We start from the raw sequence: 56,019 nt of genomic DNA, 5'->3' as shown, positions 1-56,019 counted from the left end.
GCTGGACCGATTGGAGCGCCGCGGCCACATCACGCGCGGCACCCGCCCGGGCGACCGCCGGGTCGTGGTCATCGGGCTGACCTCCTCCGGCCGCCTCGCCGCCGACACAATCCGCCAGACCCTGACCGAGGTGGAAGCCCGCGCGCTCGACGGCCTGCCCGCCGAGGCCATCGCCGACTTCCACACCGTCCTGCGCGCCCTGGCTGACGTGTCCTCATGACCCCAACCGAATCCGAGGCACCCCGGGACACCTGCCTCTTCGATGAGCTGATGGCCGAGGTGACGGCATCCGCCGGCATCTTCGGCCACCGCGAGCACGTCCACCTGACCTGGCTGGCGGTGCGCCGTGTCGGCATGCCCACGGCCATAGCCCTGGTCAGCGACGGTATCCAGCGCACCGCCCGCTACGCGGGAGTGCCCCAGAAATACCACACCACCGTCAGCCAGGCCTGGGTGGAGCTGGTAGCCCACCATGCGGCCGAGCACGAGCTGCCGGATTTCGCGGCCTTCGCCGAACGGCATCCCGCGCTGCTCGACAAGCGCCTGCTCACCCGTTTCTACCGCTCCGCGACGATGGCCAGTGCCCAGGCCCGAACCAGCTGGGTCGAGCCCGACCTTGCCCCGTTCCCTTGGATGGCCCGCAACCGGTAGCGGCCGGAAAACACCGGCTTCACCGGTAGCCACGCCAAGAACCGAACGGACGAGGCGAATTGTGAGTCACGCCTGGGCCCGCGCGGCCCTGTCCCACCCTGCCCTGTCCGGCATCTCCCGTGCCCACCTCGGCGCGTTGCTCGAACAGCTCGCACCGAGGTGGGGCTCGGCACGCGAGTCGGCCTTGCGCGAGCGCCGCGGCGGGGACCGGCAGCGGGCCGCCGGCGCGGGCCCCCGACACCAGTTGGTGTTCACCGATCGGCTGCTGGTCCACCTACGCCACCAACTGCCGCACGCGGCTCTGGCCGAACTCTACGGGGTGGACCGCTCAGTCTCCGCCGCGATCCGCGAGGTCAGGCCGCTGCTGGCCGCTCGCGGCTTCGCCGTCCCCGACCGGCCGGGCCTGCGGCTGCGGACCCTGGAGGACCTGTTCGCCTACGCCAATGCCGAGGGCGTCGACCTGCGAATCGACGGCACCGAGGTGCAGGTCCGCCGGCCCCGGGCCGGCCGGCCCGGCCGCAAGGCGTTCGTCTCCGGCAAAGAAGATGTCGGCAGAACACCATCAAAACCACCACTTTCAGCGACCGGCAGGGCCGCACCCTGTTCTCCGGCGTAATCCGGCCGGGCCGGATGCACGACCAGACAGCCGTGCGCACCGAGGGCATCGCCGAGCAGTTCCGCCGCTGTCCGAAGGTGAAGGCCGAAGTCGACGAAGGCTACCGGGGCCTGGCCAACGATTTCCCCAACCAGGTGACCGCCCCGCCGGGAAAACCCAAGAAGGACGCCTTGCTCGGCGATCACCACAACTGGCGCGAGACGCGCCGCCAGTCCTCCAGCCGGATCTGCGCACCAACGCCGAGTACAAGCAGTGGCCCCCCTTCAGCGATACACCGGCCGCCGCGAGACCTACGCCGAAACCCACCTGGCGATCGCCGGGCTGGTCTCCGACCGATCCGCCCTTCGGACCACACGCGACACCGAACTGGTGCTCGCCCGGCAAACCACCTGCTGACCAACCATCAGCCGAAGCGCAGGCCGACATGCCCCGACCTCAATCGCTCCGGCCAATTCGTTACGTGCAGTGTTTGAGCACGTCCAGGACGAGTGAGACAGCCGGCACGCCGGTGAGCGCGTATGCATTCGACCCTGGACGCGGTAGCGGCGCATGAGGCGGGCGTGGCGCTGGTGCCGAAGCTGATGGGACACACGTGGGGGTCGGTAGCTGCAGCGCGCCGCTGAGTTCGGTGACGCAGGCGTCGGCTCGCGTGAGCTGCTGCAGGATACGGATCCGCGTCGGGTGGGCGATGGTGCGCAGGATTTCGCTGATCTCGTCTATCGACGCGGGGTCGGCGGTCATGGGGCGGTGAGGGAGATCGTGCGGAGCCCGTCTCGCAGGCGGTTCGCCGCCAGCGATACGAGCAGGACGGCGGTGGCGGTCAGCGTGATGCTGCCGCCCGCAGAAACATCCCATATTCGGGAGAACCAGAGTCCGACGACGGCGCTGCCGGCGCCGAGGATGGTCGCGAGCATGGTCATGGGGGTGAGGCGGTCGGTCCAGGCGCGGGCGGCCGCGGCCGGGGCGACGATCAGGGCCAGGGCGAGGATGGTGCCGACGGCGGGCACGATCGCGACGACGACGAGGTCGATCAGCAGCAGCAGGGCGAGGTCGAGCAGCCGGACGTGATGGCCGGCGGCGCGGGCGCCGGCGGGGTCGAAGCCGGCGTACAGCAGGTGCCGGCCGCCGAGGGCCACCGCAGCGGCGGTGACCGCCAGCAGGACGGCGGTGACGGCGAGGTCGTGGGTGGTGACGGTGAGGATCGAGCCGACCAGGAAGGCGGACAGGTCCCGGCTGAAGCCGTTCTGGGTGGCGACCAGGGCGACGCCGAGCGCGAATCCGGCGGAGAGGATGACGCCGGTGGCGGCGGTGGCTTCCTGGCCGCGGGTACGGGCCAAGGCGGCCACGGCGGCGGCCATGAGCAGTCCGGTGACCACGCCGCCGAGGTAGATGTTGATGCCGAGGATGGACGCGGCGACCACGCCGGGGAACGTGGCGTGGGCCATGGTCATGGTGAAGAACGACAGCCGCCGCAGCACCACGTGGACACCGACCAGGCCGGTGAGGATGCCGACGGCGACGGCTTCGACCAGGGCGCGGCCGAAGGTGTCCTGCAGCAGCCAGCTCACGGGCTCACCGCCTCGTCGGAACCGGGCGGCCGTCGGCGCAGGTGCCCGGCGGGCAGGGCTAGCAGGTAGTACGCCACGAGGGTGAGCACCACCGCCGAGGCGGAGGTGAGCCGGACGCCGTACCGGACGGAGGCGGTCCAGCTGGCGAGCAGCCCGAGGTAGGCGGCGAGGGCGGTGACGGCGGTGGCGATCACGGCCATGGCGGCGATCCGGTCGGTGAGCAGCCGCGCGGTGGCGGCGGGCACGATGAGCAGGGCGATCACCAGGATGGTGCCGACGGCCTGCACGGCGGCGACGACGACCAGCGCGACGGCGGTGTTGAGTCCGAGATCCAGCGCGGTGAGGCGGTACCCGGCGGTGGCGGCGGCGACCGGATCGAAGGAACGCAGGATCAGCGGCCGCGCGGCGACGGCGAGACCGGCGAGGACGATGGCGGCCAGCGCGGCGGTCTGCGCGAGCTGGGCGGGCGTGACGGTGAGCAGGCGCCCGAACAGGAACGCGGTCAGGTCGCTGGTGTAGGAGTGCTGGCGGGAGACCAGCACCACGCCGAAGGAGAACATGGCGGTCAAGAGCACGGCCACCGTGGTGTCGTCGCTGAGCTGCCCCCACCTGCTGAGCAGGGTGAGCGCGGCCGCAGTCAGCAGCGCGGCGACGAGGGCGCCACCGGTGATGCCGGTCCAGCCGGCGACGAGGAACCCGATGACGACGCCCGGGAAGACGGTGTGGGTCAACGCGTCGGCGACGAACGCCAGCCGGCGCAGGAACACCAGCACGCTGACCGGCCCGCAGACCGCCGCGAGCAGGAGCAGCTCGGCGATCGCACGGCCCATGAACGGCATGCTGAACGGTGCGACGAGAGCGCTCATGGCAGCACCGCCGCCGAGCCGGTGTGCAGGTCCACCGACTGGCTGCCGTAGCCGTAGCGGCCGGGCAGCTCGGCGAGGATCTGTGCGGTCGGGCCGGTGACTGTGTGACCGCCGTGGACGAGGCAGGCGATGTCGGCGAGTTCACGGGCCAGGCGCAGATCGTGGGTGCTGAGCAGGACGCAGGTGCCAGCGGCGGCCAGGTCGCGCAGCTGCGCCATGATGACGTCCTGGCTGACGGTGTCCAAGCCGTTGAAGGGTTCGTCCATGAGCATCAGTTGCGTCTGGGCGGCGATGGCGCGGGCGAGCAGCACGCGCTGGCGCTGGCCGCCGGACAGCAGCCCGAAGCGGGTACGCGCCCGCTCGGCCAGTCCGACGCGGGCCAGCGCGTCCGCGGCGATAGCGCGGTCGCTCGCGCGGATCTGCCGTAGCCAGCGGGTGGGCCGGTAGCGGCCCATGAGCACGACGTCGGCGGCGGTGACCGGGAAGTCCGCGTCGAGGGTGTCGACCTGCGGCACGTAGGCGGCGGCGCCGCGTGCCTGCCGCGCCGGCCGTCCGGAGACGGTGATCGTGCCGGTGAGGATGTCGGCGAGACCGACGACGGCCTTGATGAGGGTGGACTTGCCGGCACCGTTGGCGCCGACGAGGGCGACGATCTGGCCGGGCGACACGGTGAGGTTCACGTCGGTGAGGACGGCGCGGCGCCGGTAGCCGACGCCGGCCCCGACGAGGCGGAGGGCGGCGTCGGCTACCGGCGTGTGGGTGGGCTCAGCCACCGAGGGCCGCCACGATGGTGTCGGTGTTGTGTTCCTCCGCGCCGAGGTAGGTGCCCTGGGGGGTGCCTTCGGGGCCGAGGCTGTCACCGTAGAGTGCGTCCTCACCGCCGACCACCTTCACCCCGGCCTGGCGGGCGATCGCCTCGGCGGCCTTGGGCGGCAGGGAACTCTCACTGAAGATCGCCTTCGTGCCGGTGGCCTTGATCTTCGCCACGAGGTCGTCGATCTGCGTGGCGGACAGCTCCGCGCTGGTGTCCAGGCTGGGGATCACGGCGCCGATGAACTGCAGGCGGTAGCGGTCGATGTAGTAGCCGAACGCGTCGTGGTTGGTGACCAGCTTGCGCTGGTCGGCCGGCAGGGCGGCGAACTTGCGTTCGTTGTCCGCGTCGAGATTGTCCAGCTTGGCCGCGTACGACTGGAAGTTGCTGCGGTAGGCGTCGGCGTGGCCGGGGTCGGCGGCGACGAACGCCTTCTCGATGTTCTCCGCCATCATCTTCGCGTTGCGGGGATCGTGCCAGATGTGCGGGTCGCCGTTCTTCATCTCCTCGTCACCCGGGTCGCCCTTGCGCAGGGCCACCCCCTGCGAGGTGTCGACGACCGTTCCCTTGAAGCCGGCCGACGAGATGGTGTCGTCGAGCCATTTCTCGAGACCGACGCCGTTCTTGACGACCAGCTTCGCCGCGCCGATCGCCTTAATGTCGGCGGGGGTGGGCTCGTAGTCGTGCGGGTCGACGTTCGGCTTGATGATCTGAGTGACCTTCACCGCGTCGCCGCCGACGTTGCGGGCGAAGTCGGCGACCTCGGGCGTCGTGGCGACGACGGAGACCTTGCCGTCGGCCGCGCCGGCGGCGCCGTCGGTAGTGGCGGAACCGCAGCCGGCGACGGCGCCGACGGCCGCGATCGCCAGGGCGGTGCCGAGCGTACGAATGGAAAGGGTCACGACCGCTCCTTGCTCAGTGGATGAGCGGAACGGTAGTCATTTCCAATAACGTCGTCTAGCTGTCAGGTGCTCATATCAGCACCGGTGCAACTGTCGTCCGGTGTCCTACTCGTACGGTTCCGCGGGCGCGGTGATCTTCTGCCAGGTCTCCACCTGGAAGTAGGGGACGTCGGCGTCGTTGACGGGATCTTTGGCGGTGTGTGGGATCCACCGGCCGGTGGCCCGTACCCAGGTGTTGGCCGGGACTCCAGGAACCTCGCCGCGCAGCCCGAGCTTGATCGGGACGCCGTCGGCGGCGCAGCAGGACAGCACGATGCGGGCGAGCATGGGCTTCCCGTCGGGGCCGGGGGCGAGGAAGCCGGTGAGCTGGATCCGCCGGTCCTGCAGGGTGCGGCCTTGGTCGTAGACGGCGCGGTAGCCGTATTCGAGGAGGGTGAGGTCCGCCGGGTCGCCGGGAGGCAGGGGCGGGTAGGCGACGTCTCGGTTGTCGCTGAGGGCGGAGCCGGCGCGCGAGGCGGTGTCCGCGCCGAGCGCCGGCGGGACGACGAAGAGCAGGGCGATCGCCGGCAGCAGCAACAACCAGCCGACCAGCGGTCCCGACCGGCCGTGGTCGTGCCCGTCGCCGTCCGCGTCGGCCTTGGGGCGGTTCAGGTGCCGCAGCTCCTGCATGAGGGCGACCACCGCGGCGATGACCAGCAGCACGCCGGCGGCGATGAGGAACGGTCGTAGCCCCTGCTTGACGTAGCGCAGGTACAGGTCGGTGACGCTGGCGCGCAGGATCGCGCCGCCGAGAAAGACCAGCACCACTGCCTGGCTGCCGCGGTTCACCAGATCACCGCCCCGACCGCGGCCGCGACGAGCACGGCGAGGGCGAAGGTGGCCGGGGCGAACCGGACGGCGAACCGCCTCCCGAAGATGCCCGCCTGCATGGACACCAGCTTCAGGTCGACCATCGGGCCGACCACGAGGAAGGCCAGCCGGGCGGTCAGGGAGAACTGGGACAGCGACGCGGCGACGAACGCGTCGGCCTCGGAACAGATCGACAGCAACACCGCCAGCGCCGCCAGTGCGAGCACCGACAGCACCGGCCGGGCCGCCAGGTCGTGCAGAAGCTGCTGGGGAACAGCCACGTTGATCGTCGCCGCGGCCATGGCACCCACGACGAGGAACCCGCCGGCGTGGATGACGTCCTGCCGGCAGGCGGTCCAAAACGCCGCCATCCGGGGCAGCCCGTCGAGGTGGGCGCGGTGCGGCAGACGGATCCACTCCGCGCGGCCCAGCCGCAGCCACAGCCAGCCCATCAACACGGCCACCACCAGGCTGGCGCCGCCGCGGGCGACGACCATCTCCGGGTTGCGCGGGAACGCGACCGCGGTGGCGGTGAGCACGATCGGGTTGATCGCCGGCGCGGCGAGCAGGAACGCCAACGCGGCGGCCGGAGTGACCCCGCGCCGGATCAGCGACCCGGCGATGGGCACCGACCCGCACTCGCAGCCGGGCAGCACGACGCCGGCGACACCGGCGACCGGCACGGCGAGGGCCGGGTGGCGGGGTAGGGCCCGGGCCCAGAACGAGCGGGGTACGAACACCGCGATGACGGCCGACAGGACCACTCCGAAGACGAGGAACGGTGTCGCCTGCACCATGACCGACACGAACACGGTCAGCCAGGTCTGCAGCCGCGGGTCCGCCACCAGCGCGCCGACCTGCCGGTGCAGCACGCCGACGAGGATGATCACGACACACAGCACCTCGGTCGAGCCGACCACCCGGTCCCGCTCAGACGCTGGGGGCTCCGCGATCGTGGCGGTGGGAACGTGCGGCTCGGGCCTGACGGGCGCGGCGGGATCGGTCGTGCTCAGGCGGATCACCTCTCCGGTCAATGGCAGTATCTTACTGTGACCGCCTGATCACGGGGTGTCCCTAACGGCCGATGCCCGTCCCCGTGGGGAGCCGGGAGCGGGCATCGCGCGGGTGCGGGTCAGCTCACGGCGCCGATGGACACCGCGCCGCGGCCCACGACAGCACCTCCGTCGGTGACGAGGTTCAGCTCACCGAACAGGTGCCGGCCGGCGACGGGTGCGGCGTTGACCGTGACCACGCCGGTGATGGTGGCGCTGGCGCCGTTGGCCAGGGAGACCACCGTGCCCGGGGCGGTAACGGCACCCAGGGCAGGGGAGCAGAACACGTCCCGGCAGGCGAACTCGGTCCGCCGGCACGGCGTAGCCGTCGACCTGCACGGTGTAGATGCCCGGCTGCGGGTTCGGAATGGACACCGACTCCTCCGAGTCGCCGTCGGCGGACTGGCCGACCTGCTCAACCGTCGCGCAGCACGGTCAGGTCCAGGTCCGCGCCGAGGTCACCGGTGTTGCCGATCGCCACGTCCAGTCGGGTCGCCCCGGCCGGCACCTCGACGGTGTAGGTCTTGCGCTGTCCGTCGCCGATGGTCTCTCGGGAGGAGGCGGAGCTGCCCAGCGGACCACGCTGGCCGGTGATCGTCACCGGGCCGAAGGTGTTGGTGACCGTCCAGGTCACCGGGGTGGATTCACCGGCGGTCACGCTCGGCAGGGTCACCACCGCCGGTTCCACGCTCACCCCCTGCACGCGGGCGGTGAGCTGGAACGGGTTGTTCAGCGCCGGTGAGGTGCGCCGGGACCCCACCTCGATCTCCCACACGCCGGGCAGCGGGTTGGCGTAGTCCCGCTCCTGCGGCTTGCACGCCGCCGGGTCGGAGTAGTTGGTGTAGCAGACGGTGCTGGCGGTGCTCTCGACCGGAACGCCGTAGGGGTTGATGGCGATGAACCGGGTCTGCGAGCCGGTGGCGATGCCGGACAGGTTCACCTGCAGCGCCGACGCGCCGGCCGGCACGCTGACGAAGTAGCTGGTGAACGAGTTGCGGTCGACGTTGCCGGAGGCCGAGAAGGCGTACCCGGCCTGGCCGGTGTGGCGGCGGCGACCACGGTGTTGAGCACCTCGAAGTCCACCACCTTGGTCGTCGGGTCGTCGATTCGCAGGATGGCGCCGTGCGCGCCGGCCTTCGGGGTTGCCGTCACTGCGGCGGTCACGGTCTTGTTCAGCGGCAGGTTCACCGACTTCGCCGAGCGGAAGGTACCGTCGTTGCCCCGCCACACCAGGTTGGGCCGAATCGACCCGGCCGGCCCGCTGGTGCGGGTGATCTTCACCTGGTACGTGCGGGCCTATCCGGCCTTTTGGCCGCCCTGCCCGGGGGCCGGTTGTAGATGCCGGTGCCCCGGCCGGGAGTGGCGCGGTAGTCCGAGATCGGCGTGCACACGGGCGCATCGGCGGTGTAGCTGCGCGGGGTGCTCGGCTTGGCCAGCAGCTTCCAGGCGACCGGAATGCTGAGCAGGCCGTTGCCCTGCCCGTACGCCGGCTCGCCCTTGATCCAGGTGGCGGAGCTGGCGATGGCGCGGCGCAGCGCCGCCGGGTGACGCCGGTGTCGGTGGCCTCGGCTGCGGACAGCAGCAGCGCCGCTCCGCCGGCGGCCTGCGGGGAGGCCATCGAGGTGCCCTGCAGCATGGCGTAGCCGGGCGGCAGGGAGTAGCCGGCCTCAGCCACCGGGGAGCCGCCCTGCCACACCGGACGGTGGAGATTCCATGACGAGGTTGCGGCCGGCCTGGGTGACCCACGCGGCGGTCGGGTGCGCGGTGGAACCCAGGATCCGGATGCGGCGGTTGGCGTGTTCGATGACGGCGAGGATGTACATGCGTGTCCCGGTGAGCGTGACCGTCTCGATGAAGTCGCAGGCGAGCAGCGCGTCGGCTTCGGAGCGCAGGACGTCGGCCCAGGTGGTGGCGGCCCGGTCGGGTGCGGGGTCGATGCCTGACTCGCGCAGGATTTCCCAGACGGTGGACGGGGCGACCTTCACCCTGAGGGTGAGCAGTTCGCCGTGCAGGCGACGGTAGCCCCAACCGCTGTTCTCCCGCGCCAACCGCAGGATCAGGGTACGGATCGAGCGCAGCGTGCGGGGCCGGCCGCGCCGTTTGGGTCGGGGGACGGCTGCGTGGCGGCGGGCGACGAGGTCGCGGTGCCACCGCATGATCGTGTCAGGGCGTACCAGGAGCCGCAGGCCCCGCAGCGATGACCGGGGGAGCGGTTGGAGCAGCGCTGCGAGCAGCGCCCGGTCGGCCGGTTCGAACCGGATCTTCTGTGGGCCGAGGTGGCGTTGCAGCACGGTGATCTGATGCCGCAGCGCGAGGATCTCGGTGTCTTTGTCTCGGTCGCTGCGCGGGAGCAGCCGCAGCAGCGCGAGCGCGTTCGTGACGCCACGATACGCGAGTCGAAGCAGCACGAGGCGGCATCATCGCGTAGCTACCGGGCGCCAATGTGCGGGGGCTGCGCACGTGGCAAGCCAAGATCGGTTGATGAGGCTGGGGTCGGCCGTGAACAGGGCGGATGACTTTCTCGGCAGGGACCAGGTCTTTGGTCGTTGGCACGCCAGTAACGTCGGACCGTGGGCATTCATCACCGTGTCCATCATGTCCGCGATCGCGTTGGGCGATTCGACTCGCTGGAACTGGCAGCCGTAGCTGCGTGGCGGTCAGCCGCCATGCAGGGCGGCGGGACCGTCACCCGCCCCGCTGCCGGCCAACCCAGCTTGTCGCCCGGTCGCCTGTCGGTCTGCGGGTCGGCCCTTCGGGCTTCCCATTTCCACGCCGGCCGGGGGCGTTTGCGCGGCCGCCGTGGAGCCAGCGAACAGATCCCGTGACGGCAAACTCCGCCATGCCGGCTGTTGCGGAGCTGGACCAGGCGGGTCCCAACCTCCGACAGAGGGCCTCAGCGGGGTCGCTCTCCGGCAGTAACGACATCCCCGCGCCGTGTAAAGGTGCCCCCCGGGATGGCCGACGATTCCAGCCGGTCCGTTGACGATGGCGGGCGTGTCATGCCGCGAAGAGCAGGGTGAGTCCGACGTAGGTGTAGGCGATCATGAGCAGGAGCAGCGGCGTCTGGGCGGCGGTCGATCGGGTGCCAGGGAAGATGCGTACGGCTCGATCGTGTGCGGCCACGGCGCCGGTGATGTGGCCGGCGACCACCGCGGTCACCTGCAGGCTGGCTACGAGGGCCGGTTGCACGAGGCGGTAGTTGATGTCGACGGTGGACAGTCCTAGCAAATTGTCCGACTGGTCGGCGGTGCTGGTGGCGAGGACGAGGGTGCGCTGGCCCTCGATGATGGCCAGCGAGTAGTAGTGGGCGACGATGTAGCCCAGCGCGATCGGCACGATGGAATGGGCGAACAGCCCGGGAAGTTGACGGCGGTCGCCGCCGACGCTGCCGGCGGCCCGGGTTGCGGCGGCGTACAGGATCGAGATCAGCGCGATGCAGCCGGCAAGTCCGGCCGTGCCGACCAGCACGGGGAAACTGGCGCGCTGGGTGAGCTGCAGCCATTGCGGTGCGTTGGACAGGCTGTCGTAAGCGGTCGAGCCGAGCAGGACGAGCACCACCGGGACCAATCCGGGCCGGATCGGGGTGGCGTCGAGGCCGTTGAACGGGTTGCGTACGACCAGGCGGCCGTCGCGGCGCCGCCCGATCGGGGCCAGCCGGGCGGCCAGGGTCGAATACACCTCGAACGGGTCCGCGGAGGCGAACCAGCCGGCCCCGAACAACAGCCCACCGAGCAGGGTCACGGCGGCGTAGACGGCGAGGGCGAGCCCGACCACCGGCACATTGGCCCGATCAGGCGGCACCAGCTCCAGCCAGACGAAGCTGGCCAGCGCGATCGCCGCCGGCCAGTAGCCCCATCGCTCGGGCAGCCGGACAATCCCCTCGTCGGGCCGTTGCCCGGTCAGGCGGGTCAGAGCGCCGTGCAGGGTCCGGACCGGGCTGATCATGCGCCACACCGGACCGAGCAGGACCGAGGCCAACGGCACCCAGACCCACATCACCACATACAGCACCCCGGGGACCGGGTTGTCCGGGCCTGACGGCGGCCCGGCCAACAGCTCGACGACCGCCCAGCCTGCGGCGAGCACTCCGGCCACCCGTAGGGCGAGGCGGGTGGCCCGGGCGTCGAGGAACCCTGCCAGGGGCGTCGGCAGTGGGCGACCGGTGGTGTCGCCCCGAAACCGGGATCGACGCCAGGCCAGGGCCAGTACCATCACGGTGGCCACCAGCGCGACTACCGCGCCGGCGAGGGCGTGTTCGAACGGCACTGGCAGGTCCTGCCGGCCGCCGATGCCGTGCGCGAGAACCTGTCCGCTCATCGCACCACAAGCTGGGTGAGAACCAGGCCGCTCTTGTGGGTCTCGACCTCGAACAGTCCGGCCTGATCGGCCACGAACTCGATCACCGCATCCGCGCCGGGTGTCACCTGCGCCTCCCGGTCGTAGCCATGCACGTGCACCTCATCGGCCGCGTCGCTGTGCACCACCAGGCGCACCGTCTCCCCGCGGGTGACATTGACCCGCCCGGGCGGCGGGCTGACGGCCCGCCCGCTGATCCTGATCTCGATCCTGCGGACGTCAGGTGCGCTCGCCGGTGCCGAGGCGGAGGGTACAAGCGGTGTGGTGCCGTCCGTCGCGGTGGTGCTGGGCGTGGCAGGGGAGGTCCCGGTCGTGGTAGGGGAGTCGTCGCCATGGCCGCAGCCGGCCGCCGTCGCGGCGAGCAGTACGGCAACCAGGCCGGCGACCGCCCTGGCTGCGGGCTTGCGGTCCGGGCGGGGGATGCCGTCCCGATACGCCGAGGTCCGTCCACCTACCGAAAACGATTCGCGCATGCTCGTTGGTCGGTACGCGACCGGGTCTGGTTCCCGGCTGTGGCTCGCCGCACGTTTCATCCACCGGAATGCCGCACCGCCAACGCTTCGCGGGGCACGGACAGCCGTACCACGCCGTCGCTGACGTCCGCGACGTCGTCGGCGAGCGCGTACCGGTCGACCTGATCCGTCCGGCTGGCGTTGATCCTGAGATAGCCGTGTTGCACGAGCCGGGCTGCGACGGCGGGTGAGGTCACCCTGGGCTCGCCGGCGACGAGGGCGCCGGGGAGCAACGCGGCCAGGTCGCTGGATTGCCCGATCCGCTGACCGGCGGCATTGACCGCGAGGGGGTCGGGGCGTTTGATCGCGCAGACGAAGCCGACCGGATGGCCGGCGCAGTCGATGACGGTCATCCCGTGTCGCACGGCCGCGAGCCGCCGTGCCGCGTCCAGCATTGTCATCTCGACCCTCCGATCACCGCCGCAGGCTTGCGGAAGCGCCTAATCATGCCCAGAGCCATCATTGCATAGTGCACGAATCAACTGTACGGTCTGAGCATGGCGGCTGATCGAGTCCTCAGGAAGCTGACCCGATGTTCAGCCGGCAGGATCTGACCTCGCGTGCGGTGATCCGTGACGAGGCGTTGCGGCTGTTCGCGCGGGACGGGCCCGAGGCGGTGTCGCTGCGACGGGTCGCGCAGGCGGCCCGGGGTGTCGCCGGGTCTGGTGGCGCACCATTTCGGGTCGAAGGCTGGTCTGCGGGAGGCGGTGGACGCCCATGTGGAGGCCACGTTCGACTGGTTGTTCGCCGCGATGGACGACGCCGACTGGACCAGCGAGGTGTCGGCTGGCTCGTTGGCTGAGGCGTTCGTGGTGGCCCTGCCGCCGGATTCGCCGATTCCCGCCTACCTGCGCCGCGTGCTGTTGGCAGCAGACCCGGCGGGCCAGCGGCTGTTCGATCGGTGGTATGAGGCGAGCCGGCAGGTGCTGCACCGCCTTGAGGCGGCCGGTGCCGTACGGCCGGCCGCCGACTGGGCGGTACGGGCGGCGTTCCTGATGGTCAACGACCTGGCTGTGTTGCTGCTGCGCGAGCAGTTGACCGCGCTGTTGGGCGTCGACCCGCTGGGCCGCGAGGGCATGACGCGGTGGGCGCGGGAGGCGCTGGCCGCGTACCGGAATGGAGTATTTGTCGACGGTGAGGAGGACTCATGAGCGAGTCGGCGATCGTCGCGGACGGGCTGACCAAGCGGTTCGGTGCGCTGACCGCGGTCAGCGAGCTGACCCTGACCGTGGATCCGGGCCAGATCATGGGATTCCTCGGGCCGAACGGCGCGGGCAAGACCACCACCATCCGGATGCTGCTCGGCTTCCTGAAACCCACGGCCGGTGCCGCCACCGTGCTGGGTGCCGCGCTGGCTCAAGCGCCAAGGGTGCGCCGCCGGGTTGGATACCTGCCCGGTGATCTTCGGGTCGAGCCGGGTATGACCGGAACCGAGCTGTTCGCCTTCTTCGGGCGGCTGCGGGGCGGCGTGCGGCAGGGCCGCGTCGACGAGCTCGTTCAGCGACTCGACCTGGACCCGAGCCGGCCGTTCGGCACGCTGTCGAAGGGCAACCGGCAGAAGGTCGGCATCGTCCAGGCGTTGTGCCACGACCCGGACGTGCTGATCCTCGACGAACCCACCACCGGCCTGGACCCCTTGGTCCAGCGCGAGTTCCTGACCCTGGTCACGGAGGCTGCGCAGGACGGTGCGGCGGTGCTGTTCTCCTCGCACGTGCTGCCAGAGGTGGAGCGCATGGCCAGCCGGGTGGCCATCATCCGGGCCGGAGGGCTGGTGCGGGTCGCGGCCGTCGATGAGCTGCTCGACCACGCCCGCCGCCGGCTGGAATTCCGATTCGCCGACCCGCCGCAACCCGGCCTGTTCGATGGCGTACCGGGTGTCGTCGACGCGGACTACGAGGGGCGCCTCACCACGGTAACCGTTGACGGGCCGGTCGGACCCGCGCTGCGCGCCGCAACCGAGGCCGGCACCGTACTGCGGGTCAACCCGATCGGCGACGACCTGGAAGATCTGTTCCTGTCCCTGTACCAGGTAGACGCTCAACCAGTGGAGGTGGCCTGACGATGGCTCTCATCGCCTGGCACGCGATCCGGCGCCGCCGCGCCGGTCTGCTCTGGTGGAGCGTCGGTCTGATCGGCGTCGTCACGCTGTTGGTCGTCGCCTACCCCACCGTGCGCGACAACGCCGAACTCGACCGAACCTTCGCCGACCTGCCGCCCGGCGTCGAACAACTGCTCGGGCTCGGCGGCGGCAACACCCTCACCTCACCCGCCGGATACCTCAACAGCCAGTTCTTCGCCAACGTGCTGCCGGTGATGCTGCTGGTCTTCGCGGTGGGAATGGCGGCCTGGACGATCGCCGGCGACGAGACCGCGGGCACCCTCGAACTGCTGCTGGCCAATCCTGTCGGCCAGGTCCGGGTCGCCCTGGCCCGTTTCGGCGGACTGATCGTGGCCTCGGCCGGTCTGGTCGCGGTCAGCTCGGCAGCCCTGGTCGCGCTAGCTGGCCCAACCGGCCTGGACCAGGGGTTGCCCTCAATCCGGCTGGTCCAGGCCACGGTCGCCAGCGGGCTGCTCGCGTTGACATTCGCCGCGGTCGCGTTCGCGATCGGCGCCGCCACCGGCAACCGCCCCGCCGCCCTCGCCGGCGCCGCCGGGCTCGCCGTGGCCGGATACCTGGTCGAGGGACTGGCTCCGCAGGTAAACGCCCTCCGATCGCTGCGCGCGGTCGACCCGTGGCACTGGCTGATCGACACCGACCCACTCCGGCACGGACTGACCTGGCAGACCTGGCTCCCCTCCGTGATCGCCACCACCGCGCTGGTCGCGGTCAGCCTGCCGGTCCTGGCCCGCCGCGACATCAACTGAACCGAAACAGCCTGCAACAATTGCCTCATGCAATCATCCGCTCCACCTGCGTATACCCAGGCAGGTCACGACGACGTCGTCAACGCACTGCTATCGGCCAGCCGGGCGATGGTCGGCCTCGCCGCGAGGTCCCTGGCCGATCTGGACGCCGACGTCACACTGCCGCAGTACCGCGCGCTGGTCGTGCTGGCCTCCCGCGGCCCGCAACGGGTGGTCGACATCGCCACCGAGCTCAAGGTCAACCCATCCACCGGTACGCGCATGTGCGACCGACTGGTCCGCAAGGGCCTGATCCGGCGCTACCGCACAGCCGCCGACCGGCGCGCCGTGCGGCTCACCCTCACCGCAACCGGCCGTGCCCTGGTCGAAAAGGTCACGGCGCGGCGCCGCGAGGAACTGACCCGCATCGTCGACGCGACGGCCAGCCACTGGCACGAGGACACGGTTGTCGCACTACGTACGTTCGCCGCCGCTAGCGGGGAGGTACCCGAATCGGAGTGGTGGCTCGGCTGGGCCAGCGCCGACGACGGTTCTGAGGTGGCGTAGGCGCGACTGCGCGGGCCTGGTGTCACCGTCGGGGCGCGAACGGCTCGTCCATCAGGATCACCGGCGGGTCTGCGGCGAGCGCCCGGGCGACCCCGACTCGCTGCTGCTGTCCGCCGGAGAGCTGGCGGGGCAGCCGGTTGCGGAACAGCGCCGGGCCGAGGCCCGACCAGGTGGAGGAGTTCGTCGACGCGGGCCTCGATCCATCGTCGGTCCTAGCCGAGCATCTTGGGCACCAGCCCCACGTTGGTGGCGACGTTCATGTGTGGAAAGAGCCCCACCTGCTGCATGACGTAGCCGATGTGCCGGCGCAGGTCGTTGGCGTCCAGGGTCGTCACGTCGGACCCGTCCAGCAGGATCTGGCCGCTGCTCGGCTCGATCAGCCTGTTGATCATCTTCATGGTGGTGGTCTTGCCGCCGCTGGAGGGGCCGACCAGGACGACGATCTCGCCCCGTCGGATCTGCATCGACACGTTGTCGACCGCCGGGGCCTTCTGACCGCGGTAGACGGCGGCTGCGATGGCGAGGAGCCAGACGCCAGCCGCGCCGACCGCCGTAGGCGTCCAGACAACAGAACGTTGGCGTCAGCGAGAGCTGCCCGCACTTCGTCCAGACCGTCTTGCTCTGAGCGCAGGACCAGTGCGGCAGAGTACCGGCGATCGGCTGGCTGCTGCCGAGTCCATCACGCGCCGTCTCGCCCTGTCTGCTGACGGGCGGCGGCGGCGAGGAAGGCGTTGTAGCGGGCGAGATCGTCCTCGTCGCCCGTGGCTTCGGCCCGGTCGGCGGCCCGATCGAGGCGGGCCTGTTCGCGCTGGTCGGCGCGGATCCACTGGCGCACCAGGACGATCATGACGGCGGCGGCGGGGATCTCCCCGAACGCCCAGGCGATGCCGGTGCCGAGTTTCTGGTCCTCGATCAGGGACGAGGCCCAGTGCGGGTGGACCGAGATGTACCAGTCGGGGGCGATGACGGTGGTGGTCTGCATGAGGACCAGGCCGAAGAAGCCGTGCGCCATCATCGCTGCGAGGTGCAGGATCACGAGCAGTGGGTGGGCGAGTTTCGGGCGGCCGGGGTCGACGCCGATGAGCACCCAGAACAGCAGGTACCCGGCGGCCACGAAGTGGGTGAGCATCGCCAGATGGCCGAGGTGGGAGCGCATCAGCGTGCCGAGCAGGTCGCTGAAGTAAAGGCCGAAGAGACTGGCGGTGTAGATGCCGAGCGCAACCAGGGGGTGAGTGAGCAGCTTCGCGGTGCGGCTGTGCAGGACGAGCAGCAGCCACTCCCGCGCGCCGCGTACCTGCGGGTCGACCGGTCGGCGTAGGGCGCGCAGGGCGAGGGTGACCGGGGCGCCGCCGACGAGCAGGATCGGTACCAGCATCGACAGCACCATGTGCTGCAACATGTGGACGCTGAACAGTACATAGGCGTAGCGGGCCACACCGAGGTCCGTGGTCGCGGCCAGTAGCAGCATCCCGCCCACCCAGCTCGCGGTACGGCCAACCGGCCAGCCGGGCCCGGCTTGCCGCAGCCGCCAGACACCAGCCAGGTAGCCGCCGACCCCGAGGACGCAGATGGTCAGGAAGAACATGTCCGGCAGCGGCTGCCAGAGTAGGTTCCCCGGCGTGGGCGCGGCGGGCATGGAAAAGCCGAGCAGCGCGGTCACGGGGTCGGCGTCGACGCCGGAGTCAGGGACCGGGGTGGGGCTACGCGAGAGTGCCACGGCCAGGCCGATGGTGGCGGCGAAAACGGTCAGCTCTCCGGCGGCCAGCCGGATGAACGCCCGCGGGTGCCGTCGTCGCAGGCGGGGCAGTGTGCGGGAGCGGTGCGCGGCCCCGAACGCGCCCAGCGCGAGCAGGGCGGCGAGTTTGCCGAGGACCAGCCAGCCGTAGGAGGACTTCCACAGCTGGTCGAGGCTGCCGAGGCGTACGGCGGCGTTGGCCAGCCCGCTGACGGTCACGGCGGCGAAGCAGCCCAGTGCGAGGCGGCTGTAGCGGGCGGCGGCGTCGGCGAGCAGCCTGCTGCGGCGGAGCATCAGCAGCGCGGCCAGCCCGCCGGCCCACACGGCGGCGGCGAGCACGTGCAGTGCGAGGCTCGTGACCGCGATCTGGTGGTTGCCCGCCCCGGCGGCGTGCCCGGTGAACGCCGGCGGCAGGACCGCGGCCATCGCCAGGATTGCGGCCATGGCGGCGAGTCCGCGCGACACCCCGGCTCGGGCCAGCACCGCCACGGCCACAGCCAGTCCTGCCTGCAGCAGCAGCGCCTGCCCTTGTGCGATGGCGGTGGCGTAACTGACCACCGTGGCGGCGCTGAGGTGGTCCAGGGGGAAGCCCAGCAGGTCGGAGACGGTCAGCACGATCAGCGCGGAGCTGGCCACCGCCCAGCCGGCGGCCGCCGCGCCCGCGCGGCGCAGCAGCAGCCAGCCTTGCGCCGACACGCTGCGCCCGTCGCCGGGCAGCAGGAACGCCGACGTCACCAGCATTCCCACGGTGAAAGTGGCGAGGGCGTCGGCGAGCAGCCGGACCACCGGCAACGCCCACGTCGTGGCGGGGCCCGGGTCGGGCAGACCGGGGATCGCGGCCGTGAGGGCCCCACCTGCGCGCAGGGCGAGCAGCAGAACGGCTACCGCCGACGCCGCCGCCGCGACCGGTACGAAGCGGGCCAGCAGGTTCGGACGTCCCGAGCGGAGACCGGCGGGCGGTGTCCCGGGCGAGGTGTCGGCAGCGGCGACAGCCGTCGCGGCGGCGCTCGTCGGCCGGGCGGGATCAGATTCACGGCTTTCGGTGTCTCGCACGAGATGACCTTGATTTCGGGGAGGGCGACGGTGCTGGTCTTCAACGATCGACCGGCCGGGTCCGGCGCAGCTTTCGGCTACCGGCGGACGGTGCGGCGGCGTAGCAGCACGCCGGCCGTGACGACGAGGGCGGCCAGCACTACGCCAGCGATCAGGACGACGGTCCCGTTCTTTTCGACGTCCGCTGACGAGGCGGCGGCGGTGGTCGGTGCTGGCGTCGCCGGGTCGGAGACCGGCGCGGTGGCCGTCGCGGCGGCGGGGTTCGCGGTGGCGGTGGGGTCGGCGACGGTGAACTGGTAGGACCCCTGCACAGGGTGCCCGTCGGCGGAGACGACCCGGTAGGCGACGGTGTAGGTGCCGTTGCCCAGCGGTTGGGCGATCGCCACCGCGCCGTTGACACCGTCGACCGCCGGTGCGCCGGTGGGCACCTTCCGCCGAGCGGGATCGGTGAGCACGATGGTGGTGAAGGTCGGGTCGAGTCTCTGCACGAACTCGAGGGTGATCTCGGTCGGCGGTGCGGTCAGCCGGGCGTCCTGGGCCGGGGTGGCTGCACGCAGGCTGTTGTGCGCCCAGGCGGGCGTGGCCGAAATGAGCAGGGCCATCACGGCGGCCAGCACCGCGCCGGCGATCCGGGCGGCGGGACGGGACGGGGGTCGCATGTCGGGTGGTTCTCCTGACGGTCGTGGGTCAGTCGATCAGTTGCTGGCCGATCCAGCCGCCTTCGGGGCAGCCAGGCGGGATGGCGAAGACGGCGGAGCCGATCGGGGTTGTCCATTCGTTGAGCAGGTCCCGTTCGGCCAGCCGCTGCTGGATGGGGAGGTACTGGCGGGTGATGTCGGCCTGGTAGGAGGCGAAGATCAGGCCGCTGTCCGCGTGGCCCTCTGCAGTGGGTGCGCCGTCGTAGTTGTAGGGGCGCCGCAGGATCTTCCTCCGGTCGTCGGTGACGTGCGCGCGGGCGACGTGGGAGAAGTCCGGGATGACGGGGAGGCCGTCGGGGCCGGCGGCGGCGAAGTCGGGCTCGTCGTGCTCCGCTTTACCGGTCAGCGGGGCGCCGGTGTCGAGGCGCCGGCCCACGGCCAGTTCCCGGTCGGTGCGGCCGAGCAGGTCCCAGGTTTCGAGGTTCATGCTGATCCGCCGTAGGACCAGGGTGGTGCTGTCCCACAGCCATGCGGGCCCGTCGGGCACGAAGACGGCGGTGTCCAGCGGCCCGCCGGATCGCGGGTTGCCGGTGCCGTCGAGCTGGCCGAACAGATTGCGCTGGGTGTACCCGCCGGGCTCGACGCCGGCGCCCCGGCGGAAGCCCTGCTGCACCCACCGCACCGTGGCGAACGGCCGGCTGTCCTTGACCAGCACCCGCTGCGCGTGCGCGACGGTGAGCGGGTCGTCGGCGCAGATCTGCAGCAGCAGGTCCCCACCGGACCAGTGGGGCTGCAGCCGGTCGATGCGGAAGGACGGCAGTTCGGCCACCGACGGCGGCCGCCGCTCGTCGAGGCCCGCGGCCCGGTAGAGGCCGGGCCCGAAGCCGAAGGTGACCGTCAGCCGGGCGGGCAGCAGACCGAGTTCCGGTTCGGTGTCGGCGAGGGCCGGCCGCCCCTGGGTGAGGCGGGCAGCGTCGTCGCTGAGCAGCCGTAGCATCCGACCCAGCGTGGCCCGGTCGGTGCCGGGCCGCAGGGTGAACGCGATGAAGGCGGCGTGCGCCTGGGGGTCGGTGGCGACGCCGGCCTGCCGGGACACGTAAAAGGGCTCCACCGCACTGCCGACGGCAGCCGCCGGCACCGCCTCGGCGGGCCGTACCGTCTGGTTGCCGTGACGGGAAGCGGTGATGGCGGCGGCGCCGGCGAGGGTGCCACCGGCGGCCAGGGCCCCGCCGGTGAGCAGGCCTCGCCTGCTCACCGGGCGACGGGTGCGCCCGTCGGTCATGACGCCGGGCTCATGCTCATCTGCGGCGTCCCGCTCATGCCCGGCATCGGGCTCACGTCGCCGCCGGGCGCATAGCTCTCCTGCGCGCCGGTGAACGGCTTGGCCACCGCGGTGAACGCCTGGGTCTTGCCGTCGGCGAAGGTGAGCGTGAAGGTCAGCTGGTCGCCGGCCTTCACCGGCTGCTTGAGGTTCATCAGCATCAGGTGCTCACCGCCGGGCTCCAGCACCCGGGTGCTGTGCGCCTTGATCACGATGCCGTCCTGCTTGGGCTGCATGACCATCTTGCCGTCCTTCATGGTCATGTCGTGCAGTTCAACGGGCGACACCTCGGTGGAGGCGCCGGTGAGGGTCACGTCGGTGTCGCCGTCGTTGACCAGGGCGCCGAACGCCGCGGTCATCCCCGTGTCGGCGGCCTTCACCCACGGGTCCCGGACACTGACCACCCCAGCTACCGCGCCCGCCGACACCGACGGGCTCGGCGCGGCGGACGACGACTCATCCGACGACCCGCACCCGGCGGCGCCCGCCGCAAGCAGCGCGGCGGCGGCGAGGAGGACGGCCGGGCGACGACGCCGGCGGATCAAGTCGGTGACGGGCATGAACGGGTCCTTTCGAGGAAGATGCTCTCGGGTTGGTCGGCCCCACGAGTGGAAAGGTCCGGGACCGGAAACCGGAATCGCCGTATGGGTGCCTGGGCGCGGTGGGCTCAGGCCGCCCACCGGTCCGGGCTGCGGGCGGAGCCGGCGTACGGGGGTAGCAGCCGCAGCGGGGGCGGGGGCGTCTCCTGCTCGGCGGCGGGCAGCCGCCACCCGGGCTGATTCGTCCGGTTCCGGCTCGATGGTCCGTCGGGGCGCAGCCGCGGGCGGGACAGGGCGACAACGATCGCGTACCCGGCGAGCAGGAAGCCGTGGCTGACCAGCCGGGCCGGGTCCACCCAGCCGGTGATCAGGTCGTTGACCGACAGCAGCACCAGCGTGCCGACGAACGCGGTCAGCATCGGCACCAGCCCGGTCGGCGGCGTACGCCGCGTGGCCACGAACAGGAACCCGGCGCCGACGGCGACGTTCCACGCCGCCGACTCGTGCCACAGATGCCCCGAGGTCAGCGCGCCGACGGCGGCGTGCTCGTGGCCGGCCGCCGGACCCTGACCCACCTGCGCCAGACCTAGGACGAGTTGCAGTGCCCCGATCAACCCCAACACGGCCCGCAGGGTGAGCGCGATCCGGTTGCGCAGCCGGTATGGCTCCGGGACGGGCAGGGACGCGAGGATGACGTCGGTGAGGTCGTCCCCGCTGACGGTGACGGACAGGCGGGCCCGGCGCGTCACCGCCGCAGCCTGGTCGAACCAGCGCCGGCAGTCGCTACACCGGCTCAGGTGGGCCTCGGCCGCCGCCGCCTCGGCGGCGGTCTCCTCTCCGTCCAGCCGCGCCGACAGCGCCTCACGCCACTGCTCACACCCCATGTACCGGTAGTCGGTCCGAGGGCGGCATGGGTTCCCGCGAACCTGGCGAGGAATGTCACTCCGGTGCAGGCAAAGCGGGCTGCGGACGGTCAGCCCGCGGCACTGCCGCGCTTGCGGGGCGTCATCCCGTCCCGGGCGTCGACGCCCGCGACGAGATCCTCCCGAGCCCGGGCCACCCGCGAGCGGATGGTGCCCACGCGGCATCCGCAGATCTCCGCCGCCTCGGCGTAGGACAGCCCGAGGACCTGCGTGGCGACGAACGCCTCCCGCCGCCCCACCGGCAGCGCCTCGATGAGGTCCTCCAGCACGACGCGCCGGTCGAAGCCGCTGCGCTGCGCGTCCGGGGCGTCGAAGGAGTCGGACATCGGCACGGTCCGTGGACGCGCGTTCGCGATCCGGACGTGGTCGACGGCCACCCGGCGGGCGATGCCCAGCAGCCAGGTGCGCGCCGACGATCGGGCGGCGAACGACGGCAGCGACCGCGTCGCCCGCAGATACGTCTCCTGGGTCAGGTCGTCCGCCTCCGCCGGGGAGATCAGGGCGGCGAGGAACCGCCGGACCTGCTGCTGCGTGGCCCGGATGAACGAGGCCGCAGCGTCCCGGTCACCTCGCCCCGCAGCCAGCGCCCACGCGGTCACCTCCGCGTCGTCCGTCACCTGGCACCTCCGTGTCCGGCCCTGCCGCCACCAGGCAGGGATCACGACAAGCTGTAGTAGTAGCTGTCCCGTAGCGTACGGCAAGCGGAACTGCCAATCTCTCGACCGGTACGTGGCCGGGTGCGCATCGGATCAAGCGGAACCGCAGACCGTTCCCCGCGAGCCCCACCCCTGCCCGCTGGGAGGCGGGTCGACGGTCGCCCGCCCGACGGCATGGTGTGGCACATCCCTCACCCGTCCCTCAGTAGAACGATGCCGGGAACTTTTCCCACGGCCCGAGCGACTTGCAGGAGGTGCCTGGCCGTGCCGGGCGCGCCAAACGAGTCCTGCACAGAAGACGAGGAGCCTTGATGAGGCAGACCTTGCTCGCCCGCGTCGCGACCATCGCCGCGGGCGCCGCCGCGCTGACCCTGGCCATCACCGGCCCGGCCTCGGCGCATGTCACCGTCAACCCGAAGACCGCCACCCAGGGCGGCTACACGAAGGTCACCTTCCGCGTGCCGAATGAGAAGGACAGCGCCGACACTGTCAAGGTCGAGGTGAACCTCCCCGCGGCCAGCCCGATCGCCTCCGTCTCCCTCAAGCCGCTGTCCGGCTGGACCGCCGCCACGGAGAAAACGAAGCTGGCCACGCCGATCAAGAGTGACGACGGGGAGATCACCGAGGCGATCACGAAGATCACCTGGACCGCCAGCGGGGACGCCTCCATCAAGCCGGGCCAGTTCCAGGAGTTCGACGTCTCCCTGGGACCGCTGCCGAAGACCGACCAGCTGGTGTTCAAGGCGCTGCAAACGTACTCCGACGGTGAGATCGTGCGCTGGATCGACGAACCCACCCCCGGCCAGGAGGCCGACCACCCCGCCCCGGTACTCAAGCTGACCCTCGGCAACGACGACGCCCCAGCCGCCTCCGCCCGGCCGGTCGCCGCCACCACCGCGACGAGCGACAAGTCCGACGGCAGTTCCGGCACCTGGTACGGAGCGGTCGGCATCCTGCTCGGCCTCGCGGGTCTCGTCGCAGGGCTGCTGGCCTACCAGCGCGCCGCCCGGAACAACTGATCTGCTCTCGTCGCCGTGGCGGCGGGCACCAGCCCGTCACGACCTGCGACCCCAACCCGGTCTCCCCGCCCGCGCTCCGTCGTACGCCGACGCGGGTCTGGTCTGCGGCTGCCTGCTCGGCACGATCCATCCTCGGGTCGCCGGGTCCGTGCGACCGCATCATCGCCCACGGCGCGGCGGACGGGCGCGTCGGGAGCCACCCGCCACCTCGCCCGCATCCTCGGCAGCGGCATCAGGAGGCGTGGCGCGAGGCCTTGGTGGCCGCCGGCGGTGACCGGACGGCCGACAAGGCCGAGCGTGTCTTCACGGCACGCGAATGAGTGCCGGCCGCAAGCAGGGCGGCAGGCTGTTTGCACCGGCATGTGACGGGTATGGGGCAGACTCAGACTTGCCGTCGAGCGCCTCAAGGCCGTAGATCACGCCGCCGATAGCCCTGCGCGCCGCTCACGGCGGCTGCGACCGCCAGCGCAGCCATGGTGACCGCGGCCCGCCAGTGCGGCCCGGCGTCCGGTACTGCGGCGAGATGGGTGAACGGCGACAGGCTGCTCACCCAGGTGGGGGCGCCCGTGCTGTCGGCGACGACCTTCAGCAGGAACCCGCCGACGGCGGGTAGCGCACCGAGGGCGCTGACGGCGCGGGGCGCCCAGCCGAGTGCGGCCACGGCCGCGCCGAGGCAGAGCAGCACGACCGGCAGCACGTTCCACGTGCCGGCGAGAGCCGCGAGCAGAGGAAGCCGTGCACCGGCGATGGCCGTGCCGAGCCAGGTCGCGGTGCCGGCCACGGTGACGAGGATCGCCGCCGCGGCCAGGGTGGCGACGGTTTCGGCGGTCAGCAGCCTGGTCCGGGTCACGGGGCGGGAGTACAGGAGGGTGAGTCGTCCCTCGGCCTCGGCGGCGGCGAACGCGGCGAGGCGCACAGCGGCGAACGCACCGACCGGGACGGCCAGCAGGGCGAACAGTGTTGCGGCATAGCCGCGAACACTGCCGATTCCGGCGAAGCCCGCCTGTGCGGCGAGGTCGGCGAAGCGCGGATTGTCGGCGAGGAAGTCGGTCATCGAGGTGGCGAGCAGGCCGATCAGCAGGGAGTAGGCGCCGATACCAGCCGACCAGCCGGCGAGGGGACGCAGCAGCCGCCGTACCGCGAAGGCCTCGACCGAGCCGAGCAGCCACAGCCTGGGTCGCCGTCCGGTGGAGGGAGGCAGCAACCCACTGCGGACGTCGCGGCGGCCGGCGAGGGTGGTCGCGGTGACCGCCAAGGCGATCGTGGTGACTGCCAGGACGATCAGGGGCAGCGGTCGGTCGTCCTGGTAGGGCCGGGTCAGCGCCAGCAAGCCGTAGGGGGACAGCCAGCGCAGCCACGACAGCGCGGTGACGCCGTCGCCGACCATGCGGGCCAGTAGTCCGACGCCGAGCAGCCCGAGCGTTGCTCCGCTCGCACCCGCCCGAGTGGGGAAAACCTGAGCGGCGAGGAAGGCTGCCGCGACGGCGAGGATGCCGATCAGGGCGAGGCCCGCACCGTGCAGCGTCGCCCCGGCCGGCGAGGTGCCCGCCGCGATGAGTGCCCCGGTGGTCGCACCTCCGATCAGCGCCATGACGGCGATCAGGACGCTGAGGTGGCGGCGCACCACGGCGGCCAGGCTCAGCCGCCCGGCGAGCAGGAGGTCCCACCGCCCGGCGTCTTCCTCGCCCCGGGTGATCCGCGTGGCCGCGAGCAGCCCCCATACCGAGAGCAGGACGGCGAGGACCGTGCCGGTGCGCCAGACGGTGAACCCGCCCGGGGTGTCCAGGGCGATCGGTTCACCGAACAGCGTCCGGATCGCCGGGTTCTCCGCGAGGGCGGCCAGCGCGGCGGCGTCCAGATCATCGCCGACGACGCTCGCATAGGTGGTGGCGACGAGCGCCGACATACCGGTGGCCACGGCGAGGACGATGAGCGCGCCGCGGCGCACCTGACGCAGCGCGAGGCGGGCGACCGCCGGCCCCGCGGTCCCGGCGGCGGTGCGGATCGGGCCGGTGGTGAGGTCGGCGGTGGTCACCGGTCCGTCTCCCCGTAGTAGTCGAGGAAGATCTCCTCCAGCGTCGGCTCGCGCATCGTGAGGGTGGTGACGTCGGCTGCCGCGAGGGCGCGCAGCGCCGGCCCGGGTGCCCCGGTAAGGGTGAACCGCAGCGTCGAATCACCGCTGGGCTCGACCGCGTCGATTCCCGCGATGGTGCTGAAATCGGGTGCCGGGCCGGTGAATCGGACGAGCACCTCGGTGCGGTGCAGTCGCCGCAGGTCGGGCACCGTGGCGACGTCGACCAGCCGGCCGGCGCGCAGGATCGCCACCCGGTCGCAGACGGACTCGACCTCGGCGAGCTGATGGGAGCAGAGGAAGACCGTCTGGCCGTTGTCTCGTGCCTGCGCCACGGTACGGCGGAACTCGCGCTCCATCAGCGGGTCCAGTCCGCTGGTCGGCTCATCCAGCACGAGCAGCGGGGCGCGGGTGGCGAACGCGGCGATCAACGCGACCTTCTGCCGGTTGCCGGTGGAGTAGTTTCCGGCTGGCCTGGACAGGTCGAGGTCGAACCGTTCGACAAGCTCGTCGCGGTAGGCGCGGTCGATTGCCGGGCCGGTGCGGCCGAGCAGTTCCAGGGTTTCGGCGCCGGTGAGCTGCGGCCACAGGGCCACGTCGGCGGGCACGTACGCCAGCGTGCGGTGCGTGATGGCGACGTCGGCGGCGTCGGTGTCGAAGATCCACGCCCGGCCGCCGGTGGGCCGGGCCAGGCCGAGCAGCAGCCGGATGGTAGTGGATTTGCCGGCGCCGTTGGGGCCGAGGAAGCCGAACACCTCCCCGGCGCGTACGGTGAGGTCCAGCCGGTCGAGGGCGAGCAGGCGTCCGAAGCGTTTGGTCAGGCGCTCGGCGCGAACGGCGGGTGTGGTCATGGCGATCTCCGGTCGACGACGTGTCACGACTGCCGACCAGGCTTCCCGGCGCACCAGATGTCACCGTACTGCGGCCTGTCACCTCCCGGAAGAACCAGGTCTGGCATCTCCGGGAACACCGGCCCTGCTGGCTACCCGACCGATCCGGGAGGCGGCGTGCGTGTTCGGGGCACGATCGCCATGCAACGGATCGCCGCTATGATCGTCCGGATCACTGGAGCGCCGGGAAGTCTGGTCGGCATCGTGATGACCCGCGTCCGTGGAGCGTGACCCAGTGCTGCTGTTGTCGTTCGCTGCCGTCCTGCTGCTCGCCGTGCTCGTCTCGGCACTGGCCCACCGCACCATCCTGTCCACGGCGGCGCTGTTCCTGGTCGCCGGGTTCATCCTCGGCGAGGACACCACCGGGCTGCTGCACTTGCGGGCCGATTCGCCGATCGTGGCGCAACTCGCGGAGCTGGCGCTGTTCGCGGTGCTGTTCACCGACGGGATGCGGGTCGGCTGGGCGGACCTCCGCTCGGCGTGGCGGCTGCCCGGACGTGCTCTCGGGTGGGGCCTGCCGCTCACCCTGCTGGTCACCGCGCTGCTGGCCCACTACGTGGCCGGGCTGGGCTGGCCCGAGGCGCTGCTGATCGGGGCGATCCTCGCCCCGACCGACCCGGTCTTCGCCGCCGCGCTGGTGGGCAACGACAAGGTGCCGGCCCGGCTGCGGCACCTGCTCAACGTCGAGTCCGGCGTCAACGACGGACTGGCCCTGCCGTTCGTCGTGCTGTTCCTCGCCGTCGCCGCCGGCTCGGACGACCTGCACCTGGGCGAGCTGGCCACCGAACTCGCCGTGGGGCTGCTCATCGGTGTGCTGGTACCGCTGTTGGCCATCGCGTTGGAGCGGACCCGCTGGTTCGCCGCGTCGGCTGCCTACGCCCCGCTGAACGGGGTGGCCATCGGGCTGCTCGTGCTCGCCCTCGGCAAGGTCACCCACGGCAATCTGTTCCTCGCCGCATTCGCGGCCGGGATCACCGTGGCCACGTTCGGGCCCCGGGAGCGGGCGGCGTTCGAGCACTTCGGGGAGAACATCGCTGAGCTGCTGAAGCTCGCCGCGCTGCTGGTGTTCGGGGCGCTGATCTCGCTGCGGTTCCTGGGCGAGATCCCCTGGACCGGATGGGTCTTCGCCGTCCTGGCGATCTTCCTGGCCCGACCGGTCGCGTTGTGGATCTCCTTCCTGCGCTCCGGGCTCGGCGCCCGCGAACAGGCCGCGGCGATGTGGTTCGGACCGAAGGGCTTCGCATCCGTCGTGTACGGGCTGTTGGTGCTGGAGTCAGGCATCAGCGCGGGCGACGACGTGTTCCACCTCGTCGCGTTGACGATCGTCATCTCCATCCTGCTGCACTCCTCGACCGACGTCGTGGTCGCACGGGCCTTCGACGAGTCCCGGGAGACTCCGGCATGGTTCGGCATCCTGCATCGCACCCACTGGACAGTGCGCCACAGGCCACGCGACCGGGACCGGTCGGCGACCGACGACTGATCCTCACCGCGGTGGCAGGGAACCCGGGTGCACCGCCGCCGACACATTGGTGCTGGCTGGCCTCGGGGAATCAGGCGAAGGCGAAGTAGCGCAGCCACAGGTACGGCACGGCCAGGGCGATGCTCACCACGGTGACGATCAGGCCGTACTTGGTGAACTGCCAGAAGGTGATCGGCTTGCCGGCGCGTTCGGCGAGGCCGAGGATGACGACGTTGGCCGACGCGCCGACGGCGGTGGCGTTGCCGCCGAGGTCCGCGCCGAGGGCGAGGGCCCACCACAGAACCTGGGACTGGCTGGTGTTGCCCTGGGCGTGGACCATCTCGGCGACGACCGGGCTCATGGTGGCGACGTAGGGGATGTTGTCGACGATCGCCGACAGGACGGCTGAACCCCAGAGCAGCACCATCGAGGCGAGCGGCAGCCTGCCCTCGGTGGCGCTGATCGCGGCGCGGGAGATCTGCTCGACGACGCCGGTGTTGACCAGGGCGCCGACCATGATGAACAGGCCGGCGAAGAACACCAGGGTCGGCCACTCGACATCGCTGGTCACCTCGCCGGCGTCGAGGCGGGACAGCGCCAGCAACAGCAGGCCACCGATGATGGCGACCACAGCCGGTTCCAGGTTCAGGACCGTGTGTAGGACGAACGCGGCGGTGACCGCGGCGAGCACCGCGAGACTGAGGACCAGCAGCCGCCGGTCCCGGATCGCGTCGCGTTCGCGCAGCGCCGCGATCTGCGCGGCCCGTTGCGGGTCGTAGCGGAACGCGCGGCGGAACAGGACCCGGCACAGGCCGACGAACACCACGAGCAGCAGAGCGATGAACGGGGCGAGGTGGACCAGGAAATCGTTGTACGTCAGCCCGGCGCGGCTGCCGATGATGATGTTGGGTGGATCGCCGACCAGGGTGGCGGTACCACCGATGTTCGACGCGAGTGCCTCGGCGATCAGGAACGGCGTCACCGGCACGTCGAGGCGCTCACACACCAGGAACGTCACCGGCGCGACCAGCAGCACCGTGGTGACGTTGTCCAGGGCGGCCGACGCGATCGCGGTGACCAGCACCAGGATGACCATGACCCGGAACGGGCGGCCCCGGGCCCGCTTGGATGCCCACACCGCGACGTACTCGAACGCGCCGGTCCGTTTCAGGACCGACACGATGAGCATCATGCCGATGAGCAGGAAGATGACGTTCCAGTCGATGCCCGCGTCGGCGGAGAAGAAGGCGTGCTCGGCGTTGGTGGCCCCGATCAGGAACATCAACGCCGCCCCGCCGAGGGCGGCGGCCACCCGGTGGATCTTCTCGGTGGCGATGAGGACGTAGGCGACGGTGAAGATGGCCACCGCCGTCCAGGCCAGGCCGCTCACGTGCCGAGCATCCGGTCGAGCAGCGCGTCGAGGGTAATGGCCCCGAGCATCGGCTGGTTCCTACCGGCGACCGCGACCAACGGGCTACGGGTGCGGGCCATCACGGCGGCGACCTCCAGGACGGTGGCCTGCGAGTCGACCACGGGCAACTCCCGCCGCTCGCGTGGTAGCAGGTCGGCGACCGTCCTGCCCTCGACACCCCGGAGGAACACGTCGGCCGCAGCCTCGTCGATCACTCGGGCCAGGGCCGGGTCGTCCTGGCAGTAGGACGGGATCACCAGACGCAGCACCTGGGTGCCGGGCAGGACCGTGACCGGCCTGGACGCATCATCCACGACGATCAGGCCGGGCAGGTTCCGGCCCGCCAGCAGCCGCGCCGCATCCAACGCCGGCGTCACCTCCCTGACGGTGGGGAAGGGGGCCGCCAGATCTCCAGCTCGCATAGTGACTCCCCGGGTTGGTCGGGACGCGCCTCATCCGCCGCCGGACGGGACCGCAACGTACAAGGGATCCCATGATCCGCCGGCGATGGGCGTCCATGATCTTCCTCGGCTACCCCACTGTACGAGCCGATCCGCCAGATCGCGCCGAGCCGCCAAGACCGGGTTCGGATCGTCGCGGTGGAGGAGTCCCGGAAGTCCGCCACCTCGGCTCAGGGCGACGACCATGGCCGTCGAACATCGTGTGCATCCGCCGCGGCCGCCCCGACATCGATCTCCACCACGGCGGCGAAGCCGAGGAAGCCGCTCGGCGGCACCCGATCGCGCGTGTCCCGCCTCGCCCGAGCGGCGGCCGCCGATCCGCCGGACTGCAGTGGCCTCCCGGTCACCGGCGGCTGCGCCGCTGGCCACCGACCCGGAGCGCGTTGCACACGTCGAAGACGCCCGGCACGTCCCAGGCGAGTTCCCCGGCCGCCTGTCGTGCCTCCGTGTCGCCCACCAGGCCGGTGAGGATGACGACGCGGTTCTGTACCGCGACGGAGATCTGCTGTCGCCGGGTGGTCCAGTCGATACTCAACCGCTGCGCGACCAGCGCCTCGATGCGCTGGTCATCGCTGTCCGCCTCGGGCTGGTCCCAGGCGGCGGAGGACCAGTTCTCATCGGGCAACGGGTATGGCATGTGCACGGAACCTCCTGGTTCAAAATACGGCCTGCGCGGAATCCGCGGTCCGAGACAATGAGCAGCGCTTGAGGGCGTCCAACGGCAGTCAGGGCAGAGCTCAGGTGAGCGCCTCCGACCGGCTTACCGCAGCCCTGGTGCCATCGGTCGTCGCAGTCGCCCGGGATAGCCACTGGAGGGCTTCGTCCCGGCTGTCAAAGATCGGAAAGATCCCGTCCAGACGCATGGTGTGCAGCACGGTCAGGATGAACCGCGACGGAGCGGCGAGGCACAGCAGGGCGCCACGTTCCCTGGCGTGGCTGTGGGCGCGTACCAGCAGCCCCAATCCGGTCGAGTCGATGAGATGGGCTTGGGTGAGGTCCACGAGCGCGTGCCCGCGGACGGCGACCGCGGCCGCGAGCGCCGACTGCAGCGTGTCACGGTTGTCGACGCGTATGTCGCCGGCCGCCGAGATCACCGCGACCTCTTCGAGATAGTCGATGCCGAGGACATCGGCCCTCTGCTCGTCACGTTCTGCCCCTTCATGAGTGGCGCGGGCCCCGCTTGACGGGACGAGGCTGCAGCGTGGGCACCGGTGCGGCCCGGTCGCGAAGGGTGAACCGCTCCAGCCGTGCTCGGACACGAACGTCCAGACGACCTCCGCGTCGGGCAGCACGGAAGCCCGCCCGGCGACCGTGTCGCCGCAGCCGTCGCAGATCAGCTTCATCAACTCGTCGTCTGGTACCACAGTCATCGATCTCTCCTCGTCCACGTCGAGCCGTCACCCGGCTCGCTCGCCGGCTCCGGCTTGGTGGTCGCAACGTCGGTACGCCCCAAAGGCTCGGGGCGCCAATTTCGGCAGGGTTACGCGGAGTCGGAACGGCCGGGTCCGGCGGTGGCGACGACCAGCACCACTCCGAGGCCGGCCAGACCGGCCTGGACGATCAGAGCCCGGGGGTTGAACGCGCCGGTGTCGATACCCGCGAGACGGGCCACGATGGTGCCGACCAGTGCGGCGACGACACCGATGGCCACGGTCAACCAGACCGGGGCTTCCCGCCGCCCCGGGATGACCAGCCTGCCGAGCAGGCCGATGGCGAGGCCGACGACGAGCGCGGTGATGAGACCGCCGACGGTCATGTGCTTCTCCCTCGGGTTGTCGTACGGTTGCCGACGCTCCGTTCAGGGGCCGACGGTGACCGACGCTCTGCCGCGGGCCGCCGAGGCCTTGCGGCTGGCCGCGGATCCGAGGGCTACCGGTCGCCCGGGGGCCAGGATCAGTGGCAGCACCTCGTCCAGGCGGGCGGTCTGCAGGATGCGCCGAATCCGAGGGTTCGGGTCCCGGACGGACAGGACCGCGCGGCGGCGGGTCAGGCGCCGGTGCACGTCGAGCAGGAGCCCGATGCCGGCGGCGTCGATGTGCCGGCAGCCGGACAGGTCGACCACCACGTGCTCAGGACGAAGGGACAACAGTTGGTCGAAGACAACCCCCGTCTCCGCCAGGCACGCCAGGTCCAGCTCCTCGGTGATGCAGACCTCCACCATCGGCACCCTGCACTCCGGTTCCGGCTGCGGCGCTGTCACGTGTCTGCCCCTCTCGCGGCGGTTCCCGGTTCGGGTACGAGGCTGGGCCCCAGGGTTGGCGGTGACCGCGCGGTTGTATGACAGTTCCGTGACAAATCCCGGGACGGCCGGACACGGTTGGGCGTCTGAGCAGGTGCCAGGGATGATGCCGATATGACGGCCGTACTGGTGATCGAGGATGACGACCGCATCCGTCTGGCGCTGCTGCTCGCACTGGAAGACGAGGGCTACACCGCGCACGGAGCGGCCACCGCGGAGGAAGGGCTGCGGCTGCACCGCCGCCAGCCGGCCGACAACATCCTGGTCGACCTCATGCTGCCGGGCCTGGACGGCTTCGAGTGCATCCGGCAGCTGCGCCGCGACGACGACGTACCCATCGTCGTGGTCAGCGCCCGCGACGACACCCACGACATCGTCGCTGCGCTGGAAGCCGGCGCCGACGACTACGTCGTCAAGCCGGTCGCGATCAAGGAGCTGTCCGCGCGGCTGCGGGCCCTGCGTCGCCGGGCCCGCACTGCTGTCGCACCCGCCCCCGTGTTGGCGTTCGGTGAGCTGGAAATCAGCCCGGAAGCGGGGGAGGTGCGCCGGGACGGGCAGCCGATCCCCGTCACGCGCACCGAGTTCCGGCTGCTGTGCGAGTTGGCCGAGCACGCCGGCCGGGTGCTCTCCCGCCAGCAGCTGCTACAGCGGGTCTGGGGCTACGACACCGGGGACGAACGCCTCGTCGACGTGCACGTCGGCCGGCTGCGGCAGAAGATCGAGCCCAATCCGGCAGACCCACGGCATTTGGTCACCCTGCGCGGGCTCGGCTACAAGCTGCAGCGATGAGGCGTCTCGGACTGCGCGCCCGGGTCACCGCCGGCTTCGCCGTCGGCGCGCTGCTGCTGTCGGCGGTCATGGCGCTGGTCTCCTACGACCTCACCCGACGCTCACTGCTAGAGGAACGCGAGCGCACCGCGCTGCGGGCCGCGTACTTCGACGCCGCGGTCGTGCGAACCGGACTGGACACCGACACCCCCGACGTCGTGGAGGTCCTTCGCTCCTTGGACACCGGCGGCACCCGCCGGGCACTGCTGCACCTCGACGGCAAGTGGTACGCCCGCACCGCCGACGCCGGCAACACCGCAGCCATCCCCGCTGACCTGCAACGCCTCGTCCGGTCCGGAAAGCCCGCCGTACAGCGGGTACGCGTCGACGGGCAACCCACCCTCCTCGTCGGGGTGCCGCTGGCCCAGGGGACCAGCTACTACGAACTCACCAACCTGCGGGAACTGGAGGACACGTTCCAGGTCCTGGCGCTCGCCCTGACCGCGGTCGCCATCATGGTCGCCGGTTCGGGTGCGGCGTTCGGCTGGTACGCCACCCGTCACAGTCTGCGACCGCTGACCGCAGTCGCCGACGCGGCGGAGAAGATCGCCGCCGGCAACGTCACCGCCCGTCTCGATCCGGCCACCGACCCCGATCTGACCCGGTTGTCGACCTCGTTCAACCGCATGGTGGATCAGCTCGCCCGGCGCATCGAACGGGACCGACGGTTCGCCGCCGATGTCAGCCACGAACTGCGCTCGCCCCTGCAGACCCTGGCGGCGGCGGCCAGCGTCCTCGATCGCCGGCGCGCTCGGCTCGACGACCGCACCGCCACCGCCGCCGGACTCGTCGCCGAGGAGATCTCCCGCTTCCAGCACCTGGTCAACGACCTGATCGAACTGGCCCGCAGCGACCAGCCCGCCCACCGCGAACCCGTCGACGTGTCGGCACTCGCCCGTCGAGCCTGCCGCGCCCGCTCGCTCCCGGACACCCTCCTGCGCGTCAGCCCCGGGACGCCCACCACGTGGCGGGTCGACCAGCGTCGCATCGAGCAGGTCCTGGCGAACCTGCTGGACAACGCCATCCGCTATGGCGGCGGACCGGTCGCCGTGCACCTGTCCCACCGCGGCCCGGTCGGTGTCATCGAGGTCGACGATGAAGGCCCCGGAGTTCCCGTCGAGGATCGGACCGCCATCTTCGACCGTTTCGTCCGCGGCCGCGCCGCCCACGCCCGGGCCGGCAGCGACGGCACCGGCCTCGGGCTGGCCCTCGTCGCCCAGCACGCCGCCGCCCACGACGGCCATGCCTCCGTCGGCGAGCGCCCCGGCCGCGGCGCCCGTTTCCGTGTCGAACTGCCCGGGAGCCTGCCATGACCCGCCGCTACTTTTCTCTCCTCCTGGTCCTCGCGCTGCTGGCGGGGTGTGGCGTTCCCACCGAGGACAACCCCCGCGCCGTTCAGCCACCCCCGGGCCCGTTCCCCACTCCGGCGACCGGCGGCTCGACGGCACCATCCGGCCGCGTGGACGAGCTGCTCTACTTCGTGCGAGACGACCGCCTGGTACCGATCGTCCGACGGGTCGACACGACACCTACACTCGACGGCCACCTGCAGCACCTGCTCGCCGGCCCCACCGCCGACGAACGGGACAAGGGCCTCACCAGCGCGCTGCCCGGAGCGGTGACCGTCGCCGCAGCCCGGCAGACCGGCGCACGCGCCGACGTCGACATCCGCGAGGCCGGGGACGAGACGGGCCGCAGCGACGCCGTCCTCGCCTTGGGGCAGATCGTGCGCACCCTGGCCGCCCGCGACGACATCGACACCGTGGCGTTCACGCGTCACGGGCAGCCACTGGGCGTTCCGCGAGCCGATGGTTCCCTGTCGGTGGAGCCCCTCACCGCGGCCGACTACGCCGCCCTCACCGTCCCCTGATGACACGGTGGACCGGCGGGCGGCCCGGGTGTAGGAACGGTGTGGAGGTCATCCGGCGTGCGGCAGCGAGGTGTTGGCATGATACGCAAGATCGCTGACCCCGAACCTCCGACGGGACTGCGGCGGATCCTGTTTCGCACCCCGATCTGGCTCTACCGCATGCACCTGGGTTCGCTGCTGGGCCGACGATTCCTGCTGCTCACCCCACACGGGCCGGAAGACCGGCCGACGCAGGCGGGTTGTGCTCGAGATCGTCGGCCACGACCCGGAACGTCGGATCTATCATCTGGCCTCCGGCTACGGCCCACGCGCCCAGTGGTTCCGCAACATCCAGCAACATCCGGCCATCACAATCCAGGTGGGCGGGCAAAGCACGGCGGCGACCGCCGCACCGTTGCCGCCGACCGAGTCGGGCCGGGCCATGGTCGAGTACGCGCAACGCCACCCACGCCTCGCGCGGCGGCTGATGCGATTCTGCGGCTACGAGGTCGACGGCTCCGACCAGGACTACTTCGCGATTGGCCGAGATCACGTTCCCATCGTCGAGGTCACCGTTGCCTGACCTGGCGCCGACGGCGACAACGGCGAGGCAAATACCACGGCTTGCGTGTTGTGGGTTGCCGTGTTCTCCAGCGTCTGACGGTTGTGGCTCGACCGGGGCTACCCGGTTGCCGTTCATCCCTTCGCCGCCGGCGTGGGCGGTATGGAGTGGTACGGCCGCAGCCAGGCGGGGTCAATCAAATCAGGTCGACAACGCCACCGGTGGTGGGGTCAAACCGCAGTCGGCCTCGCGTCCTGGCTGCGCCGGGCCCATGCTCACGCCGCTCGGGCTAGGCAACGGATGTGCCCGTCGCGCAGCCCGTAGTAGACCAGCGTGAGCAGCTTGCGGGCGGCCGCGACCTTGGCGATGTTCACGCCGCGCCGCTCGGCCAACCTGGCCCGGGTGGAACCCAGTGGGCCGCCGTGCAGGCGTTGCACGGCTTCCACCGCGGCCCACCGCACCAACTGGTTGCCCTGCTTGGTGATCCGACCCCGGTGGACCACTGTTTCCAGGTCGGCCCGGACCGCCGGGGTGCCGTCGAACCCGGCGTTGTGCAGGATCTTCCACACCGCGCTGGCCGCGGCTCGGTAGCCCAAGCCGAGAAGCTCACCCTGGATGCGGCGGTGCCCCCACGACGGGTTCTCCGACGCGAGTCGCAGCACCAGATCGCGGACCTGCGCGTCGACCGGTGGCCGGCCCGGCCGGGCATGCAGGTACGTCCACCGCCGGGCAAACAGGTCACGTGCCACCGCAACCGGGTCGCCGGGGTGACGAAGAACGTTGACAGCGAGGGCGGGCAACAGCCGCGACAACACAGCCAGCACCACCCGGTCGGCCGGTTCGAGGTCGGGGCGGGTCACCTGGCGGCGCAGCACCGCCACCTGATGGCGGAGCACCAGAATCTCCACATCCTTGGCCCCGTCATCGCGGGCGATCTGGGACAACATCTGTAGGACCTGGCGCAGGAGCAGGTACACCAACGACGCGGTCATGGCCACCAAGCATGACGGCTGCACCGGGCTCGAGTTCGCACAGAACCGCATTTCAGACGGCCCAACCCCGTATTCGAGCCCCACAGGTGCTGTCAGCCATGTCGCGGCTGCTGCCGCGTACCCATTGGTCGACGTTCTTCGTCACCCCGGCCACCCTGCCGCGATGGCACCGCAATCTGGTCGGCCGGAAGTGGACCTACCCGAAACGACGACCCGGGCACACCGATACGAGCGGAGATCCGCGCCCTGGTGCTGCGCCTGGGCCGGGAGAACCCGACCTGGGGTCACCGCCGAGTGCAGGGCGAACTCCTCAGGCTCGGTTATCGGGTTGCTCCCAGCACCGTGTGGGCGATCCTGACCGCCGCTGGATGTTCGGTGGTCCAGTGCAGCCGGTCGACGAAGTCGGGGCCGCGCTCCGCCTGCCGTGTGGGTACCTGTTCCTTGTGCCAGATGATGTAGCTGATCGTGCTCGCTCGGTTCTGCGTGGTGAGCCGTCCAAAGAGGTCAAGTTCCTCGGATCCCGCTGGTCGGCCTTCGGCGAACAGTGGGCCAGGTCGCCGCCCCCTTCCAGGTGCCCGTCATGGGACCGGTACCTGAACCGCAAACTCGGCAGGTCGTGTGCCAGCTCAGGCGACTTCGATGCCGGTCGCACTTCACCCCGCACCGTCACGCGGAGGGTATATCGCAAGCACCCGCCGGAGATCGCTCAAGTGACAAGACCTTCGACGGCTGTCTTGGACGGTGGTCTGCTACCCCGGCAAGCAGAGCTGGATCTCCCGTTGAGCGATCACCGTGTGAATATCGATGATGTTGGACCTCGGACGCGCAAGTCCCCGCGACGCATCAGTCTTGGACGATGCCTCGCTTGTGTATGTGCTGACAGACCCATGCAGCCAGCCGATTTGCCGCTAGTTGGTGGGCTCCTCGGTGGGCCAGCCGAGCAGGCGGGCTCCGAGCACGGCGGTATGCAGCGTGAATCGTTGGGTGGGCTCGCTGGGGTGGTAGCCGGTGAGGGCGTGGATACGGTCGAGGCGATAGGTGACCGCGCGTACGGACAGGTGCATCTGGCGGGCGGTCGCCGTGTAGTTGCCCTGGTTATCGAATAGCACAGTTAGCGTGTCGAGGCAGGGCTGGGCGCCGCCGCGCGCTTGTTGCAGCGGGCCGAGAACTGTGGTGACCAGATCGGTGATGGCCTCGCGATCACGCAGGAGCACGGGGAAGACGAGCAGGTCGGCGGCGTGTAGGACGGGGGCGGCAAAGCCGAGCTTGCCGGCCAGGTCGAGGGTGTTGCGGGCTTCTTGCAGGGAGGTGGCGATGCCGTTGATGCCTGGGTGGGGGCGGCCGACGCCGATCTGCCAGGTTCCCGCGCTGAGGTGGGTGAGCAGGTGGTGGGCAAGTTCGGCGGGGAGTCCGCGCAGGCCGCCGGTGCTGATGCAGACGAGGTGCCCGTCGCGCAGGGTGGTGAGGGTGTTGCCGGACCCGTAGCGGGAGGCGAGGGCGGCGTCGATGTCGCGCACGATGTTGTCGGTGAAGGAAGTGCTTGCGGCGACCGTGACGACGTGGGTTCCGGACAGGCGGATGCCGTAGCGGTGGGCGCGTTCGGCGAGGTGTCCGGGGTCGGCTCGTCCGGTGAGCAGGTCGTTGACGAACTCGGTGCGCTGGTCGTCGTGGTCGGCGAGCTGGCGGCGGATGTGGTCGTGAAAGCCTGTGGTGGCGGCATTGAGGATGTCGGCGGTCGTGTCGAGTAGGTCTGCGGCACGGGCGTGCACAGCTGTGGGGGTCTCGTCACGTGTTGGCGTGCGGCTGGTCCAGGTGCTGGTGGCGGCGCTGAGCATGACTGTCACGAGATCGTCGATGCTGTGTGTGCTGTCGGCGGCGTGGCGGCCGAGGGAGGTCGCTTCCTTACGCCGCTGTGTCCCGGGCGGGAGCTGTAGCAGCGCGGCGCACTGCTCGGTGAGTGGTTGCGGAACAGGGCTCATCGCGTCTTCCTTGGCCAGCGGTGGCCGCCACCAGGCGGTGGCGGCCACCCTTCGGGTGGGTCAGACGCCGACGTCGCGGCGGTCGAACTGAATGACTCCGGCGACCGCAGTGGAGATGCCGATCCCGGCCAACAGGAGCAGGGGTCCGGGGTGCCAGCCGGTGTGCAGGGGGTCGGTGCCGATGAAGTAGTAGAACGGCGAGAGCCATTTCAGCCAGTTCGCGCCGTCGCTGAGGTTCGATAGTGCGTTGGCCATGTAGGTGGCCACTCCGAGCACGCCGGTGACCGCCAGGACGGTCCCGCGTTTGCCGGTGACGGCCCCGGCGAGGAAGGCGATGCCGGTGAAGCACCACGCCAGGAGCGCGAGGCCGAGGCAGGCGGCGGCGACGTTGCCCAGCGGCACGTCCATGCCGATCGCCGGGACCAGGATGCTGAGCAGGATCCACGGCACGACGGCGACCAGCGTGATCGCGGCGGCGGCGGCTGTCAGGCGCTGGATCGCGAACGCCTTGCGCGACAGCGGGTTGGCCAGCAGCATTTCCATGCCGCCGTCCTCCTCGGGCCGGGCGATGGTGCGGGCGGCGAGCGTGACTGCGCACATGAGCACCAGAAGCGGGCCGATGAGGGAGAAGACGGTCGCTTGCAGGTAGCCGGCGGGGGAGAGCATGTCGGCGATGCCGAGGAAGTCGAGCATTCCTTGCGGCAGCGCGTTCTGCTTGAGTTCGGCGGCGCCCTGGAACTTGCTGTAGAAGCCGGTGTAGATGGCGGTGAACGCGCCGACGCCGACGGTCCAGCCGATGATGGCGCGGCGGTCGTCGCGCCAGGTCTTACGCACCAGCGGCGGCAGCATCGCTCGCACCTTCTCCCGTGTAGTAGTAGGACAGGAATGTCTCTTCCAGGTCCGGTTCGGCCGACAGCATGTCGATGACCTCGTGCCGGGCGGCGGCCTTGATCAGCGGGTCGAGGCGGCCGTCGACGGTGCAGCGCAGCACCGGTCCGGCGACCTCGACCTTGGTGACGCCGGGCAGGCCGGCGAAGTCGGCCGGCTGCACCGGGTCGCCGAAGTGGATTTCGACGCTGCGGACCGCGCGACGGCCGAGGGATTCGACCTTCTCGACGGCGGCCAGTTGCCCGTTGCGGACGATGGCGACCCGGTCGGCGGTGGACTGGACTTCGGCGAGCATGTGCGAGGACATGAACACGGTTTGGCCGTTGTCGCGGGCGTCGCGGACCATGGCTAGGAACTCTTGCTGCATTAGCGGGTCCAGGCCGCTGGTCGGCTCGTCGAGGATCAGCAGGGCCGGTTGGTGCATGAACGCCTGCACCAGGCCGACCTTCTGTTTGTTGCCTTTCGACATCGCCCGCACCGGCCGGGACAGGTCGAGGTCGAGGCGGTCAGCGAGCCTGGTGACGGCGGTCCATGGCACGCCGCCGCGGGCGTCGCCGAAGAACCGCAGGAGCTCCTTGGCGGTTTCCCGGGCGGGGAAGGCGAGTTCGCCGGGCAGGTAGCCGATCTGCCGGTGCAGAACTGCCTTGTCCTTGCGCGGGTCCATGCCGAGGATGCGGGCGTGGCCGCGGGTGGGGCGCAGGAAGTCGAGCAGCAGGCGGATGGTGGTGGTCTTCCCGGCGCCGTTCGGGCCGAGGAAGCCCATCACCTCGCCGGTGCGGACGTCCAAAGTGAGGTCTTCGATGCCGCGCCGGGAGCCGTAGAACTTGGTCAAGCCCTCGGCCAGCACGGCGATATCGCTGGTCATGCCATACAGCATTCGTGTGCTCCCTGTTCTGGTTCTAGGGCGGCTCCCGGACGACTACCCTGCGATGATCTTGCCGAGGTTCGGCAGGCGGGCAGGTGACGCCACGCCGAGGCTCAGGCGGTTAGCAGCAGCGGCATGGTCAGCACGTACGCGGCGAGAAGCGCCGCCCCTTCGGCGCGGGTCAAGGTCAGGCCACGGCGCAGCAGCGCCCACGCCACCACCCCAGTAAAGATCATTGTCAGGAGGAGGGCCACGCCTGCGGCCGGGACGCTGCCGCGTGCGGCGAAGGCGACCACGGCGCCACCGGCGAGGCTGTTGAACAGGTTCGACCCGAACAGGTTGCCGACCACGAGGTCGGACTCGCCACGCCGCTGCGCTTGGATCGTGGTCACCAGCTCCGGCAGTGAGGTGCCCAATGCGACCAGCGTGAACCCGATGATCAGCTGCGGCACGCCCAGCTCGACGGCGATCGCCGAGGCGTTGGCCACCAGCAGCTGCGCCCCGGCCAGGACGCCGGCCAGGCCGAGCACGGCGCGGACTGGCTCGAACCAGGTCGGCGGTTGCCACCGGGCGCGTTCAGGAAGCGCGGCGACGGCGGCCGGCTCCATACCGCTTTCGGGATCGCCTTCGGCGTATTCGAGGGTCTGTTTGGCCAGCTCAGTGTTGCGGCCCTCGCCCGCCCAGCGGACCAGGAGCCACAAGGCGCCGACGGCTGCGAGGACGAGGACGACACCGACGGCGACCGTCAGTCCGGCCCAGGCCAGAAATCCGAACAAGACAACTGCGGCAACCGCGAGTGGCACCTCGCGGCGAATGACCGTCGATGCGACCGCCACCTTCGCTATGAGCGCGGCGACGCCGAGGATCAGGGTCAGGTTGAGGATGTTGGAGCCGGTGATGTTGCCCAGGGCGATGCCCGCGTCACCGCGGGCGGCCGCCACGCCTGACACGAGGAACTCCGGTGCCGAGGTGCCCAGGCCGATCACGACGACGCCGACGACGACCGGACTGATGCGCATCCGTGCGGCCAGCCGTGATGCGCCGAGAACGAGATGGTCAGCGGCCAGAGTGAGCAGTACGAGACCGGCGGCGGCGAGCAGGATCTGGGTCATCATGGGTGTGCTCCACGGGAGGGGTCCGGCAAGGAAACGCTTTGCCGACCAGGCTTCCCGGCACACCGGCGCACAACATAACCCATGCGCGGTATCTGGCGGAATCCCGAGGCTCGCCGTCCTCTGGTCAGTTGGCGTGGTCGGCGCGCTGCCACCAGCGGGCCGTCGCCCACCCGCTGAGGATCGCCACCAGTGCGACGGAGGCGTACCCGGCTGCGGTGGGGTGGTCCTGGTCGCCGGTGATCCCGGCGTGCAGCGCCGGGACGGAGAACGCGAACCACGGCCCGTAACCCAGCGCGGCGACGATTTGCGCGGTGAACAACACGGCGAACAGGACCCCGACGGCGGCGAGGTAGCCCCGTCCGATGCTGGCGGCCAGACCGAACACTGTACTCAGCCCGATGGTCAGCGCGGCTGTCATGATGAGCCGCCCCGCCCCGGACGCCCACGTGCCCAGGTCAAGGCCGGGTATGCCCAACAGCGTTCCGATCGCTGTGCCGGCCGCCAGGAGATAGACGGTCAGCGCCAGGCACCATACGGACGCGACCGTGAACTTCGCGGCCACCACCGCCCCCCGACGGGTCGGCAACGCGAGGAGATCCTTGGCGGTGTGGTCGGCGAACTCCCGCCCGAAGATCCACACGATGATCATGCCGAAGACCCCGATCCCGCCGACGGCGGCGATCTGTGCCAGCAGCCCGAGGTAGGACGGCCATGTTGGGTCCAGCGTCGCCAGCTGCGCCTTCGCGCCGAGTAGGCCCAGGTCGCGGGCCTTGTCCGGGTGCAGCGAGATGAACATGAACAGCCCGCCCGCTGCGGCACCGACGGTGATCGCCAGCAGGGTGATCCACCACAGCCGCGAGTGGACCAGCTTGACCCATTCGGCGTAGAGGGCGGCGCTCATCGGCTCGTCTCCTGTCCGGTCAGGCGCAGGAACACGGTCTCCAGGTCGTCCTCGCGGACCGTCAGGTGGGTAGGTGGGCAGCCGCCTTCCACCAGTACGGTGGCGATCCGGTCCGGGGATTCCACGGCGTCAGCCGCCATCAGCGTTAGCAGGCGCCCGGATGTCTGCGGCGAGTACCCCGCCTCGCCGAGGATCCGTACGGCGGCGTGAAGGTCTCGGCAGGCGACCTCCAATCGGCGCCGGGCATGCAGGGCCAGGTCCGCCGCAGCCATCTCGGTGATCATCTTGCCGTGATGGATGATGCCGATGCGGGTGGCCAGCTTGGCGACCTCGGCCAGAATGTGGCTGGAGAGCAGGATCGCCGTGCCGCCCGCCGCCAGGTCCTTGAGCAGTTGCCGGACCTCGGTGACCCCCGCCGGATCAAGGCCGTTGGCCGGCTCGTCGAGGATCAGCAGACCTGGCTGGCCCAGCAGCGCCTTGGCCAGACCGAGCCGCTGCCGGTTGCCCAGCGACAGGTCCCGCGACCGCCGGTCGGCATACGGCCGCAGTCCGAGCCGCTCGACGGCCTCATCGGCGGCAGCGGCGGGCAGGTGTTTGAGCCGCGCGGCAACTGCCAGGTTCTGCCGGACCGTCAGTTCCGGGTACGCGGTCGGGGTCTCGACCAGGTAGCCGACCTGTGACCACAGGTGCGTCGCGCCGGGTGTGACGCGTTCGCCGAACAGGGTCACCGTCCCGGACGTGGGCTTGATCATCGACAGCAGCACGCGAATCGTCGTCGTCTTACCGGCCCCGTTGAGTCCCAGTAACGCATAGATCTCTCCGGGGGTCACGGTGAAGTTGACCCCGTCGACGGCATGGACCTGGCCATAGTGTTTGACCACATCATGTGCGGCCACGACGGGCGAAGGCGAACTCACCGTGTCCCTCCCGCGTGTTGGAGCGGCGGGACCGACGTACTCACGGCAAACTCAGCAGCGCGCACGACTCAACACCTCGCAGAACTCTGGTACGGACACGATCAATTCGCCGACCAGACTTCCCGGCACGCCGTGCCGACCCTATCGATGGTCGGCAGCACGTGTCCAACACGGCACCCTGTTGTGCACTACCTGTCCACGGTCCTGCTCGGCGGCCTCGGCCAGGCCCGGCGGTAGGTGCGTACCGCCGTCATCCGGGGGCAACAACAGGCTCGCTTTCAAGGAGGTGCTGACGCGGTCCACAGTGCTATCTTCAACGCATGCATACCTGTTTCCAGCAGGTGTGCTTGGAACATGTGTTCGATTCCCCCCGCCCACCTGAACTCCCACGGCCTATCGACGGGTGATTGGGAGCGGGTTGGGAGCAACAGGGTGCGCTGAACGGCGCTGAACGGCAGCGAACGGCGCCCAACTGCACTCAATGGCACCCGCCCCTACCTGCTGTTCCACGTTTCCACTGGTCAGAGGCGGTGCGGTGTCCCGGTTCACACCGAAGAGGTCACTGGTTCGATCCCTGTATCGCCCGCGATCGATATATGCAGGTCAGAAGCCCGTCACCGGAAGCTCTGGTAACGGGCTTCTCGCCATTTGCCCCCTACATTGGGAGCAGATTGGGAGCAGCCCGCTCCCGGCGACGTCGGGCGAGCGCGTGGTCACCTGGTCGACGCCGCGGCCCCCTGGAGTCGCGAACGTTCAGACTTCGGCGTCCGCGGTCATCAGCCGGTTCATCGCCTGAGCGAACACGAGTGCTTGGACCAGGAGAGCAAGCTCGTCCCGTGTGGACAGGGCGTTGGCTGGGGTAATCAAGTCGGCGCCTCGCTCCATCGCTTGGGAAACTCTGACGGTCGCGGCGCACCACAGGCTCAGGGAAACCCGCCCACCGTCAGCCCTGGCCGGCAGGGACTGGCGTTGCAACGGCTCCGGTCAATGGGTTCAATCCCTGAGCCGCCGCGCCGTCAGCGCCTGTCAGCGACCGAGGAACGTGATGGAGCGAGCCATTTTCATCCTGCGTAGCGGTTCGCTTCGACGTGGTGCAGGACGACGATGGCCTACAATCGCGGTGGCGCGGCGCGGGCAGCAGCGCAGCTTGGCCAGGATCTTCCAGGTCTTGAGCGTGGCGATGGCTCGTTCGCCACGAGCACGGACTCTCGCGTGCGCCCGGTTGACCGCCTTCTGCCGGCGCGACAGCTTCGGCCGGAAGCGGCGCCGCTTGAACGGCGTGCGCACGCTGCCCCGAGCCCCCTGGTAGCCCTGTCGGCGAAGGTCATCACCTCCGCGCTGGTCAGCGCGTCGATGATGCCGTGAATGCGGGCGGCGGTGAGGTCGTGCGCCGAGCCCGGCAGTGCCGGTGAGGCCCACACGAGGCGGCCCGCGGCGTCGGCGATGACCTGCACGTTCACGCCGTGCCTCTTGTGCTTGCCGGAGTAATACGGCTTCTGGTCGGCGATCCGGTCGATCGGAATCAGCGTGCCGTCCAGGATCGCGTACGCCAGTTGCCGGATGCGCCGCATCGCCGTGGCCAGGTCCTCGGCGACCGCTGCGAGCAGCATGATCGCTTCCTGCACGTACCGCCAGGCGGTGGCGACACCGACCTCGAACCCGGCGGCGAGCCGGGTGTAGGTGTCACCGTTGCGCAGGTGGGCCAGGGCGAGTAGTGCCTGTCGACCCGGACCGAGACGCCGCCACCGGGATCGATGCTGGTTACGGTGCTGGCGGATGAGGTCAGCGAGGTGGTTCAGGGTTCGGCTGGACAGCGAGATCGTGGAGGGGTAAGACAGCACAGGCGAGGCTCCCGGTCGGGGCATCGGATCTTGGTCGACTGCTGTCTTACCTGGAGCCTCGCCCTCATCGATCTCCGGGCTCGCCGCACCCGCCATGAGCTGCAAGATCAGCTTGGAAAAGGCTCAACGTGGTCACGCTCGGCCCATCCTGCAACGGGGAGCCCGCTCAGGGGCGACTTTGACGCGACGAGCATCCGCGGCCCGAATCGGTCATCATCCGACCGGGCCAGGGCGCGCGAGTGGCGTCCCATAGTCGTGAATGTCGATCAGGAAGTCCAGCCGGTCTTCGATCCAGGGCACGACGCAAGCGAGGGTCGGTTCGCCCGGGTGTGCTGCGTCTCGAGCGACGCCCCTGTCGACTCGTGGCGACCCAGCGGCAGCAAGGTCATGAACCGCAACAACTAGGCGGGCGGAGCGCGGCGGCTGGCACAAGGACCCGACCGCGATCCACGGCCGCAATAGTCGTGGGTGGCAAACGCGTAGCCGGAACCACAGTTTGCGACGACGTATCAGGAGGGGCGCCTGCCGCGGATCCGGACCGTCGAGTCGTCCTTCTGGGCGCTGGCGGCCCGGATCCGTGCTACCTCAAGCGGCGGGATGCCGGCGCTCAAGCGGTTCGCAGGGCCACGGCAGGAGAGAGCCGGGCAGCCCGCAGAGCGGGGTAGACGCCCGCCAGCCCTCCAATGAGGATGGCAGTGGCCAGTCCCGCGCCGATCGCGGCGGCCGGCACGAGGATCTGCCAGCCGCGGACGGTGGCCATCGCGTACGTGACCGCGCTGCCCAGCAACACCCCCGCAGCGCCGCCGCCCGCGCCCAGCAGCAGCGACTCGACCAGGAATTGGGCCGCGACGTGCCGCCGGGTGGCGCCCAGTGCCCGGCGCAGCCCGATCTCGCCGCGCCGCTCTAGGACCGAGATCACCAGCACGTTGGCGATGCCGATGCCGCCCACCAGCAGCGCCACCGCGCCGAGACCGAGCAGCAGAATGGTGGCTCCGCCGGTGACCGCGATCCGGGCGGTGAGCGCTTCGGAGGGCCGGCTCACGGCGACCTCCTCGGGGTTGGCCGGGTTGGCCGCCCGCCCCAGCAGGCTGGCCACCTCGTCGGTGCGCTCGGTCTGTGCCCGCACGAAGATCCGGGTCGGGTTGCCGTCGTACCCGAATTGGGCGGCTGCCACCGGCGCGCCGATCAGCGCCGACGCGTCCAGCTCGGGCGCCAGCTCGACCGGCGCCATGATGCCCACCACTGTGTACCAGCGGTGGCCGAGGTAGACCTGTGGGTGGCCGGTGACGCGGTGGATGCCCAGCGACGTGGCGGCGTAGTGGCCGAGCACCACCGCCGGATAACGGGCCAGCGCCGTGTCCAGGAAGCGGCCGTCCACCAGGGTGCCGTCCAGTGTGGCGAGCAGCGCCGGGTCGGTGACCCGCACGGACAGTCCGCCGGTGCGCCCGGGCGGTATCCGGTCGTTGCGGTAGATCCGTTCGTCGAGCGTCGCGGTCGCCGCCGAGGTGAGCACCCCATCGGTACGCGCCACCGCCGTGCCCGCGGTCACCGGCAGCTTGGCCTCCTCCCCGCGGATGGTCTTGCCGTTGGCCACGGTGAGCAGGTTGGTGCCGACCCGGTCGATGCGGGCGAGCACGTCGGCCTGGCTGGACCGGGTGACGCCGAGCACGGCCACCATGGCCGCGATCCCGATCGCCACCCCGAGGATGGACAGTGCCGCCCGGCCGGGCCTCGACCGCAGTCCGACGGTGCTCACCGGCAGCAGGTCGGCGACGCGCAGTCGAGACCTCACGACGCACCCCCGCTGTCTCGGACCACCAGGCCGTCCCGCAACTGGATGCGGCGCCGCATCGCCGCGGCGACCCGCTCGTCGTGCGTGATCACCACGATGGTGACGCCGTCATCGTTGAGCTCGCGCAGCAGTTCGACGATCTCGGCGCCGGTCACCGAGTCGAGGTTGCCGGTGGGCTCGTCGGCGAGCACCACGGCGGGGCGGCCGACCAGCGCGCGGGCGATCGCCACCCGCTGCCGCTCGCCGCCGGACAGATGTGCGGCGGGGAAGTCGGCGCGGTGGGCCAGGCCGACCCGCTCGCATGCGGCGTGGGCGGCACGCCGGCGTTCGGCGGCCGGCACCCCGCGGTAGAGCAGGCCGGTCGCCACGTTCTCTACCGCACTCAGCCGCTCCAGCAGGAAGAACTGCTGAAAGACGACCCCGAGGAGGTGCGCACGCACGCCGGAGAGCTGCCCGTCGCGCAGCTTCTCGACCGGGTGGCCAGCGATGCGTACGGAGCCGCCGGACGGGCGGTCCAGGCCGGCGGCGAGGTTGAGCAACGTGGTCTTGCCGGAGCCGGACGGGCCTGCCACGGCGACCAGTTCGCCGCTGTGCACGGTGAGGCTGACGCCGCGCAGCGACTCGACCGGCGGTCTGCCGGGGTAGACCTTGCGCGTGTCGATCAGCTCCAGGACGGCGGTCATGGCTGTGCCTCCTTTGCCATGCCGTCCTGGTCCTCGCCGGTGAGGTCGTTGTGCACCGCCGCTGGGTGCCGCTCGGTGTGGTCGATCATGAGGCAGGCACCTCCACGGTCTGGCCGGCGGTGAGGCCGCGGACGATCTCCACCTGGCCGGTGCTCTCGTCGAAGCGGCCCGGTTCCACCTGGACCGCGCTCCCGCCGGTCAGGCGGACCTGATAACCGCCGCCCGGCCGCGCGAGCAGTGCGGCGATCGGGATCAGCAGGACATCGCGGCGGGTGCCGGTGACGACGTCGACGGTCACCGGCGCCTGGTCCAGGCCGGAGCCGCGGGGCAGGCGGACCGCGATGGTGAGCGGGACCGTCGCCGTGTCGGGACTCGCCGGCTGCGGGGGGCCGTTGCCCGCTTCAGCGGGGGGTGCCGTCGCGACCTCGCCGACGGCGGTGACCCGACCGCGGATCGGATCGGCGTCCGGCAGGGTGACCTCGACCTGGTCACCGACGTGAACGGTGCTGCGCTGCGCGGTGTCCAGTTGGGCGGTCACCACCCGGCTCGTCGACGTTCCGGTGACCACCGTCGTCCCGGGCCCGACGGTCCTGCCGACCCGGATCTGCAGCTGGGTGACGCGTAGCGGGGTGGGCAGGAAGACGATCTCGCCCTGGGCGAGCCGTCCGGTGCGCTGGTACGCCGGCCGCCCCCAGGACGCCTCCCAGCGCCGGATCGCCGTGGCCGTGGCGGCGCTGAAGTGCCGGTCCACGGTGATCCGGTGGTACGGGTCGAAGCCCATGGCTACCAGGTTGCGCTCGAGTTGGCGTACGTCGGGGCCGTCGCTCATTCGGTACCGGAAGTCGCGGTAGGCAGGTACACCCCCCAGCAGGAGGCGCACCGGCGCGTTGGCCACCCGGTAGAGGACGCCGCCGCGTCCGATCGTGTCGCCCGAGTCGGGCCCCGCGGTCAGCACGCCGGGCACGCCCCGATGGTCGACCGTGTAGGAGCCGGCGTAGCCGAGGACGCCGCCGACCTGGACGCGTTCGGTGAGCGTGCCTTGGGTGACCTCGGCGGTTCCGATGGCCACCGACGCGGCGGGTGTGTCGGGGGCGTTCGGCACCGAACGGGCAGCGTAGGCCATGCCAGCGGCGAGCGGCGCGGCCACCGCGACCGCGAGCACCGTGCCGGCCCCGCGCCGGCGGCTCACTTCTTCCCTCCGCCGTTGTTGTCCAGGATGCGGAGGCCTTCGCTCCAGATGTGCCTGCAGGCCTGCGCCGCGGGGTTCCACTGCTGGGGCGGAATTCCGTTCGCCAGCGAGGTTTTGGTGAGGTCGAATTCGCCGGCGGCGTTTGGATCCGGGAACTCGGGGATGCCGTGCTCGCGGATGCACTTGGCGTACTCGCCGAGTTTGCGCAGGTCCTCGGCCGAGACCTGGTCCTTGGGCCGGAACGCCGTCGGAGGGTACCGGTCCTCGATCGACTTGCACGCCTCGATGACCTGCGGACGGTTGCGGAGGTCCGTCTTCCAGTTGTACCCGCCCTGTGGTGGAAATTGGAGGTATCCATCCGGGGTGAGGTCCGCGTCCGGCATCCGAGTCAGGCCGTGGTCGCGCAGGCACTGGACCCACTCCTGGCCGAGGGTGAGGAGTTGCTGCCGGCCCACCGAGGCGGACGCCGACGGGCTCGACGCCCCGGAGGGAGAACCGCCGCGGTCGCATCCGGCGAACCCGACCACGAGCAGTGCGGTGAGGAACACTGTGGACGTTGTTCTGGTCATGGCTACACGGTGCCCGCCGCAGCGATTCAACTCGTCGGACCGGAGTCGGTCCTTCGGCCGCCGCCGGTACCGCGGACGTAGCACCTGAGTAGGACGCTGCCGGCGCGTCCGCTCCCTACCATGAGAGTGTGCCCCGGTTCGTGCCGCGCCACTTTCTGACCGACGCCGCCCTGGCGCTGGTGCTGATCGTGCTGACCGTGGGGCCCGGGCTGGTGATGCAATTCCTGGCCCGGGCGAACCCGGATGTCGCGGCGGAGTACGTGAAGAAGATGCCTCTCCCGGCGGGTGGCCCGTGGTGGATGTTCGCCGCGCTGATCGTTCTCGGCCTGCTGGTCAGACAACAGCACCCCCCGCTGGCACTGGTCCTCACCGGGGCCGGGGTGTTCGGCCATCTGTTCAGCGACACCAAGTTCCAGCTGCTCGATCTGGCGCTTCCGCTGGTGCTGTACACCGTGGCCGCGGTGGCCCGGAACCGGCGGGTCTCGCTCGCCGCGCTGGTCCTCACCATGCTCCTGACGTACGCGACGATGCTGGGCGGCCAGATCTACGTCGAACAGCAGGATTTCGCGCGGTCCGGCAAGCAGGTCCTGCGAGGGCAGGTCGAGGACCCGTCGGTCAGGATGGCGGTCAAGACGGGGCCGCCGCCGGTTCCGGTGTTCTCGGTCGACAGACTGGTCAACGTCGGCCAGGCGGTCACGGAGCTGTGGCTGCTGCTGGTCGCGGCGTTCGCGGTCGGTGACGCGATGCGCAGCCGGCGCGCGCACCTGGCCGCGGTCGAGCAGCGGACCGCCGACCTGGCCCGGGAGGAGCGGCAACGGGCGGTGCTGGCGGTCGCGGCTGAGCGCGCCCGGATCACCCGGGAGCTGCACGACGTGGTGGCGCACGGGATTTCGGTGATGGTGGTGCAGGCGCAGGGCGCGTCCGCCGCGCTGGACAGGCATCCGGACCGTGCCGCCACCGCGCTGCAGCACGTGATCACCACCGGACGGACCGCGCTGGCCGAGATGCGCCGGCTGCTCGCCGCCGGGCGCACCGATCCGGCCGAGGACGCGCGACTCACCCCGCTGCCGGGCCTCGGCGCGGTGCCCGCGCTGATCGATCAGTTGCGGTCCACCGGAATGCGGATAGAGCTGCACGTCGACGGGGTGCCCGCAGCGGTGCCCGCGGCGGTCGATCTGTCCGCGTACCGGATCGTGCAGGAGGCCCTGACGAACACGCTGAAGCACGCGGGCCCGGGCGCCGGCGCGGTGCTGCGGCTGGCATTCGAGCCCGGACGGCTCCGGGTGGAGGTGGCCGACGACGGCACGGGCCTGGCGGACGGGGCGGACGGACGCGGCAACGGGTTGCGCGGCATCGCCGAGCGCGTCGCCATGCTGGGGGGCGAACTGGAAACCGGCCGGGCCGACGGCGGCGGGTTCCGGCTGTGCGCGACGCTGCCGCTGCGGGCGCGCGAGATCACGTCGGTACAGCGATGAGCGTACGGGTGGTGCTGGTCGACGATCAGACGCTGGTGCGCACCGGGTTCCGGCTAGTGCTGGAGGAGACCGGCGACATCGAGGTGGTCGGGGAGGCCGCCGACGGGTCGCAGGCCTTGGACGTGGTGGCCCGCAGCCGGCCCGACGTCGTCCTGATGGACGTGCGCATGCCGGGCCTGAACGGCATCGAGACCACCCGCCGCATCCGCTTCGGCCCCCCCGCGGCCCGCGTGATCATCCTGACCACCTTCGACCTGGACGAGTACGTGCTGGCCGGGCTTCGCGCCGGAGCCAGTGGCTTCCTGCTCAAGGACGCGCTCGCCGCCGACCTGATCTCCGCCGTGCGTGTTGTGGCCGCCGGCGAGGCGGTGGCCGCACCCAGCGTCACCCGCCGCCTCTTCGCGCACTACCTCGGCAAGACCCCGCCCCGGCCGGAGATGAACGGGCGGCTGGCGGCACTGACCGAGCGCGAGCGCGAGGTGCTGACCCTGGTCGCGCGAGGGCTGTCGAACGCCGAGATCGCGGCGGCGCTCTTCGTCTCCGAGAGCACGGTCAAGACCCACCTCGGCCGAATCCTGGCGAAGCTGGGGCTGCGGGACCGGGTGCAGGCGGTCATTCTCGGCTACGAATGCGGCCTGGTAGAAATCGGCAACGACCGATAGGTGAAGGGGGGCATCCTCGATGGAGACCTGCTGGTAGATCACGGCAGAAGACCAGCACGATCGCTGGAGCGGCTGAGCTCTCGGTCACCCGCCGACCGACCGGACAGCGTCGATCGTACGGGGGAGCAGCCGTCGGCTGGCACGGAGAACGGCGCCGTCGGGGCGGACGACGGCTGCGCGAGCGGCGCCGGTGCCCAACCATCGGTGCAGTTCGCTGCCCGGTCGGGCGGTGATCAGTACCGCCCCGCGCCGTTCGATGTCGGCTCGTAGTGCCGTGGACGGCTCGATGGACGTGACGATTGCGAACCGGCCGCCGGCCACGTCGTCGAAGCGGCGGTGGCTGTCGATGACCGCGTTCGGGCACAGACCGCCCGCGAGGCTGCGGCGCAGCCGTGGCCGCGCCACGAGGTCGGAGCGGTGCAGCGGCGGTGTCCGGCTGTCCGAGGCGAGGCCCGTGAGGCCGGGCATGAGACGCAGCCGTGGCGCCACGGCGCGACGGATGGCGTTGCCCACTTCGCCGCCGGCCGTCATCGCCGTACCGATGAGCTTCGCCAGCCTGATCATGGCGCGGGCGTGGTGCTTGCGTTCGATCTCGTATGTATCCAGCACGGTCTCGGGCGAGGTTCCGCCGAGCACGCCGGCGAGTTTCCAAGCGAGGTTCATGGCGTCGCGCAGGCCGGCACACATGCCCTGGCCGATGAACGGTGGGGTGAGGTGGGCGGCGTCGCCGAGCAGGAACACCCGCCGGTCGCGCCACCGGTCGGCGACCTGCGCGCGGAAGGTGTACTCCGCGACGCGGATGATCTCCAGCTCCGCGACGGGGATGTCCCCGGTCCACCGCGAGATCAACGGATGCAGCCGGGCCATGTCGCGGTAGTCGTCGGCGGTTTCGCCGGGCGTCAGCTGGAACTCCCAGCGGTAGCGGGTCTTCCCGACCCGCATGTAGGTGCCGGCGCGGGCCGGATCGGAGAGCTGGTGCACGCCCTCCCACTGGCCGAGGTCGGCCTCGGTGACCACATCGATGACGAGCCAGCGTTGCGTGAACCCGAGGTCGTGCATGGTGGCGCCGATCGAGGCCCTGGTCAGGCTGTTGGCGCCGTCGCAACCGAGGACGTACGCCGCGCGGACGACATCGTGCTCGCCCGTGGCCGTGTCGGTAACGTCGATCCGTACGCCGCCGGCGTCCTGGGTCAGCGCGGTGACCTCGGTGTTGCCGCGAAGGGTGACGGCGTCGTACTGCTTGAGATTCTGGCGGAGGATCGCCTCCAGTTCCGGCTGGTCGAACATGCTCCCCTGGGGGTAGCCGTGCCGGCCCTCCGCCGTGTCGCGTTGGAACTCGGCGAGCACCCGCATGTTTCGGTCGAGGAGACGCAGACCCCGGTGGGGCCTGGAGATGGCGGCGAACTCGTCCCGCAGCCCGAGGCGCGCCAGGATGCGGTGAACCTCGTCGTCGAGGGCGACGGCCCGGGGCTGGGGGTAGACCGAATCCCACCGCTCGAGAATCAGGCACTCGACGCCGTACTGGGCGAGCAGCGTCGCGGCGGTGAGCCCGGTGGGGCCGGCGCCGACGATCACCACCGGAACCACTGTCATTGTGCCGCCAGCAGCTGAAGAACGAGGTAGGTGGCGACCAGGAGCCCGCAGACGACGGCCGGGCCGTACTTCCGCGGCCCGTCACCCTTACGCAGGTGTACGACGACGGCTCCACCGAGCAGGAGCAGCAGCCCGGCCCCGGCGAGGACGCCGATCAACGGCTGGAACAGGCCGATGAGCAGTCCGATCACCGCGGCGACCTCGAGCAGGCCGATGCGGCGATAGGCGGCGACGGAGAAACCGGCCTTTGCGGCCAGCTCCCGCATCGGTTGCAAGGCCAGCATCTTGGCCGTTCCTAGGGCGAGGAAGACCAGCGCGAGCAGTACCGCGAGGATGGCCGCAGCGAGCGTCATGACACCACCACCAATCGCCATTCAATGGCATACCGGCCCAGGATCGCCTTGACGGCCTCCTCCTGGGCAGAGGGATGAATTTTCACAGTGGCCACGATGGAGCTGCCCTCGATCGCGGCCTCGATGTCCTGTACTCCAGGGATGTGGTCGAGCGCGGGACGGAGTTCCGCGCGGACGGCGTCCTTCCGCAGGGCGAGCTTGTAGAGCTTGCCCACGGCGGTGACGGGCAGTTCGTCGAGGATCGTCACGGTCTTGGGCGCGGCGGTGCGGTCGGGCACCTGGTCGCTCGCCCAGTCGCGCAGGTCGTCCTCCGTCACGATGGCGCCTGGCGCGAGGGTGACGTAGGCGACGGGTACCTCGCCGGCGTGGACGTCGGGGCGCCCGACCGCGCTGGCCGCGGTGACCTGCGGGTGGGCCAGCAGCGTGTCCTCGATGATCGCGGGGTCGATGTTGTGCCCGCCGCGGATGATGAGGTCCTTGGCCCGGCCGGCGAGGTAGACGAAGCCGTCCTCGTCGAGGCGCGCGAGGTCGCCGCTGTCCAGCCAGCCGTCGACCACCTTGCCAAGGCCGTCCAGGACGTGGCCGTTCTCGTCCCGGTCGATGACGTAGCCGGGGAAGACCGTCGGGCCGTTGATGGCCAGCACGCCCGTCTCGCCGACGGGTCGGTCTTCCCACGTGCCGTCCGCGGCGACGACCCGCACCTGCTGGTAGGGCAGGCGCTGCCCGACCGAGCCCGGCCGCGACGCGTCGGGGAAGCTGCGCGCGCTGGCACAGGTCGCCTCGGTCAGCCCGTAGCCCTCGACCAGAATTATCCCGGTGTGGGCCTGGAAGTTGTCCCGGACCGCGGCGGGCAGCGGCGAGGCCCCCACCATCGGAAACCGCAGGCTGCTGATGTTGGCGTCGATCGGAACCTGCGCCAGTACGGCGTACACGGTGGGCACCGCGCTCATGGCGGCGATCCGGTAGTGCTCGACGATCTTCCAGAACGCGCCGAAGAGCGCGGGGTCGCGGTAGCCGAGCGGACCGGCCCACACCACAGCCTGCCCCTTGAACAGCGGCGCGAGCAGGGTGACCACGAGTGCGTTGACGTGGAACAGCGGGAGGGCCGCAAAGACCGCGGTCTCCTCATCGAACAGGGAGCTGGCGGCCAGCATCCACGCGTCGGCGACCTCGTTGGCGTGCGTGTGCGCGGCCAGCTTCGGCGCGCCGGTCGTGCCGCCGGTGTGGAACATCGCGGCCAGGTCGGAGGGCCGGGGCAGGGCACCGTCGAAGGTGGCCGGATTCATGGGCGCCGCGAGCCCGCCGAGGTAGCCGACGCGTACGCCGTCGATGGCCGGCAGCTGCTGGGGCGCGTCCGCCGCCCCGGTGGGCCGGAGCACGAGGATCGCGTCGAGCAGGCCCTCGCGGGCGAGCGCCCGCGCCGTGTCCCACGTGTCGGGCGCGAGCTCGGGTCCAGCCGTGACCAGCACGCGGGCACCGGAGCGCCGGAGGAGCTCGGCGAGGTGCTGCCGCGACAGTCCGCCGCCCAGGGGCGCCGCGATCCCGGCGAGCTGTGCGGCCAGCGTCGCGGTGATCAGCTCGGCGCAGTTGGGCGACATCAGGGCGACCGCGTCACCCCGCCGCACCCCGAGGTCGTGGAACAGGTTCGCGTGCCGGTGGACGTCGGCCAGGAATTCGGCGAAGGTACGGCGCAGCGGCTCACGCCAGCGGGCGGCGTCGGGCAGGACGGTGAGCGCCGTGCGGTCCGGCCAGCGCGTCGCCGCCAGCGACAGCAGCGCGTACGTCGACTCGGGCAGGCCCCGCGCCTCCAGCGGCACGGCCTCGATCGCGGTGAGGTCGGCGGGCGTGGCGTAGTCCGGCCACAGCAGGGGCCCGGTCATTCGGCGTACCTCACGACCGTGCGCTGGCGGCCCAGATCGATGGCGCCGTCGTCGGTGGCGATGGTGGCCTCGACGACGTCGCCATCCTTGAGGTACTTGGGGTTGCGAGCCTGACCCTTGAAGAACATCTTCCACTTCACTGCGGGCGGCAGCAGCGAGGCGACGAACGCGACCGGCTTCGGCGGCGCGCTCAGGGCCGTCCCGACGGGCGTGCCGGTCAGCAGCAGGTCGCCGGGGTCGACCCGCTGGAAGCGGGTCAGCGCCTGCAGCGCCTGGACCGGGAGATAGATCATGTCGGCGGCGGTCATGTTCTGCCGGAGTTCGCCGTTGACCCACAGCTTCAATCGCAGATCGGTGAACCGCTTGAGCTCGTCGGCGTCGAGCAGCACCAGCGCGGGGCCGACCGGGGTGAAGGTCGGGTAGGACTTGGCCTCGTAGAACTGGGTCTTGGGGAGCTGGACGTCGCGGGCCGAGATGTCGTTGGTGACCACGAGGCCCGCGACGTAGTCGGCGAGGTTGTCCGCGGTGACGCTCGTGCCGACGGGCAGCTCGCGGCCGAAGACGAGCCCGATCTCGACTTCGTAGTCCAGCAACGTCACGTGGCCGGGGCGAACCACGTCGGCGAACGGGCCGCTGATCGAGCCCGAGGTCTTGCGGAAGAACGTCAAGGGGACGGTCGTTGGGTTCCCGTTCGTGTCCGTGACATGCGAGACGAAGTTCGTCATCTGGGCGACGACGCGGCAGGGCGCCGTCACCGGGGAGACCAGGTCAAGGTCGTCCACCGGGACGGTGTCGCTGCTCGTCGCGGCCGCGTCGATCGCCGGCCGGTCGGCCAGCAGTTCGGCGGTGGTGGTGGCGCTGGTGTGCACCTTGGCGGCGCCGGTGGGAGTCAGCACCCACCAGGCGTCGGCGGTGCGCAGGACGGAGGTGCTCATGAGGTGAACGCTTTCATCAGGCCGCGGAGGCGGTGGAGGTCGAATTCGTTGTCCTCGCGCAGCGCGCCGATGACCGCGCGCAGCTCGCGAAGCGATTCCCGGCCGGGTCTCATGCCGAGGAAGTCCTTGGTGGCGGGCG

55 protein-coding genes and 3 pseudogenes (2 of these 58 cut by a window edge) are annotated in these 56,019 nt (G+C 70.8%); 15 read left to right on the top strand and 43 right to left on the bottom strand.

What is annotated here, in order from left to right:
• From OG799_RS16370 to OG799_RS16360, 3 genes are all read left to right on the top strand, one after another.
• Positions 1 to 220 carry the 3' portion of a MarR family winged helix-turn-helix transcriptional regulator gene (locus OG799_RS16370; RefSeq protein ID WP_406045892.1) on the top strand. Its footprint begins 215 nt before the window's first position, so 220 of the gene's 435 nt are visible here — the last part of the coding sequence; the start codon falls outside the window, past its left edge; its stop codon occupies positions 218 to 220.
• On the top strand, positions 217 to 651 hold the full coding sequence (locus OG799_RS16365; RefSeq protein ID WP_406045891.1) for a hypothetical protein: 435 nt from the start codon (positions 217 to 219) through the stop codon (positions 649 to 651). Before OG799_RS16370 ends, OG799_RS16365 begins: the two co-directional genes overlap by 4 nt.
• A 61-nt stretch (positions 652 to 712) precedes the next feature.
• The gene (locus OG799_RS16360) at positions 713 to 1,267 is read left to right on the top strand and encodes a hypothetical protein (protein WP_406045890.1); all 555 of its coding nucleotides are present in this window, start codon (positions 713 to 715) and stop codon (positions 1,265 to 1,267) included.
• Between the two features lie 737 nt (positions 1,268 to 2,004).
• On the opposite strand, the gene OG799_RS16355 is transcribed toward OG799_RS16360, so the two are convergent.
• The 11 genes and pseudogenes from OG799_RS16355 to OG799_RS16305 form a co-directional block, all read right to left on the bottom strand.
• Positions 2,005 to 2,835, bottom strand: coding sequence for a metal ABC transporter permease (locus tag OG799_RS16355; protein ID WP_406045889.1), 831 nt, complete (start codon positions 2,833 to 2,835; stop codon positions 2,005 to 2,007).
• On the bottom strand, positions 2,832 to 3,701 hold the full coding sequence (locus OG799_RS16350) for a metal ABC transporter permease (protein ID WP_406045888.1): 870 nt from the start codon (positions 3,699 to 3,701) through the stop codon (positions 2,832 to 2,834). The genes OG799_RS16355 and OG799_RS16350 overlap by 4 nt, the downstream gene beginning before the upstream one ends.
• A complete protein-coding gene (locus OG799_RS16345; protein WP_406045887.1) occupies positions 3,698 to 4,474 on the bottom strand; it encodes a metal ABC transporter ATP-binding protein in 777 nt (258 codons plus the stop codon). Before OG799_RS16345 ends, OG799_RS16350 begins: the two co-directional genes overlap by 4 nt.
• Positions 4,467 to 5,414, bottom strand: coding sequence for a metal ABC transporter substrate-binding protein (locus OG799_RS16340; protein WP_406045886.1), 948 nt, complete (start codon positions 5,412 to 5,414; stop codon positions 4,467 to 4,469). The genes OG799_RS16345 and OG799_RS16340 overlap by 8 nt, the downstream gene beginning before the upstream one ends.
• Before the next feature lie 105 nt (positions 5,415 to 5,519).
• Entirely contained in the window at positions 5,520 to 6,242 is a 723-nt protein-coding gene (locus OG799_RS16335) for a TIGR03943 family putative permease subunit (RefSeq protein ID WP_406045885.1), read from the bottom strand.
• On the bottom strand, positions 6,239 to 7,276 hold the full coding sequence (locus tag OG799_RS16330; protein ID WP_406046303.1) for a permease: 1,038 nt from the start codon (positions 7,274 to 7,276) through the stop codon (positions 6,239 to 6,241). The genes OG799_RS16335 and OG799_RS16330 overlap by 4 nt, the downstream gene beginning before the upstream one ends.
• Positions 7,277 to 7,395: 119 nt before the next feature.
• Positions 7,396 to 9,074, bottom strand: a pseudogene (locus OG799_RS16325) (PPC domain-containing protein); the annotation flags it as partial.
• Positions 8,983 to 9,723: a transcriptional regulator gene (locus tag OG799_RS16320; RefSeq protein ID WP_406045884.1), complete on the bottom strand. Its 741-nt coding sequence runs from the start codon at positions 9,721 to 9,723 to the stop codon at positions 8,983 to 8,985. The pseudogene OG799_RS16325 and the gene OG799_RS16320, both read right to left, overlap by 92 nt.
• A 589-nt stretch (positions 9,724 to 10,312) precedes the next feature.
• On the bottom strand, positions 10,313 to 11,632 hold the full coding sequence (locus OG799_RS16315) for a hypothetical protein (protein WP_406045883.1): 1,320 nt from the start codon (positions 11,630 to 11,632) through the stop codon (positions 10,313 to 10,315).
• On the bottom strand, positions 11,629 to 12,204 hold the full coding sequence (locus tag OG799_RS16310; protein WP_406045882.1) for a hypothetical protein: 576 nt from the start codon (positions 12,202 to 12,204) through the stop codon (positions 11,629 to 11,631). Before OG799_RS16310 ends, OG799_RS16315 begins: the two co-directional genes overlap by 4 nt.
• On the bottom strand, positions 12,201 to 12,584 hold the full coding sequence (locus tag OG799_RS16305; RefSeq protein WP_406045881.1) for a hypothetical protein: 384 nt from the start codon (positions 12,582 to 12,584) through the stop codon (positions 12,201 to 12,203). Before OG799_RS16305 ends, OG799_RS16310 begins: the two co-directional genes overlap by 4 nt.
• Before the next feature lie 249 nt (positions 12,585 to 12,833).
• Here OG799_RS16305 and OG799_RS16300 point away from each other — a divergent pair, with 249 nt between their 5' ends.
• From OG799_RS16300 to OG799_RS16285, 4 genes are all read left to right on the top strand, one after another.
• The gene (locus OG799_RS16300; protein ID WP_406045880.1) at positions 12,834 to 13,334 is read left to right on the top strand and encodes a TetR/AcrR family transcriptional regulator; all 501 of its coding nucleotides are present in this window, start codon (positions 12,834 to 12,836) and stop codon (positions 13,332 to 13,334) included.
• Entirely contained in the window at positions 13,331 to 14,242 is a 912-nt protein-coding gene (locus OG799_RS16295; RefSeq protein ID WP_406045879.1) for an ABC transporter ATP-binding protein, read from the top strand. The genes OG799_RS16300 and OG799_RS16295 overlap by 4 nt, the downstream gene beginning before the upstream one ends.
• Before the next feature lie 2 nt (positions 14,243 to 14,244).
• A complete protein-coding gene (locus tag OG799_RS16290) occupies positions 14,245 to 15,048 on the top strand; it encodes an ABC transporter permease subunit (RefSeq protein ID WP_406045878.1) in 804 nt (267 codons plus the stop codon).
• Between the two features lie 108 nt (positions 15,049 to 15,156).
• Complete coding sequence (locus tag OG799_RS16285; RefSeq protein ID WP_406045877.1) at positions 15,157 to 15,594, top strand: MarR family transcriptional regulator; 438 nt, start codon at positions 15,157 to 15,159, stop codon at positions 15,592 to 15,594.
• A 37-nt stretch (positions 15,595 to 15,631) separates the two neighbouring features.
• Here OG799_RS16285 and OG799_RS16280 read toward each other — a convergent pair.
• From OG799_RS16280 to OG799_RS16250, 7 genes and pseudogenes are all read right to left on the bottom strand, one after another.
• Positions 15,632 to 16,112: pseudogene (locus OG799_RS16280) on the bottom strand (ATP-binding cassette domain-containing protein); the annotation flags it as partial.
• Between the two features lie 161 nt (positions 16,113 to 16,273).
• Positions 16,274 to 18,382, bottom strand: coding sequence for a cytochrome c oxidase assembly protein (locus OG799_RS16275; protein WP_406045876.1), 2,109 nt, complete (start codon positions 18,380 to 18,382; stop codon positions 16,274 to 16,276).
• 77 nt (positions 18,383 to 18,459) lie between these two features.
• A complete protein-coding gene (locus tag OG799_RS16270) occupies positions 18,460 to 19,041 on the bottom strand; it encodes a copper resistance protein CopC (protein ID WP_406045875.1) in 582 nt (193 codons plus the stop codon).
• Positions 19,042 to 19,069: 28 nt separating this feature from the next.
• Positions 19,070 to 20,302, bottom strand: a complete 1,233-nt coding sequence (locus OG799_RS16265; RefSeq protein WP_406045874.1) for a Dyp-type peroxidase — start codon at positions 20,300 to 20,302, stop codon at positions 19,070 to 19,072.
• Positions 20,299 to 20,901, bottom strand: a complete 603-nt coding sequence (locus OG799_RS16260; RefSeq protein WP_406045873.1) for a copper chaperone PCu(A)C — start codon at positions 20,899 to 20,901, stop codon at positions 20,299 to 20,301. Before OG799_RS16260 ends, OG799_RS16265 begins: the two co-directional genes overlap by 4 nt.
• Before the next feature lie 107 nt (positions 20,902 to 21,008).
• Complete coding sequence (locus tag OG799_RS16255; protein WP_406045872.1) at positions 21,009 to 21,764, bottom strand: zf-HC2 domain-containing protein; 756 nt, start codon at positions 21,762 to 21,764, stop codon at positions 21,009 to 21,011.
• Between the two features lie 89 nt (positions 21,765 to 21,853).
• Complete coding sequence (locus OG799_RS16250) at positions 21,854 to 22,420, bottom strand: sigma-70 family RNA polymerase sigma factor (protein ID WP_406045871.1); 567 nt, start codon at positions 22,418 to 22,420, stop codon at positions 21,854 to 21,856.
• 350 nt (positions 22,421 to 22,770) lie between these two features.
• On the opposite strand from OG799_RS16250, the gene OG799_RS16245 reads away from it, so the two are divergent.
• Positions 22,771 to 23,478: a YcnI family protein gene (locus OG799_RS16245; protein WP_406045870.1), complete on the top strand. Its 708-nt coding sequence runs from the start codon at positions 22,771 to 22,773 to the stop codon at positions 23,476 to 23,478.
• A gap of 403 nt (positions 23,479 to 23,881) precedes the next feature.
• Here the strand turns inward: OG799_RS16245 and OG799_RS16240 are convergent, their stop codons facing one another.
• Complete coding sequence (locus tag OG799_RS16240; RefSeq protein ID WP_406045869.1) at positions 23,882 to 25,513, bottom strand: ABC transporter permease; 1,632 nt, start codon at positions 25,511 to 25,513, stop codon at positions 23,882 to 23,884.
• Positions 25,510 to 26,400: an ATP-binding cassette domain-containing protein gene (locus OG799_RS16235; protein ID WP_406045868.1), complete on the bottom strand. Its 891-nt coding sequence runs from the start codon at positions 26,398 to 26,400 to the stop codon at positions 25,510 to 25,512. The genes OG799_RS16240 and OG799_RS16235 overlap by 4 nt, the downstream gene beginning before the upstream one ends.
• Positions 26,401 to 26,659: 259 nt before the next feature.
• Here OG799_RS16235 and OG799_RS16230 point away from each other — a divergent pair, with 259 nt between their 5' ends.
• On the top strand, positions 26,660 to 27,922 hold the full coding sequence (locus OG799_RS16230) for a cation:proton antiporter (protein WP_406045867.1): 1,263 nt from the start codon (positions 26,660 to 26,662) through the stop codon (positions 27,920 to 27,922).
• Between the two features lie 70 nt (positions 27,923 to 27,992).
• On the opposite strand, the gene OG799_RS16225 is transcribed toward OG799_RS16230, so the two are convergent.
• The 6 genes from OG799_RS16225 to OG799_RS16200 all read right to left on the bottom strand — a co-directional run bounded on the left by OG799_RS16225 (position 27,993) and on the right by OG799_RS16200 (position 31,973).
• Positions 27,993 to 29,291 carry an ArsB/NhaD family transporter gene (locus OG799_RS16225; RefSeq protein ID WP_406045866.1) on the bottom strand — a complete coding sequence of 433 codons (1,299 nt, stop codon included), beginning with the start codon at positions 29,289 to 29,291 and terminating at the stop codon, positions 27,993 to 27,995.
• Positions 29,288 to 29,734: a CBS domain-containing protein gene (locus OG799_RS16220; protein ID WP_406045865.1), complete on the bottom strand. Its 447-nt coding sequence runs from the start codon at positions 29,732 to 29,734 to the stop codon at positions 29,288 to 29,290. Before OG799_RS16220 ends, OG799_RS16225 begins: the two co-directional genes overlap by 4 nt.
• 382 nt (positions 29,735 to 30,116) lie before the next feature.
• Complete coding sequence (locus tag OG799_RS16215) at positions 30,117 to 30,416, bottom strand: BON domain-containing protein (RefSeq protein ID WP_406045864.1); 300 nt, start codon at positions 30,414 to 30,416, stop codon at positions 30,117 to 30,119.
• A gap of 94 nt (positions 30,417 to 30,510) precedes the next feature.
• Positions 30,511 to 31,143 carry an STAS domain-containing protein gene (locus OG799_RS16210; RefSeq protein WP_406045863.1) on the bottom strand — a complete coding sequence of 211 codons (633 nt, stop codon included), beginning with the start codon at positions 31,141 to 31,143 and terminating at the stop codon, positions 30,511 to 30,513.
• 110 nt (positions 31,144 to 31,253) lie between these two features.
• Complete coding sequence (locus OG799_RS16205; RefSeq protein ID WP_406045862.1) at positions 31,254 to 31,529, bottom strand: GlsB/YeaQ/YmgE family stress response membrane protein; 276 nt, start codon at positions 31,527 to 31,529, stop codon at positions 31,254 to 31,256.
• 42 nt (positions 31,530 to 31,571) lie between these two features.
• A complete protein-coding gene (locus tag OG799_RS16200) occupies positions 31,572 to 31,973 on the bottom strand; it encodes an STAS domain-containing protein (protein ID WP_406045861.1) in 402 nt (133 codons plus the stop codon).
• A 153-nt stretch (positions 31,974 to 32,126) separates the two neighbouring features.
• On the opposite strand from OG799_RS16200, the gene OG799_RS16195 reads away from it, so the two are divergent.
• The 4 genes from OG799_RS16195 to OG799_RS16180 all read left to right on the top strand — a co-directional run bounded on the left by OG799_RS16195 (position 32,127) and on the right by OG799_RS16180 (position 35,272).
• Positions 32,127 to 32,801 carry a response regulator transcription factor gene (locus OG799_RS16195; RefSeq protein ID WP_406045860.1) on the top strand — a complete coding sequence of 225 codons (675 nt, stop codon included), beginning with the start codon at positions 32,127 to 32,129 and terminating at the stop codon, positions 32,799 to 32,801.
• Complete coding sequence (locus OG799_RS16190) at positions 32,798 to 34,153, top strand: sensor histidine kinase (RefSeq protein ID WP_406045859.1); 1,356 nt, start codon at positions 32,798 to 32,800, stop codon at positions 34,151 to 34,153. Before OG799_RS16195 ends, OG799_RS16190 begins: the two co-directional genes overlap by 4 nt.
• Positions 34,150 to 34,710 (top strand): GerMN domain-containing protein, encoded by a 561-nt coding sequence (locus OG799_RS16185; RefSeq protein ID WP_406045858.1) that lies wholly within the window; start codon positions 34,150 to 34,152, stop codon positions 34,708 to 34,710. Before OG799_RS16190 ends, OG799_RS16185 begins: the two co-directional genes overlap by 4 nt.
• A 94-nt stretch (positions 34,711 to 34,804) precedes the next feature.
• Positions 34,805 to 35,272 carry a nitroreductase family deazaflavin-dependent oxidoreductase gene (locus OG799_RS16180; RefSeq protein WP_406046302.1) on the top strand — a complete coding sequence of 156 codons (468 nt, stop codon included), beginning with the start codon at positions 34,805 to 34,807 and terminating at the stop codon, positions 35,270 to 35,272.
• 254 nt (positions 35,273 to 35,526) lie between these two features.
• Here OG799_RS16180 and OG799_RS16175 read toward each other — a convergent pair whose 3' ends face one another.
• From OG799_RS16175 to OG799_RS16120, 12 genes and pseudogenes are all read right to left on the bottom strand, one after another.
• On the bottom strand, positions 35,527 to 36,243 hold the full coding sequence (locus OG799_RS16175; RefSeq protein ID WP_406045856.1) for a helix-turn-helix domain-containing protein: 717 nt from the start codon (positions 36,241 to 36,243) through the stop codon (positions 35,527 to 35,529).
• A 908-nt stretch (positions 36,244 to 37,151) separates the two neighbouring features.
• Positions 37,152 to 38,270, bottom strand: a complete 1,119-nt coding sequence (locus OG799_RS16170; RefSeq protein WP_406045855.1) for a PucR family transcriptional regulator — start codon at positions 38,268 to 38,270, stop codon at positions 37,152 to 37,154.
• Between the two features lie 12 nt (positions 38,271 to 38,282).
• On the bottom strand, positions 38,283 to 39,071 hold the full coding sequence (locus tag OG799_RS16165) for an ABC transporter permease subunit (RefSeq protein WP_406045854.1): 789 nt from the start codon (positions 39,069 to 39,071) through the stop codon (positions 38,283 to 38,285).
• A complete protein-coding gene (locus OG799_RS16160) occupies positions 39,049 to 39,975 on the bottom strand; it encodes an ABC transporter ATP-binding protein (protein WP_406045853.1) in 927 nt (308 codons plus the stop codon). The genes OG799_RS16165 and OG799_RS16160 overlap by 23 nt, the downstream gene beginning before the upstream one ends.
• A gap of 113 nt (positions 39,976 to 40,088) precedes the next feature.
• Positions 40,089 to 41,090, bottom strand: a complete 1,002-nt coding sequence (locus tag OG799_RS16155; protein ID WP_406045852.1) for a calcium/sodium antiporter — start codon at positions 41,088 to 41,090, stop codon at positions 40,089 to 40,091.
• Positions 41,091 to 41,214: 124 nt separating this feature from the next.
• A complete protein-coding gene (locus tag OG799_RS16150) occupies positions 41,215 to 41,991 on the bottom strand; it encodes an ABC transporter permease (protein ID WP_406045851.1) in 777 nt (258 codons plus the stop codon).
• Entirely contained in the window at positions 41,988 to 42,887 is a 900-nt protein-coding gene (locus OG799_RS16145) for an ABC transporter ATP-binding protein (RefSeq protein ID WP_406045850.1), read from the bottom strand. Before OG799_RS16145 ends, OG799_RS16150 begins: the two co-directional genes overlap by 4 nt.
• A gap of 1,082 nt (positions 42,888 to 43,969) precedes the next feature.
• Positions 43,970 to 44,749 (bottom strand): annotated as a pseudogene (locus OG799_RS16140) (transposase family protein).
• 607 nt (positions 44,750 to 45,356) lie between these two features.
• Positions 45,357 to 46,541, bottom strand: coding sequence for an ABC transporter permease (locus tag OG799_RS16135; RefSeq protein WP_406045849.1), 1,185 nt, complete (start codon positions 46,539 to 46,541; stop codon positions 45,357 to 45,359).
• Positions 46,538 to 47,224 (bottom strand): ABC transporter ATP-binding protein, encoded by a 687-nt coding sequence (locus OG799_RS16130; protein WP_406045848.1) that lies wholly within the window; start codon positions 47,222 to 47,224, stop codon positions 46,538 to 46,540. The genes OG799_RS16135 and OG799_RS16130 overlap by 4 nt, the downstream gene beginning before the upstream one ends.
• An 85-nt stretch (positions 47,225 to 47,309) precedes the next feature.
• A complete protein-coding gene (locus OG799_RS16125) occupies positions 47,310 to 48,413 on the bottom strand; it encodes an HlyD family efflux transporter periplasmic adaptor subunit (protein ID WP_406045847.1) in 1,104 nt (367 codons plus the stop codon).
• Positions 48,410 to 48,982: a hypothetical protein gene (locus tag OG799_RS16120; protein WP_406045846.1), complete on the bottom strand. Its 573-nt coding sequence runs from the start codon at positions 48,980 to 48,982 to the stop codon at positions 48,410 to 48,412. The genes OG799_RS16125 and OG799_RS16120 overlap by 4 nt, the downstream gene beginning before the upstream one ends.
• A gap of 128 nt (positions 48,983 to 49,110) precedes the next feature.
• Here OG799_RS16120 and OG799_RS16115 point away from each other — a divergent pair, with 128 nt between their 5' ends.
• Both OG799_RS16115 and OG799_RS16110 read left to right on the top strand, forming a co-directional pair.
• Positions 49,111 to 50,457 (top strand): sensor histidine kinase, encoded by a 1,347-nt coding sequence (locus OG799_RS16115; protein WP_406045845.1) that lies wholly within the window; start codon positions 49,111 to 49,113, stop codon positions 50,455 to 50,457.
• Positions 50,454 to 51,119, top strand: coding sequence for a response regulator (locus OG799_RS16110; RefSeq protein ID WP_406045844.1), 666 nt, complete (start codon positions 50,454 to 50,456; stop codon positions 51,117 to 51,119). The genes OG799_RS16115 and OG799_RS16110 overlap by 4 nt, the downstream gene beginning before the upstream one ends.
• A gap of 84 nt (positions 51,120 to 51,203) precedes the next feature.
• On the opposite strand, the gene OG799_RS16105 is transcribed toward OG799_RS16110, so the two are convergent.
• The 5 genes in view from OG799_RS16105 to OG799_RS16085 are tightly spaced (at most 11 nt apart) and all read right to left on the bottom strand, a layout consistent with a single transcriptional unit that may run on beyond the window.
• Positions 51,204 to 52,697, bottom strand: a complete 1,494-nt coding sequence (locus OG799_RS16105; RefSeq protein ID WP_406045843.1) for a bifunctional 3-(3-hydroxy-phenyl)propionate/3-hydroxycinnamic acid hydroxylase — start codon at positions 52,695 to 52,697, stop codon at positions 51,204 to 51,206.
• 11 nt (positions 52,698 to 52,708) lie between these two features.
• Positions 52,709 to 53,065, bottom strand: coding sequence for a DoxX family protein (locus OG799_RS16100; protein ID WP_406045842.1), 357 nt, complete (start codon positions 53,063 to 53,065; stop codon positions 52,709 to 52,711).
• Positions 53,062 to 54,945, bottom strand: coding sequence for an acyl-CoA synthetase (locus OG799_RS16095; protein ID WP_406045841.1), 1,884 nt, complete (start codon positions 54,943 to 54,945; stop codon positions 53,062 to 53,064). The genes OG799_RS16100 and OG799_RS16095 overlap by 4 nt, the downstream gene beginning before the upstream one ends.
• Positions 54,942 to 55,880, bottom strand: coding sequence for a fumarylacetoacetate hydrolase family protein (locus OG799_RS16090; RefSeq protein ID WP_406045840.1), 939 nt, complete (start codon positions 55,878 to 55,880; stop codon positions 54,942 to 54,944). Before OG799_RS16090 ends, OG799_RS16095 begins: the two co-directional genes overlap by 4 nt.
• On the bottom strand, positions 55,877 to 56,019 hold the 3' end of the coding sequence (locus OG799_RS16085; protein WP_406045839.1) for a VOC family protein. 991 nt of this gene lie beyond the right edge of the window; 143 of the gene's 1,134 nt are visible here — the last part of the coding sequence; its start codon lies beyond the right edge, outside the window — the gene reads right to left on this strand; it ends in the stop codon at positions 55,877 to 55,879. Before OG799_RS16085 ends, OG799_RS16090 begins: the two co-directional genes overlap by 4 nt.

This window comes from Micromonospora sp. NBC_00898, assembly GCF_045207895.1.
GTDB lineage: Bacteria > Actinomycetota > Actinomycetes > Mycobacteriales > Micromonosporaceae > Micromonospora.
This window is presented reverse-complemented; position numbering and strand designations above follow the sequence as displayed.

What these genes read in the sequence shown, in the direction of transcription:
- OG799_RS16155 (WP_406045852.1), bottom strand. Translation starts at nt 41,090, where the DNA reads ATGATGACCCAGATCCTGCTCGCCGCCGCCGGTCTCGTACTGCTCACT.
- OG799_RS16210 (WP_406045863.1), bottom strand. Translation starts at nt 31,143, where the DNA reads ATGACTGTGGTACCAGACGACGAGTTGATGAAGCTGATCTGCGACGGC.
- OG799_RS16160 (WP_406045853.1), bottom strand. Translation starts at nt 39,975, where the DNA reads ATGACCAGCGATATCGCCGTGCTGGCCGAGGGCTTGACCAAGTTCTAC.
- OG799_RS16150 (WP_406045851.1), bottom strand. Translation starts at nt 41,991, where the DNA reads ATGAGCGCCGCCCTCTACGCCGAATGGGTCAAGCTGGTCCACTCGCGG.
- OG799_RS16205 (WP_406045862.1), bottom strand. Translation starts at nt 31,529, where the DNA reads ATGACCGTCGGCGGTCTCATCACCGCGCTCGTCGTCGGCCTCGCCATC.
- OG799_RS16310 (WP_406045882.1), bottom strand. Translation starts at nt 12,204, where the DNA reads ATGAAACGTGCGGCGAGCCACAGCCGGGAACCAGACCCGGTCGCGTAC.
- OG799_RS16265 (WP_406045874.1), bottom strand. Translation starts at nt 20,302, where the DNA reads ATGACCGACGGGCGCACCCGTCGCCCGGTGAGCAGGCGAGGCCTGCTC.
- OG799_RS16120 (WP_406045846.1), bottom strand. Translation starts at nt 48,982, where the DNA reads ATGACCAGAACAACGTCCACAGTGTTCCTCACCGCACTGCTCGTGGTC.
- OG799_RS16175 (WP_406045856.1), bottom strand. Translation starts at nt 36,243, where the DNA reads ATGACCGCGTCGTTGGTGTACCTGCTCCTGCGCCAGGTCCTACAGATG.
- OG799_RS16090 (WP_406045840.1), bottom strand. Translation starts at nt 55,880, where the DNA reads ATGAGCACCTCCGTCCTGCGCACCGCCGACGCCTGGTGGGTGCTGACT.
- OG799_RS16285 (WP_406045877.1), top strand. Translation starts at nt 15,157, where the DNA reads ATGGTCGGCCTCGCCGCGAGGTCCCTGGCCGATCTGGACGCCGACGTC.
- OG799_RS16295 (WP_406045879.1), top strand. Translation starts at nt 13,331, where the DNA reads ATGAGCGAGTCGGCGATCGTCGCGGACGGGCTGACCAAGCGGTTCGGT.
- OG799_RS16130 (WP_406045848.1), bottom strand. Translation starts at nt 47,224, where the DNA reads ATGACCGCCGTCCTGGAGCTGATCGACACGCGCAAGGTCTACCCCGGC.
- OG799_RS16245 (WP_406045870.1), top strand. Translation starts at nt 22,771, where the DNA reads ATGAGGCAGACCTTGCTCGCCCGCGTCGCGACCATCGCCGCGGGCGCC.
- OG799_RS16255 (WP_406045872.1), bottom strand. Translation starts at nt 21,764, where the DNA reads ATGGGGTGTGAGCAGTGGCGTGAGGCGCTGTCGGCGCGGCTGGACGGA.
- OG799_RS16315 (WP_406045883.1), bottom strand. Translation starts at nt 11,632, where the DNA reads ATGAGCGGACAGGTTCTCGCGCACGGCATCGGCGGCCGGCAGGACCTG.
- OG799_RS16110 (WP_406045844.1), top strand. Translation starts at nt 50,454, where the DNA reads ATGAGCGTACGGGTGGTGCTGGTCGACGATCAGACGCTGGTGCGCACC.
- OG799_RS16095 (WP_406045841.1), bottom strand. Translation starts at nt 54,945, where the DNA reads ATGACCGGGCCCCTGCTGTGGCCGGACTACGCCACGCCCGCCGACCTC.
- OG799_RS16220 (WP_406045865.1), bottom strand. Translation starts at nt 29,734, where the DNA reads ATGCGAGCTGGAGATCTGGCGGCCCCCTTCCCCACCGTCAGGGAGGTG.
- OG799_RS16350 (WP_406045888.1), bottom strand. Translation starts at nt 3,701, where the DNA reads ATGAGCGCTCTCGTCGCACCGTTCAGCATGCCGTTCATGGGCCGTGCG.
- OG799_RS16365 (WP_406045891.1), top strand. Translation starts at nt 217, where the DNA reads ATGACCCCAACCGAATCCGAGGCACCCCGGGACACCTGCCTCTTCGAT.
- OG799_RS16305 (WP_406045881.1), bottom strand. Translation starts at nt 12,584, where the DNA reads ATGACAATGCTGGACGCGGCACGGCGGCTCGCGGCCGTGCGACACGGG.
- OG799_RS16190 (WP_406045859.1), top strand. Translation starts at nt 32,798, where the DNA reads ATGAGGCGTCTCGGACTGCGCGCCCGGGTCACCGCCGGCTTCGCCGTC.
- OG799_RS16290 (WP_406045878.1), top strand. Translation starts at nt 14,245, where the DNA reads ATGGCTCTCATCGCCTGGCACGCGATCCGGCGCCGCCGCGCCGGTCTG.
- OG799_RS16270 (WP_406045875.1), bottom strand. Translation starts at nt 19,041, where the DNA reads ATGCGACCCCCGTCCCGTCCCGCCGCCCGGATCGCCGGCGCGGTGCTG.
- OG799_RS16195 (WP_406045860.1), top strand. Translation starts at nt 32,127, where the DNA reads ATGACGGCCGTACTGGTGATCGAGGATGACGACCGCATCCGTCTGGCG.
- OG799_RS16100 (WP_406045842.1), bottom strand. Translation starts at nt 53,065, where the DNA reads ATGACGCTCGCTGCGGCCATCCTCGCGGTACTGCTCGCGCTGGTCTTC.
- OG799_RS16235 (WP_406045868.1), bottom strand. Translation starts at nt 26,400, where the DNA reads ATGACCACACCCGCCGTTCGCGCCGAGCGCCTGACCAAACGCTTCGGA.
- OG799_RS16185 (WP_406045858.1), top strand. Translation starts at nt 34,150, where the DNA reads ATGACCCGCCGCTACTTTTCTCTCCTCCTGGTCCTCGCGCTGCTGGCG.
- OG799_RS16260 (WP_406045873.1), bottom strand. Translation starts at nt 20,901, where the DNA reads ATGCCCGTCACCGACTTGATCCGCCGGCGTCGTCGCCCGGCCGTCCTC.
- OG799_RS16165 (WP_406045854.1), bottom strand. Translation starts at nt 39,071, where the DNA reads ATGCTGCCGCCGCTGGTGCGTAAGACCTGGCGCGACGACCGCCGCGCC.